The sequence below is a fragment of the Pseudochrobactrum sp. XF203 genome (assembly GCF_020341615.1).
In the GTDB taxonomy this organism is placed as follows: Bacteria; Pseudomonadota; Alphaproteobacteria; order Rhizobiales; family Rhizobiaceae; genus Pseudochrobactrum; species Pseudochrobactrum saccharolyticum.
On record NZ_CP084392.1, the window covers coordinates 2,475,001 to 2,532,671 of the forward strand.

Annotated in this window: 47 protein-coding genes, 1 tRNA gene and 1 pseudogene (1 of these 49 running past the window's edge); 31 read left to right on the top strand and 18 right to left on the bottom strand. The window is 51.5% G+C overall.

What is annotated here, in order from left to right; translation table 11 throughout:
- The first annotated feature begins 19 nt into the window (after window positions 1-19).
- From LDL70_RS11290 to LDL70_RS11300, 3 genes are read left to right on the top strand one after another with little or no spacing between them, the layout of a single operon-like run.
- On the top strand, window positions 20-913 hold the full coding sequence (locus LDL70_RS11290; protein WP_225685081.1) for a metal ABC transporter ATP-binding protein: 894 nt from the start codon (window positions 20-22) through the stop codon (window positions 911-913).
- Window positions 852-1,733, top strand: a complete 882-nt coding sequence (locus LDL70_RS11295) for a metal ABC transporter permease (protein ID WP_370637830.1) — start codon at window positions 852-854, stop codon at window positions 1,731-1,733. Before LDL70_RS11290 ends, LDL70_RS11295 begins: the two co-directional genes overlap by 62 nt.
- Complete coding sequence (locus LDL70_RS11300) at window positions 1,733-2,179, top strand: Fur family transcriptional regulator (protein ID WP_075656960.1); 447 nt, start codon at window positions 1,733-1,735, stop codon at window positions 2,177-2,179. Before LDL70_RS11295 ends, LDL70_RS11300 begins: the two co-directional genes overlap by 1 nt.
- A gap of 50 nt (window positions 2,180-2,229) precedes the next feature.
- Here LDL70_RS11300 and LDL70_RS11305 read toward each other — a convergent pair whose 3' ends face one another.
- Entirely contained in the window at window positions 2,230-3,039 is an 810-nt protein-coding gene (locus LDL70_RS11305; protein WP_225685082.1) for a LuxR family transcriptional regulator, read from the bottom strand.
- Between the two features lie 704 nt (window positions 3,040-3,743).
- Between LDL70_RS11305 and LDL70_RS11310 the strand changes: the two genes are divergently transcribed.
- The 4 genes from LDL70_RS11310 to LDL70_RS11325 all read left to right on the top strand — a co-directional run bounded on the left by LDL70_RS11310 (window position 3,744) and on the right by LDL70_RS11325 (window position 7,817).
- Window positions 3,744-4,847 carry an ABC transporter substrate-binding protein gene (locus tag LDL70_RS11310; protein WP_022709617.1) on the top strand — a complete coding sequence of 368 codons (1,104 nt, stop codon included), beginning with the start codon at window positions 3,744-3,746 and terminating at the stop codon, window positions 4,845-4,847.
- Between the two features lie 202 nt (window positions 4,848-5,049).
- Window positions 5,050-5,952, top strand: coding sequence for an ABC transporter permease subunit (locus LDL70_RS11315; RefSeq protein ID WP_022709618.1), 903 nt, complete (start codon window positions 5,050-5,052; stop codon window positions 5,950-5,952).
- Window positions 5,949-6,752, top strand: coding sequence for an iron ABC transporter permease (locus LDL70_RS11320; RefSeq protein WP_022709619.1), 804 nt, complete (start codon window positions 5,949-5,951; stop codon window positions 6,750-6,752). Before LDL70_RS11315 ends, LDL70_RS11320 begins: the two co-directional genes overlap by 4 nt.
- Window positions 6,753-6,755: 3 nt before the next feature.
- Complete coding sequence (locus tag LDL70_RS11325; RefSeq protein WP_225685083.1) at window positions 6,756-7,817, top strand: ABC transporter ATP-binding protein; 1,062 nt, start codon at window positions 6,756-6,758, stop codon at window positions 7,815-7,817.
- Window positions 7,818-7,875: 58 nt separating this feature from the next.
- Here LDL70_RS11325 and gndA read toward each other — a convergent pair.
- The 3 genes and pseudogenes from gndA to LDL70_RS11340 form a co-directional block, all read right to left on the bottom strand.
- Window positions 7,876-9,300, bottom strand: a pseudogene (gene gndA, locus LDL70_RS11330) (NADP-dependent phosphogluconate dehydrogenase); the annotation flags it as partial.
- 140 nt (window positions 9,301-9,440) lie between these two features.
- Window positions 9,441-10,058 carry a GNAT family N-acetyltransferase gene (locus LDL70_RS11335; RefSeq protein WP_151160036.1) on the bottom strand — a complete coding sequence of 206 codons (618 nt, stop codon included), beginning with the start codon at window positions 10,056-10,058 and terminating at the stop codon, window positions 9,441-9,443.
- A 195-nt stretch (window positions 10,059-10,253) separates the two neighbouring features.
- Window positions 10,254-11,384: a type III PLP-dependent enzyme gene (locus tag LDL70_RS11340; RefSeq protein WP_022709727.1), complete on the bottom strand. Its 1,131-nt coding sequence runs from the start codon at window positions 11,382-11,384 to the stop codon at window positions 10,254-10,256.
- A gap of 772 nt (window positions 11,385-12,156) precedes the next feature.
- On the opposite strand from LDL70_RS11340, the gene LDL70_RS11345 reads away from it, so the two are divergent.
- The 3 genes from LDL70_RS11345 to LDL70_RS11355 all read left to right on the top strand — a co-directional run bounded on the left by LDL70_RS11345 (window position 12,157) and on the right by LDL70_RS11355 (window position 15,040).
- Complete coding sequence (locus LDL70_RS11345; protein WP_225685085.1) at window positions 12,157-13,077, top strand: LysR family transcriptional regulator; 921 nt, start codon at window positions 12,157-12,159, stop codon at window positions 13,075-13,077.
- Between the two features lie 89 nt (window positions 13,078-13,166).
- Entirely contained in the window at window positions 13,167-13,844 is a 678-nt protein-coding gene (locus tag LDL70_RS11350) for a DUF1007 family protein (RefSeq protein ID WP_370637662.1), read from the top strand.
- A gap of 74 nt (window positions 13,845-13,918) precedes the next feature.
- Window positions 13,919-15,040 carry a nickel/cobalt transporter gene (locus tag LDL70_RS11355; protein WP_225685086.1) on the top strand — a complete coding sequence of 374 codons (1,122 nt, stop codon included), beginning with the start codon at window positions 13,919-13,921 and terminating at the stop codon, window positions 15,038-15,040.
- Here LDL70_RS11355 and LDL70_RS11360 read toward each other — a convergent pair.
- The 6 genes from LDL70_RS11360 to LDL70_RS11385 form a co-directional block, all read right to left on the bottom strand.
- The gene (locus LDL70_RS11360) at window positions 15,037-15,267 is read right to left on the bottom strand and encodes a hypothetical protein (protein ID WP_022709722.1); all 231 of its coding nucleotides are present in this window, start codon (window positions 15,265-15,267) and stop codon (window positions 15,037-15,039) included. The genes LDL70_RS11355 and LDL70_RS11360 overlap by 4 nt on opposite strands.
- 4 nt (window positions 15,268-15,271) lie before the next feature.
- Window positions 15,272-15,958, bottom strand: coding sequence for a GNAT family N-acetyltransferase (locus LDL70_RS11365; RefSeq protein ID WP_225685087.1), 687 nt, complete (start codon window positions 15,956-15,958; stop codon window positions 15,272-15,274).
- A 38-nt stretch (window positions 15,959-15,996) separates the two neighbouring features.
- Complete coding sequence (gene modC, locus LDL70_RS11370) at window positions 15,997-17,121, bottom strand: molybdenum ABC transporter ATP-binding protein (protein ID WP_116088796.1); 1,125 nt, start codon at window positions 17,119-17,121, stop codon at window positions 15,997-15,999.
- On the bottom strand, window positions 17,118-17,798 hold the full coding sequence (modB, locus tag LDL70_RS11375) for a molybdate ABC transporter permease subunit (RefSeq protein WP_225685088.1): 681 nt from the start codon (window positions 17,796-17,798) through the stop codon (window positions 17,118-17,120). The genes modC and modB overlap by 4 nt, the downstream gene beginning before the upstream one ends.
- Before the next feature lie 16 nt (window positions 17,799-17,814).
- Window positions 17,815-18,570, bottom strand: coding sequence for a molybdate ABC transporter substrate-binding protein (gene modA, locus LDL70_RS11380; protein WP_370637663.1), 756 nt, complete (start codon window positions 18,568-18,570; stop codon window positions 17,815-17,817).
- 116 nt (window positions 18,571-18,686) lie between these two features.
- On the bottom strand, window positions 18,687-19,610 hold the full coding sequence (locus tag LDL70_RS11385; protein ID WP_022709717.1) for a rhodanese-related sulfurtransferase: 924 nt from the start codon (window positions 19,608-19,610) through the stop codon (window positions 18,687-18,689).
- A gap of 237 nt (window positions 19,611-19,847) precedes the next feature.
- On the opposite strand from LDL70_RS11385, the gene LDL70_RS11390 reads away from it, so the two are divergent.
- Both LDL70_RS11390 and LDL70_RS11395 read left to right on the top strand, forming a co-directional pair.
- Window positions 19,848-20,471 carry an N-acetylmuramidase family protein gene (locus LDL70_RS11390; RefSeq protein ID WP_225685089.1) on the top strand — a complete coding sequence of 208 codons (624 nt, stop codon included), beginning with the start codon at window positions 19,848-19,850 and terminating at the stop codon, window positions 20,469-20,471.
- 53 nt (window positions 20,472-20,524) lie between these two features.
- A complete protein-coding gene (locus LDL70_RS11395; protein WP_225685090.1) occupies window positions 20,525-21,163 on the top strand; it encodes a 2-dehydro-3-deoxy-phosphogluconate aldolase in 639 nt (212 codons plus the stop codon).
- A 65-nt stretch (window positions 21,164-21,228) separates the two neighbouring features.
- Here the strand turns inward: LDL70_RS11395 and LDL70_RS11400 are convergent, their stop codons facing one another.
- Entirely contained in the window at window positions 21,229-23,082 is a 1,854-nt protein-coding gene (locus tag LDL70_RS11400; RefSeq protein ID WP_370637664.1) for a DUF882 domain-containing protein, read from the bottom strand.
- A 695-nt stretch (window positions 23,083-23,777) separates the two neighbouring features.
- Between LDL70_RS11400 and LDL70_RS11405 the strand changes: the two genes are divergently transcribed.
- The 8 genes from LDL70_RS11405 to LDL70_RS11440 all read left to right on the top strand — a co-directional run bounded on the left by LDL70_RS11405 (window position 23,778) and on the right by LDL70_RS11440 (window position 32,863).
- Window positions 23,778-25,601, top strand: coding sequence for a M3 family oligoendopeptidase (locus LDL70_RS11405; RefSeq protein WP_225688521.1), 1,824 nt, complete (start codon window positions 23,778-23,780; stop codon window positions 25,599-25,601).
- Between the two features lie 7 nt (window positions 25,602-25,608).
- On the top strand, window positions 25,609-26,799 hold the full coding sequence (locus LDL70_RS11410) for an aminodeoxychorismate synthase component I (RefSeq protein WP_370637665.1): 1,191 nt from the start codon (window positions 25,609-25,611) through the stop codon (window positions 26,797-26,799).
- Between the two features lie 3 nt (window positions 26,800-26,802).
- On the top strand, window positions 26,803-27,444 hold the full coding sequence (locus LDL70_RS11415; RefSeq protein WP_225685091.1) for an aminotransferase class IV family protein: 642 nt from the start codon (window positions 26,803-26,805) through the stop codon (window positions 27,442-27,444).
- Window positions 27,445-27,656: 212 nt separating this feature from the next.
- Entirely contained in the window at window positions 27,657-28,037 is a 381-nt protein-coding gene (gene omp10, locus LDL70_RS11420; protein ID WP_225685092.1) for an outer membrane lipoprotein Omp10, read from the top strand.
- Window positions 28,038-28,287: 250 nt separating this feature from the next.
- Window positions 28,288-30,051, top strand: a complete 1,764-nt coding sequence (locus tag LDL70_RS11425; RefSeq protein ID WP_225685093.1) for a 5'-nucleotidase C-terminal domain-containing protein — start codon at window positions 28,288-28,290, stop codon at window positions 30,049-30,051.
- A gap of 170 nt (window positions 30,052-30,221) precedes the next feature.
- Window positions 30,222-31,268: a ferrochelatase gene (gene hemH / locus LDL70_RS11430; RefSeq protein ID WP_139316437.1), complete on the top strand. Its 1,047-nt coding sequence runs from the start codon at window positions 30,222-30,224 to the stop codon at window positions 31,266-31,268.
- A 54-nt stretch (window positions 31,269-31,322) separates the two neighbouring features.
- Window positions 31,323-32,408 carry an SPFH domain-containing protein gene (locus LDL70_RS11435; RefSeq protein WP_225685094.1) on the top strand — a complete coding sequence of 362 codons (1,086 nt, stop codon included), beginning with the start codon at window positions 31,323-31,325 and terminating at the stop codon, window positions 32,406-32,408.
- Window positions 32,405-32,863 (top strand): NfeD family protein, encoded by a 459-nt coding sequence (locus tag LDL70_RS11440; RefSeq protein ID WP_151160051.1) that lies wholly within the window; start codon window positions 32,405-32,407, stop codon window positions 32,861-32,863. Before LDL70_RS11435 ends, LDL70_RS11440 begins: the two co-directional genes overlap by 4 nt.
- A gap of 48 nt (window positions 32,864-32,911) precedes the next feature.
- On the opposite strand, the gene LDL70_RS11445 is transcribed toward LDL70_RS11440, so the two are convergent.
- The gene (locus LDL70_RS11445) at window positions 32,912-33,886 is read right to left on the bottom strand and encodes an SIS domain-containing protein (protein ID WP_225685095.1); all 975 of its coding nucleotides are present in this window, start codon (window positions 33,884-33,886) and stop codon (window positions 32,912-32,914) included.
- 297 nt (window positions 33,887-34,183) lie between these two features.
- Here LDL70_RS11445 and LDL70_RS11450 point away from each other — a divergent pair, with 297 nt between their 5' ends.
- On the top strand, window positions 34,184-35,710 hold the full coding sequence (locus LDL70_RS11450) for an outer membrane beta-barrel protein (RefSeq protein ID WP_225685096.1): 1,527 nt from the start codon (window positions 34,184-34,186) through the stop codon (window positions 35,708-35,710).
- A 53-nt stretch (window positions 35,711-35,763) separates the two neighbouring features.
- Here LDL70_RS11450 and galU read toward each other — a convergent pair whose 3' ends face one another.
- A complete protein-coding gene (galU, locus tag LDL70_RS11455; RefSeq protein ID WP_225685097.1) occupies window positions 35,764-36,657 on the bottom strand; it encodes a UTP--glucose-1-phosphate uridylyltransferase GalU in 894 nt (297 codons plus the stop codon).
- A gap of 559 nt (window positions 36,658-37,216) precedes the next feature.
- Between galU and LDL70_RS11460 the strand changes: the two genes are divergently transcribed.
- Together LDL70_RS11460 and LDL70_RS11465 are read left to right on the top strand one after the other, a co-directional pair.
- Complete coding sequence (locus LDL70_RS11460; RefSeq protein ID WP_370627087.1) at window positions 37,217-38,482, top strand: lytic murein transglycosylase; 1,266 nt, start codon at window positions 37,217-37,219, stop codon at window positions 38,480-38,482.
- A 107-nt stretch (window positions 38,483-38,589) separates the two neighbouring features.
- On the top strand, window positions 38,590-39,837 hold the full coding sequence (locus LDL70_RS11465) for a DUF459 domain-containing protein (RefSeq protein WP_225685098.1): 1,248 nt from the start codon (window positions 38,590-38,592) through the stop codon (window positions 39,835-39,837).
- 130 nt (window positions 39,838-39,967) lie between these two features.
- On the opposite strand, the gene LDL70_RS11470 is transcribed toward LDL70_RS11465, so the two are convergent.
- Together LDL70_RS11470 and gltB are read right to left on the bottom strand one after the other, a co-directional pair.
- Entirely contained in the window at window positions 39,968-41,437 is a 1,470-nt protein-coding gene (locus LDL70_RS11470) for a glutamate synthase subunit beta (protein WP_225685099.1), read from the bottom strand.
- 31 nt (window positions 41,438-41,468) lie between these two features.
- Window positions 41,469-46,220 carry a glutamate synthase large subunit gene (gene gltB, locus LDL70_RS11475; RefSeq protein ID WP_225685100.1) on the bottom strand — a complete coding sequence of 1,584 codons (4,752 nt, stop codon included), beginning with the start codon at window positions 46,218-46,220 and terminating at the stop codon, window positions 41,469-41,471.
- A gap of 659 nt (window positions 46,221-46,879) precedes the next feature.
- Between gltB and LDL70_RS11480 the strand changes: the two genes are divergently transcribed.
- Window positions 46,880-47,932, top strand: coding sequence for a low specificity L-threonine aldolase (locus tag LDL70_RS11480; protein WP_151160057.1), 1,053 nt, complete (start codon window positions 46,880-46,882; stop codon window positions 47,930-47,932).
- A 55-nt stretch (window positions 47,933-47,987) separates the two neighbouring features.
- Here the strand turns inward: LDL70_RS11480 and LDL70_RS11485 are convergent, their stop codons facing one another.
- Window positions 47,988-48,479 (bottom strand): Hsp20 family protein, encoded by a 492-nt coding sequence (locus LDL70_RS11485; RefSeq protein WP_151160058.1) that lies wholly within the window; start codon window positions 48,477-48,479, stop codon window positions 47,988-47,990.
- Window positions 48,480-48,730: 251 nt separating this feature from the next.
- Here LDL70_RS11485 and LDL70_RS11490 point away from each other — a divergent pair, with 251 nt between their 5' ends.
- Entirely contained in the window at window positions 48,731-49,720 is a 990-nt protein-coding gene (locus LDL70_RS11490) for an alpha/beta fold hydrolase (RefSeq protein ID WP_225685101.1), read from the top strand.
- A gap of 10 nt (window positions 49,721-49,730) precedes the next feature.
- Here LDL70_RS11490 and hisN read toward each other — a convergent pair whose 3' ends face one another.
- Together hisN and LDL70_RS11500 are read right to left on the bottom strand one after the other, a co-directional pair.
- Window positions 49,731-50,522, bottom strand: a complete 792-nt coding sequence (gene hisN, locus LDL70_RS11495; protein ID WP_370637831.1) for a histidinol-phosphatase — start codon at window positions 50,520-50,522, stop codon at window positions 49,731-49,733.
- A 306-nt stretch (window positions 50,523-50,828) separates the two neighbouring features.
- Window positions 50,829-51,737, bottom strand: coding sequence for an N-formylglutamate amidohydrolase (locus LDL70_RS11500; protein WP_225685102.1), 909 nt, complete (start codon window positions 51,735-51,737; stop codon window positions 50,829-50,831).
- Between the two features lie 428 nt (window positions 51,738-52,165).
- Between LDL70_RS11500 and cpdR the strand changes: the two genes are divergently transcribed.
- The 6 genes from cpdR to nosZ all read left to right on the top strand — a co-directional run.
- Window positions 52,166-52,528 (top strand): cell cycle two-component system response regulator CpdR, encoded by a 363-nt coding sequence (gene cpdR, locus LDL70_RS11505; protein WP_022709690.1) that lies wholly within the window; start codon window positions 52,166-52,168, stop codon window positions 52,526-52,528.
- A gap of 118 nt (window positions 52,529-52,646) precedes the next feature.
- A tRNA-Val gene (locus tag LDL70_RS11510) sits at window positions 52,647-52,721 on the top strand.
- Between the two features lie 370 nt (window positions 52,722-53,091).
- On the top strand, window positions 53,092-54,150 hold the full coding sequence (locus LDL70_RS11515) for a glycosyltransferase family 2 protein (RefSeq protein ID WP_225685103.1): 1,059 nt from the start codon (window positions 53,092-53,094) through the stop codon (window positions 54,148-54,150).
- A gap of 36 nt (window positions 54,151-54,186) precedes the next feature.
- On the top strand, window positions 54,187-54,885 hold the full coding sequence (locus LDL70_RS11520; protein WP_225685104.1) for a polysaccharide deacetylase family protein: 699 nt from the start codon (window positions 54,187-54,189) through the stop codon (window positions 54,883-54,885).
- A gap of 154 nt (window positions 54,886-55,039) precedes the next feature.
- A complete protein-coding gene (locus LDL70_RS11525; RefSeq protein WP_370637667.1) occupies window positions 55,040-57,370 on the top strand; it encodes a 4Fe-4S binding protein in 2,331 nt (776 codons plus the stop codon).
- Window positions 57,371-57,393: 23 nt separating this feature from the next.
- Window positions 57,394-57,671 carry the 5' portion of a TAT-dependent nitrous-oxide reductase gene (nosZ, locus tag LDL70_RS11530; protein WP_151160064.1) on the top strand. It continues 1,639 nt past the right edge of the window, so 278 of the gene's 1,917 nt are visible here — the first part of the coding sequence; its start codon is at window positions 57,394-57,396; the stop codon falls past the right edge of the window.

A 57,671-nucleotide genomic window follows, 5' to 3' on the forward strand; every position in this document is an offset into this window, starting at 1 on the left:
ATCATTCCGAAAGCGTACAATGCATCATCCATTATCAGCTGCCGCCAGCGGACAGACATCTGACATTCTTCTGCGCCTTGAAAATGCAGGGATTGAGCGGAACGGTCGCTGGCTTGTCCGCAACATTGATCTCACTCTGCATAAAGGCGAAATTGTTACACTCATCGGCCCTAACGGCTCAGGGAAAAGCACGACCGCCAAAATGGCATTGGGTATTCATAAGCCTGATGAAGGCGCGGTGAAACGCGAGAAATCCCTGACCATCGGCTATGTCCCGCAAAAAATCTCGATTGATCCAAGTTTGCCGTTAACAGTTGAGCGCATGATCCGCATGACTGCTCCTATAAAAAAAGAAGCAATCGAAGCAGCTCTGGAACTTGCAGGCATCCCGCAACTCATCAAAGCACAAGTTGTCCATCTTTCCGGCGGCGAGTTTCAGCGTGTGCTGCTTGCCCGTGCATTTGCCTGCAAACCGGATTTGCTGGTGCTGGATGAACCATTGCAAGGTGTTGATTTTGCCGGTGAAGCCGAACTTTACGAGAAAATTGCAAAATTCCGCGATCAGACCGGTTGCGGTGTCCTGATGATCTCCCATGATCTGCATATTGTTATGGCCGCAACAGACCGCGTTGTCTGCCTGAACGGGCATATATGTTGCAGCGGCACGCCGGTTGATGTGGCGGCCAGCCCTGAATATGCCAAACTTTTCGGATTGCGCACTCCGCGCGGCATGGAAATTCCGCCCTCGCTTGCAGTCTACACACATCATCATGACCATACCCATCTGGCTGACGGACGGGTACAACATGCAGACGGTACGATAACCGATCATTGTCACCATGATGACGGCCATCATCATGAACACTGTGAAGACCACAACCATTCCCAAACCGGCGGGCACAATCATGCTTGATGACTTCTTTATCCGCGCCATGCTTGCCGGTATCGGCCTCGCTTTAATTACCGGCCCTATCGGTTGTTTTATTGTATGGCGACGCATGGCCTATTTCGGCGACACGATGGCTCACTCGGCGCTGCTTGGTGTTGGCCTTGCTATGCTGTTTGACCTGAATATTATGGTTTCCGTCTTTCTGATCGCCTTTAGCATCGCCATGCTGCTGGTGGTTTTACAGAAACGGCACACTCTCTCAGCAGATTCTCTGCTGGGCATACTCTCCCACGCCACATTGGCATTCGGACTAGTGCTTGTCGCCTTTATGACATGGATCCGCTTTGATCTGATGTCACTGCTGTTCGGCGATATTCTCGCGGTATCCGTCTCCGATCTTATCGCCATTTATGCCGGTGGCGCATTGATCCTTGCGGGTCTGATTAAACTCTGGCGACCACTACTGGCAGCGACCATCAGCGAAGATATTGCACAGGCTGAAGGTCTGCAACCGGAACTGCACCGCACTTTGTTTATGATTTTGCTGGCGCTGCTGATTGCCATTGCCATGAAAATCGTCGGTATTCTGCTGATTACCGCTCTGCTGATTATTCCGGCAGCCACGGCACGCCGTTTTGCATTATCGCCGGAGCAAATGGCCATCTATGCGGCTTTTATCGGTGCCTGCTCGGTTATTGCCGGTCTATTCGGCTCATTAAATTATGACACACCGTCAGGACCATCCATAGTCGTGGCTTCTGTGGTGTTTTTTGTTATAAGCTTGCTCCCATGGCAAAAACTCAAAGCATCTTTGCCGGTTGCGCGCGATAAGGAGACTTCATAATGACCGCTCATACGCATACAGGAACTGCATCTGCGGCAGCGCGCGCTCCGAAACTCACACGTAATCAGAATCTCGTATTGGAAGCACTTGCAAAGGCTGAGTTCCCGCTCAGCGCCTATACAATTCTCGACCAGTTGCGCGAAGAAGGTTTTCGCGCACCGCTGCAAGTCTATCGCGCACTGGACAAGTTACTGGAATACGGCCTGATCCATCGCCTTGAAAGCCTGAATGCTTTTATTGCCTGCGCCCATCCGCACCACCATGAGCACGGCCATCTGCATGGTATCGCAGCTTTTGCCATTTGCGATAAATGCGGTTTAGCTTCGGAATTTTCTGAGCCGGAAATCGAAGATTGCGTGCAGCACTGGACGCAGAAGAACCATTTTCATCCGACAAAAACCACTCTGGAAATTCGCGGTCTGTGCGCAAGTTGCGCGCATAACTGATCAGGAATAACAGAACACCCCGCACAAAAAATGCGGGGTGTTTTTGCCAATCAGCCCTGTAAATGCGATGTATCCGGCAAAGGCATAATGCCAAGCGACATCGCCACCGCCACTGCAGATGTGCGGTTGGCACAACCCAGTTTGATCTTGGCATTTTGCAGATAGGTCACCACTGTCCAGCGGGCGATGCTGAGAATTTCAGCAATTTCACCGTCAGTTTTTCCGCGTGCGGCCCATTTGAGGCAATCAACCTCGCGTGGCGTCAGAGAAACCAGCGACTGAACTTCGTTCTTTTGTGATGAATAGTCGCTCACCGCGGATAATACAGATTCATGTAATTGCGCAGTCGCCTGTAAAAAATCCTTTTCCAGCAGACGGATCAGGTCTTCGGCATTGAGGTCGTTTTTGCCCTTTTTCGTATCAAACGCATAAATAGTATGGGCATCCCCGCTGCCATTCAACCGCTGTGTCACCATAATAAATGTATCGCCAAAATTATGCGCTCTCAAATCATCGACATAATTCTGCAATGCCGGTGTATTTTGTTTGTGACTGTAAATCTCTGTAATGCTGACACTATGAGGCAGCTCGGGATCAGACCATTTCTGATGAAAAAGCGGATCAATATCAAAATAACTTTTTGCAGCGTAATTCACGATCCAGTCTGCCGGAAATGTCGACACCACAGTCTTGATATTATCAGCCATGCCCGCATCCGCATGCTTAGGCGTAATATGCGTAATATGCTTGCAGGAAAGTTTTTTACGAACGGCGATATATGTTTCCAGAATAGATGAACAATATTCTTTGCCAAAGAAACTGTTTTGAAATTCCGGGAAATGGATAAATTCAAATTCCATGAAAAAATTCCGTTTTAAACACCTGTAATAATCAGCGAAATGAAAACATAAAAATCAAAGCGCATAAAAACGCGCGAATATGAAAATGATTCGAAAATAAACGCACATGATTTGCGCGCCTCTTCTCAACTAAGACATGAATGCAGCAAAAATACTATTTCAACGCGATGACGCAAATAAGATAAAACAACAGTGATCCGCTGCGACGAATCTCCGGTCATCCCCTCCCTCTGGAAACCGGCCCAAAACACTCTTCTGCAGAACTTAATAATTAAAAATCAGTGCCTTAAAATTAAGATTATTTCACCGCCAAACAGAATCTCATTATCCGGCACAGTTATTTTATTAAAATGTTTTTGTCACAATGCACAATTACCAACTAATTGCCCGCTCATACTATCCGGTTAACGACATTTGCGGCTAAGCCTATGAATCCTTTCTGATATTCAGAACCTCGCCGCGCAGCCGGATTATCATCCGATAAAAATCAATATATTCAAGAGATTAAGTATATTGTTGTTTTTTATTCATTTCCTTCTCTCTAAACTGCAACATTCAATTGATTGCGATAAAAAAACATGGTTCACTTCTGCCCGGATAAAGAAAAACGATAGCTGTCATGGTACTTTCATATGACGCGCCTATCGAAAAAATGCGAGGATGCCTGAAAGCAGGCCTCCCGTAGCTTTAAGGGGAGTATGTCAATGCTTAACAGAACAACACGGCTGTTGTCCCTGACAACAGCGATCGCTTTTGCCGGCACCACATTATCCGTGGCAGCTCCGTCAGAAGAACTGATCGCCGCCGCGAAAGCAGAGGGTCAGCTGACCACAATCGCCCTTCCGCATGACTGGTGCGGCTATGGTGAAATCATCAAGAGCTTCAAAGACAAATACGGCATTCAGGTCAATGAACTGAATCCGGATGCAGGCTCCGGCGATGAAATCGAAGCGATCAAAGCGAACAAAGACAATAAAGGCCCTCAGGCGCCTGACGTGATCGATGTCGGCTTTACCTTCGGCACCACTGCGAAAAAAGACGGCCTGCTCCAGCCTTATAAAGTATCGACATGGGATTCGATCCCTGATGATGCCAAGGATGCTGAAGGTTACTGGTACGGCGACTATTACGGCGTATTGGCTTTCGAAGTAAACAAAGACATCATCAAAGATGCACCGCAGGACTGGGCTGATCTGCTCAAGCCTGAATTTGCCAATGCCGTTGCGCATTCCGGCGATCCGCGTGCATCCACACAGGCAATCCTGAGCGTGTATGCTGCCGGTCTTTCCCTTGGTGGCAAGCCGGGTGAAGAAGCCGCTCAGAAGGGTCTGGAATTCTTCCGCGACGTGAACAAGGCCGGTAATTTTGTACCTGTCATCGGCAAGGCCGCTTCACTGGCACAGGGCTCGACCCCTATCGTTATCCGCTGGGACTATAATGCTCTGGCAGACCGCGATACGCTGAACGGCAATCCGGAAGTTGAAGTTATCATTCCGAAAACCGGTGTTGTAGCCGGTGTGTATGTACAGGGCATCAGCGCCTATGCACCACATCCAAATGCAGCCAAACTCTGGATGGAACATCTCTATTCCGATGAAGGCCAGATCGGTTATCTGAAAGGCTATTGCCACCCGATCCGCTTCAACGCCATGGCAAAAGAAGGCAAGATCCCTCAGGAACTGCTCGACAAGCTGCCACCGGCAGAAGCTTACCAGAAAGCTGTCTTCCCGACTTTGGAAGAACTCGACAAGTCTCAGGCTGTCATCACCAAGAACTGGGATAGCGTTGTCGGCGCGAATGTTCAGTAAGCTGAACAGCTGAATGCTGCTGTTACGGGCGGCAACACCCGCCCGTAACAGGTTTTGCAATTTGCATTTTTATACGACACATATCATCATAAAAAATAACTCAGCCGGCACCGCAATCTGAACATTGCTGTATGCTTGCAGATTTCAGCACCTCAATCTGCGGAAGCCATCACCGACGCAGACGATAAAAAGCAAAAATCATATGAGCCTGTCCAGCAATGGCATAACATCTGACACGCCCCCTGTGCGACGCGCCAAGCGCCGTCTGCCTTTAGAGTGGCTCGGTGTTGCCCCGTTTTTCGCCTTCGCAATTCTGTTTCTGCTCTGGCCGACCATGTATCTGGTTGTCGGTGCATTTCAGGATAGTCAGGGTAATTTCACCCTGCAAAATATTATAGATTTGTTTGAACCCGGCATTATGAGTGCTTATTGGGTCTCGATCAAAATCAGCTTTGCCTCCGCTTTGGGTGGCGCTGTGATCGGCTCGTTCATGGCATGGGCGATTGTACTGGGTAAACTGCCCCGTTTTCTGCGCCCGACTGTGCTCACATTCTCCGGCGTTGCGTCCAACTTTGCCGGTGTACCGCTGGCTTTCGCCTTTCTTGCCACGCTCGGCCGCACCGGTTTTGTTACGATTTTGCTGCGCGAGTGGTTCGGCTTCAATCTCTATGCCACCGGTTTTAACCTTCTGAGCTTTTTCGGCCTGACACTGACCTATCTGTTTTTCCAGATTCCGCTGATGGTGCTGATCCTCACCCCTGCTCTGGACGGTCTGAAAAAAGAATGGCGCGAGGCTTCATCCATTCTCGGTGCAACAACATTCCAATATTGGCGCATGGTGGCCTTTCCGATTCTCTGGCCCAGCCTGCTCGGCACCAGCCTGTTGCTGTTTGCCAATGCCTTTGGTGCCATTGCAACGGCCTATGCGCTGACCGGTTCTTCGCTGAATATTGTACCTATCCTGCTTTACGCGCAGATTCGCGGCGATGTTCTGCACAATCAGAATCTCGGCTATGCACTGGCACTCGGCATGATCCTGATTACCGGCATTTCCAATCTGCTCTATATCTGGCTGCGTATGCGTGCAGAACGGTGGCAGAAATGAAGCTGAAATATTTCATTCCAAAAACCCTCGGCGCATGGATCGCCTTTCTGATCGGCGCTATCTATTTTGTGGTGCCGCTGATCGGTACATTTGAATTTTCCCTGCGCATGCGTCGCGGTGAATATTCTTTTGACGCTTACCGCGTTGTGCTGACTGACCCGAATTTTCAGGCGACATTCGGCTATTCCATCATGCTGGCCATCATGACGATTATTTTCGGCGTGTTGCTGGTGGTACCGACTGCCTATTGGGTGCGGTTGCGCATGCCATATTTGCGCCCCGTCATTGAATTTATCACGCTGATGCCACTGGTTATTCCGGCGATTGTTATCGTATTCGGCTATTTGCGGATTTATAACTCGTCCTCATGGCTGCCATTTACAGGATCAACGCGCGCAACCGATATTCTGCTGATGTTCGGCTATGTGACTCTGGCGCTGCCTTATATGTATCGCTCGATTGATACGGCCATGCGCACGATTGATGTTCGCACGCTGACAGAAGCCGCGGAAAGTCTGGGCGCAGGCTGGCCGACCATTCTGTTCAAGGTGATTTTCCCGAATGTGCTTTCCGGCGTTATGAGCGGTGCGTTCATTACCTTTGCGATCGTCATCGGTGAATTTACGCTGGCTTCGTTGCTTAATCGTCCGGCTTTCGGCCCTTATTTGCAGCTTGTCGGTGCAAACCGCGCTTATGAACCGTCAGCACTGGCAATCATTGCCTTCGGCATTACATGGCTGAGCATGATTATGCTCCAGCTTGTCACCCGCTTCTCCAAATTTAAGACAGCAGGCAATTAAGTCATGGCTTTTCTCAATATTAATAATCTCAAAAAAAGCTTCGGCGCTAATACTGTTGTCCATGATTTCAGTCTGGCAGTTGAAAAAGGCGAGTTCATCTCGTTCCTCGGTCCATCAGGCTGCGGAAAAACCACCGTTCTGCGTATGATTGCCGGTTTTGAATCACCCGATCAGGGCGTGATCGAGATCAACGGTCAGGATGTGGTTGATCTCAAGCCGAACAAACGTAATATCGGCATGGTTTTTCAGGCCTATGCGCTGTTCCCTAATATGACCGTAGCGCAGAATGTTGCCTTTGGTCTGCGGGTGTCCGGCAAACCTAAAGCCGAGATTGATGCAACAGTTAAGGAAATGCTGGAACTGATCCGCCTTGAGCATCTGGCAGACCGCTTCCCTTATCAGATGTCCGGCGGCCAGCAGCAGCGTGTTGCCCTTGCCCGTGCCTTGGCGACAAAACCGCAGGTGCTGCTGCTTGATGAACCGCTCTCAGCACTGGATGCGAAAATCCGTATTTCGCTGCGCGAAGAAATCCGCGCCATTCAGCGTCAGCTTGGCATCACAACCGTATTTGTTACCCACGATCAGGAAGAGGCACTGTCTATTTCCGACCGGATCGTAGTGATGCATGAAGGCAAAGCGGATCAGATCGGCACGCCGTTTGATATTTACAACCGTCCGGCAACGCGCTTCGTGGCATCATTCGTTGGTACGCTGAACATGCTGGAAGCCCGTGTGGCAGACCCGCAGCAGAATAAAGCGGATCTCGGAGGAACGATTATCACCGTGCCGCAATCATTGGCATCTTACAACAAAGGTGATGCGGTCACTCTGGCTCTGCGGCCGGAAACCATCAGCCTTGATGCCTCCCCTGCCCGCGACAGCAGCGTTGAAGTCATTGTGCAGGATGTACATTTCTTAGGCTCAGTCATTCGTACTCGTGTAACACTGGGTGCCAACCAGCTGTCTTTCGACAGTTTCAACAATCCGGCGGTGCGCCCGCCACAGCATGGTGACAAAATCACTGTCCATTTTGCTACGCAGGATTTGCTGGTACTTGGTAAATAAAAACAAAGGCCGGACTTTTATCAAGTCCGGCCTTTTTCTTGTACTATGAAAGGTACAATTACAGTCCATCGCCCCAAGGGCCGTGGAAATCGCCGTCTTTATCGATTCTTTTGAAACCATGCGCCCCGAAGAAATCACGCTGCGCCTGTATCAAATTGGCTGAACCGCGTCTTTGGCGGAAACCATCAAAATAGCTGATTGCCGAGCTCAGTGCCGGTACCGGCACACCGGCAGTCACAGCCGCAGCCACAACCTGACGCAGACTTTGCGCAGCCACACTCATTTGCTCAACAAATGCAGGTGCCAGAAGCAGATTATCCACCTCACCCGCAGCAAAAGCCTCACCGATTTCATCGAGAAACTGTGAACGGATGATACAACCGGCGCGCCAGATACGTGCAATCGTTGCCAGTGGCAAATTCCACTGATGCTCCTGTGAGGCCGCGGCCATCACCGCAAAGCCCTGCGCATAGGCCGCAATCTTTGCGGCCAGCAATGCCTGCTCCAGTGCATCAATAAAAGCCTGATCCGCCTTGATTGATCCTGTCTGTACCGGCTCGCCATAGACATCTGCCAGTTTTTGTCGTTGTACAATCAGGGAGGATATCGAGCGTGCAGCAACAGCGGCTTCAATGCCCGTCGCCGGAACACCGAGAATCTGGCTTTCAATAGCTGCCCAGCGTCCGGTACCCTTTTGTCCTGCAGCATCGAGAATAATATCAGGCACCGGCTTTCCGGTTTCAGGATCAAGCGCTTTCAACACTTCTGCCGTAATTTCAATGAGATAAGAATTCAGAGCGCCTGTATTCCATTTTGCAAAAATCGGCGCGATTTCTTCCGCCTTCAAACCGCAGACATCACGCAAAATGCCATAGATTTCCGCAATCATCTGCATATCGGCATATTCAATACCGTTATGAATGGTTTTGACAAAATGCCCCGCACCATCCGGCCCCATACGGGCACTGCATGGTTCGCCTTTATAACGAGCAGCTACCGCATCCAGTATCGGCTCAATCCGCGCATAGGCTTCAGGCGTACCGCCAACCATCATGGACGGGCCGTTACGCGCACCTTCCGCACCACCGGAAATGCCCATACCGACAAAAGTCGGATCATTTTCGCCGAGAGAATTCAGGCGGCGCACCGTATCGCGGTAATCGGAATTGCCGGAATCAATAATAATGTCGCCTTTTTCCAGAAAGGTCTTGAGCTTGGCCATTTCCGTATCAACGGGACTGCCTGCTTTAATCAGCATGATAATCGGGCGTGGCTTGGCAATATTCTGGCTGAGCTGCTCCATGGTTGCACAGGGAATAATGCGCTCCTGCAACTCACCGCTGGAAGCATAAAACTTTTCTAATACCGGCGCTTCACGGTCATAAACTGCAACCCGATATCCTTTTTCAGCAATATTGAGCGCCAGATTAGAACCCATGACGCCAAGCCCGATCAGTCCGATATCTGCCAGTTGCATTCTGTTTTCCCTATATGTGAACTATCCGGCAAAATAGCCGGAGCATAATTCTTCGTTCTATATAGGTATGCTATTCAAAACCGGTTTCAACTGAAAGCAGAGACTGACAACTGAAACCGGTTATTTTTCTTTAAATTCCGCTCTATTTAAACAGCAATGGCCTGACGGTCAGCAATCAGCTTGCCGGTAGCAGTCAGCACACCGGATGCACCGTCCAGATAATTTTCTTCCAGCTCCAGCGCCAGAAAACGGTGACGCTCCACAGGACCCGGCATAGCCAGATCAGCCATTTTATTGCCGGTAAAGCCGAAACGGCCATAATATTCAGGATCACCAACCAGCAAAATCGCCTTATGACCAAGCGCCTGCGCATTGTGAATAGCCTGACGCATCAAGGCAGCGCCGACACCCCGCCCCGCATAAATTGTCTCAACCGCCAAAGGCCCCAAAAGCAAAGCAGGTACAGCTTCTCCGCCGGCTTTTTTACCGGCAGAAATATGCCAGAGCCGGACACTGCCGATCATCACGCCATGCGCATCACGGGCAATCAATGCCAGCCCATAGGCAGGTACGCGTTTACGGCGCAGCTTTTCCGATGATTTGCGCTTGCGTCCCTCGCCCATCACACGGTCGAGCAAAGCCTCACGCGCGCTGCTGTCCGCAGGCGTTTCATGCGCAATACTAAACGAGACCGGTGCCGGAGCAGTGATTTGCGCGGCTGACAATTCAGCCGTGGTTCCGGCCGCAACAGAAGAAGCAGACATCAGCGTGAACCTTAAAGCATTTGCGTGAGGCAAATGCGCTAAAACAAAGCGGTAAGGAGCATTGTTTCCTCACACATATGTATGAGGATAAACACAAAGCAAAAATCTTATGTGACAAGACCGGTGGAATTCTTCCACCGGTATCATTCGCAATGTGAGGCTGAATATGCGCCCCTGACGAGACGCATATCAGTATCAGATCACATAGGAGCGCAGCGGTTCAAAACCGTTAAACGCAACAGCCGAATAGGTTGTTGTGTAAGCGCCGGTGCCTTCGATCAGCACTTCATCACCAATGGTCAGCGAGACCGGCAGCGGATAAGGTGCCTTTTCATACATCACATCGGCGCTGTCACAGGTCGGGCCTGCCAGAACGCAAGGTTCCAGAGTATCGCCGTCACGCGGAGTCACGATCTGATAACGGATCGCTTCATCCATGGTTTCAGCCAGACCGCCGAATTTACCGATATCGAGATAAACCCAGCGATTGTCATTGTCAGCTTTGCGGGAAACCAAAACCACTTCGGTTTTGATGACACCGGCATTGCCAACCATGCCGCGGCCTGGCTCGATGATGGTTTCCGGCAGACGATTGCCGAAATGACGGCTCAGCGCATCGAAAATAGCTTCGCCATAGGCCTGTGCAGTCGGGATATCTTTGAGATAACGGGTCGGGAAACCACCGCCCATATTGACCATGCGCAGGTTGATGCCCTCTTTAGCCAAAAGATCAAACACGCCTTTGGTATCGGCCAGAGCACGATCCCAAGCAGTCAGATCAGTCTGCTGTGAACCGACATGGAACGATACGCCATAGGCATCAAGACCCAGCTGATGGGCTGCACGCAGCACATCAACAGCCATTTCCGGAACGCAGCCGAATTTGCGCGACAGCGGCCATTCAGCACCTTCACCGTCAGCGAGAATGCGGCAGAACACGCGGGAACCCGGAGCCGCACGGGCAACTTTTTCCACTTCTGCAACGCAATCAACAGCATAGAGGCGAATGCCATATTCATAGGCGCGTGCAATATCGCGTTCTTTCTTGATGGTGTTGCCATAAGAAATGCGGTCAGGTGTTGCACCGGCATTGAGTGCCATTTCAATTTCCGCAACCGAAGCTGTGTCGAAGTTCGAGCCCATGGAGGCGAGCAGCGACAGAATCTGCGGTGCAGGGTTTGCCTTTACCGCATAGAAAATGCGCGAGGCCGGCAGAGCCTTTTCAAAATGTTCATAATTTTCACGCACAACGTCGAGGTCAACGACAAGGCAAGGGCCTTCCGGACGTCGGGTGGCGAGAAAGTCGATAATGCGCTGTGTAGCCATCCTGATCTCCTGAACTGCAATAAGCAGTAAAAAGCCGCATCTTCATATCATTTGCGATGCGAAAGCCTGCCCCTGTGCAATGACGCACAAGGTTGAGCATGGTTTCAAAGGACTGATGAACAAATACCTGCGCATACACGCATCAAAAGCCATCAGAGGGACAAACTGCCTTACGGCAAATATGAATCAGCTCTTCGCGCAACCGGCCTTTGGAGATGCAGGAAACACGGAACAAATACATATGCAGATGGATCAACGCCCTGAATTTAGCGTTTTTCCGCTTTGTCTGCCTTGGCTTGGAATGGGAAAAACCCGGTTCCGCACTTAGGGCAATGAGGGTGTGCCTCTTTGAGTTCCCGACCTGTGGAGAGCCGGAAGACACCAGAAAGGCCCGCACCGTCGTTGCTTCAAGGTGTCCTTGATCCATGGTTGGCCATCAGATCAACTGGAGCGGTTAGGTCCAGGTTACCGTACCGGTCTATTCTCCATTCAGAATACCGGCGGACACCCACAGGCACGTGCGACTTTGGGCAAGCGCGATATAAGATGATTTATGTGTCCACACAATGACAAATTTGCGCCGGTTTGATTTTTTTTGGTTAATAAATCACTTCTTTATTCAAAATACGGCGCAGTGCTTTATGTAGATGATAAAAACAGGTGTCTTATTGATTGCAATGCAGCGAATCACTTTGATATTTCTGAGACATTTTGAATATTCAGGATCGCGATATATGGTGCGGTTTAGTCGCTGATCTGGAGGACAGAGCTTATGGACACACTCACACGGATGCGTGCTTTTATTGATGTTGTGGAGGCCGAAGGTTTCTCAGCAGCTGCGCGCAAAATTGGTCGTTCCAAAGCCCTTCTGTCAAAATATGTCCGCGAGCTGGAAGATGATCTGGGCGTGCGGCTACTGAACCGTACAACTCGGCAATTTTCGCTTACCGAAAGCGGCCACACTTATTATCATCGCGCAACGGAGATTCTGCGTGAGCTGGATGATCTGCAAGACTCCATCTCCGAGAGCAGCGGCGATGTGCGCGGCAAGATCAAACTGACAGCACCGCGCAGCTTTGCTGATGCCTCACTGGGCATGTCACTGATTGATTTTTGTGCTGACCATCCGGAGATTGCGCTCGATATCCACCTTGACGACCGTTTTGTGGATCTGGTTGAAGAGGGTTTCGATCTTGCTATCCGCATCACCCGCTTGCAGGATTCATCGCTGATCGCCAAAAGGCTGAGCGCATTTCACACTGTTGTCTGCGCCTCACCTGAGCTGATCGCACGGCTGGGCATGCCGGAAACACCTGAGCAATTGCGGGAAATGCCCTGCATCATTGATACCAACAGCCGCTCCCGCAATAACTGGCAGTTCCGCAATCAGGACGGCTCGATGATGACAGTCGCCATCCGCGGCCCGCTGGAGGTCAACAGCCCGCTCACCACCATGGCAGCGACTGTCAAAGGTCTGGGCTTCAGCGTTCTGCCGCGTTTTGTCGCCGATGGCGAATTGAATAAAGGCACACTTGTGCCGGTGCTCCTAGATTATATGCTTAATGACGGCGGTATTTATGCCGTTTACCCGCACCGTACCTATCTGCCTGCCAAAGTGCGTCTGCTGGTGGATTATCTCGCCAAATGGTTCAAAGATAATCCGTGCAAAGAGCTGACCAATGACGAGGCGTAAAACCCGTAGACTGTCGTCGTAGTTTTGCCTCACTCATTCTCCAAATTCCGAACCAGCATTGACCGCTCAAAAGAGTGATTTTCGTTTCCATGACCAGCAGCAAAAACAAGTCTTTACTGAATGTCCTCGGCCTGACCTGTCTCATGACAGGGCTGGGTGTTGTCGCGGCATCAGCGCATCCGCATGTTTTTGCCGAAGCAAGGCTGGAAATCACAATCACACCGGATCGTTCCGTTGAGAAGCTGGCGCATGTCTGGCGTTTTGATGATCTGTTCTCGTCAACCGTCCTGATGGAATTTGACAAGAAAGGCACGCTGAAACTCGATAGCGCCGAGTTGAATGAACTCAGCACCACAATCGACACATCTATTGCAGAGTATAAATATTTTCAGACAGTTACGCAGGATGGCAAAGATATTGTCATGAACAAGCCTGAGCATCTGATTGCCGATCTGCCGGATAATCAGTTGATCGTCCTGTTTGAAAGCAAGCCGGAAAAACCGCTGAAACTGGAGCCCGGGCATAAAGTCAGTTTCGGCGTCTATGACCCGACTTTTTATACGGCGATTGATTATCTGAAAGACGAAGATTTGGTGGTGAAGGGCATGCCATCCGGCTGCAGTTCTGCTGTTGTGCGCCCTGATCCCGATGAGGCGCTTGCGCAAAACCAGCAAAGTCTGACACAGGCATTCTTCGACGAAGCCGCGGCGATGACCAATGACGTGTCAAAATTCTTCGCAACCCGAATAGAGATCACCTGTAAATAACAAGTCACCGGCCAGCGCATAAGGATTGGCCAAAGCTCAAATTTGTTACGTTATATCATCAGAGGCATACCGGCATGAATCACGCAAAGCAACACACTCTTACCCTGCCCCCGTTAAGAGCCTGTGCTTTGCTGCTGACCATATGCACCTGCCTGTTATTTGTGCTTCACAGTCAGGCATGGGCGCAATCTTCATTAGGCATCGGCGCCAGTGAAGTCACATTGCAGCCGACCGGTCCTTTTGCAAAGCTGATATTGTGGATTAATGCCGAGCAAAAACGCTTCTATCTGATGATGACCACCGCGCTGAAAGCCATGAAGGATGATCCGTGGGCTGCGTGGACATTAGTCAGCCTGTCTTTTCTCTATGGTATTTTACATGCCGCCGGCCCCGGCCACGGCAAAGCAGTGATCTCATCCTATATGATTGCCAATGAAACAGCTTTGCGACGCGGAATTTTTCTTTCCTTCATCTCATCCGTTTTGCAGGCACTGTCCGCCATTTTTCTGGTCGGGATGGCATGGTTTGTGCTGCGTGGTATCGGCATTTCAATGGGAAAAGCAGGACGCGGCATGGAAATAGCCAGCTATGTGCTGGTCATTCTCTGCGGGATTTATATCATCTTCCGCAAGCTTCGCTCAAAGCAGCAGCCTGTCCCTGCGATAGCGGTTGAAACAATGGCACCGGCTCCCGTCTGGCAAGGTTCGCTCTCAGCCTCGGCAACACAAAAACCATCGGCATTGAACACGTCCATGCGGCTTAAATATCAGCCAGCCAACGCAAAACCGGCCGTGTTTGACCATGAGTTTTCAGGAGATGGTGCCAATTGCACAGCCTGCGGCCACAGCCACCTTGCTGATCCGTCCACTCTGAGCGGTGATTTCAACTGGAAAACCGCATGGGCAGCGATTATTGCCGTCGGCATACGCCCCTGCTCCGGCGCGATTATCGTGCTGACATTCTCAATGCTCAACGGTCTGATGCTGGGTGGTATTCTTTCTGCCTTTGCCATGGCATTCGGTACTTTCATCACCGTCGCCTTGCTGGCAACACTGGCTGTCACCGCTAAAAATACGGCACTGCGCCTGGTCAAAAATCCGCTGTTGTCAGCACGGCTGCAAACGGCGATTGAAATCGCCGCTGCATTATTCATCATTCTGACCGGCGTGCTTCTGCTGATTGCTGCCCTGAGTTAATTCTCTTTGTGGTGTTTTCGCTGTGATTTCGCCCGCAGCCAGAACACTACAAAAAAGGCCATCACAAAGACAACTGCAATCAGTGCTGCCAGCACATGGCTGTATGGCCCGACCGCCAGCATGATGATCGGCATGGAATAAAACAGCGCGCCAAAAACCACCATAATCAGTGCGGCGGCTATAGCGGAATTGCGCGTATCCTTCTTATTCTGCTGCGGGGATGCCATGCATTTATCTCCGGCCTGTATCGGCGTAGAAGCTTTCCAGCTTTTTGATCTGCTGTCCGTTCGCGTCAAAATTGTCAGGAGCGAGCCAGTTTTGGTAAGCCTGTTTCAATGCAGGCCATTCGCTGTCGATCACCGAATACCATGCCGTGTCACGGTTCTTGCCTTTAACAATCAGATGCTGCCGGAAAATACCTTCAAACTGAAAACCGAAACGCTCCGCCGCACGCTTTGACGGCAGATTGTCATTATTGCATTTCCACTCATAACGGCGGTAACCGAGCTCATCAAAAATATATTGCATGAACAGATACTGGGCTTCGGTCGCAGCCGGTTTACGGGAGATCAATGGCCCCCAATAGATATTGCCGATTTCAATACTGCCATTCTCGGCATCAATGCGCATCAGCGCCTGACGACCGGCAATTTTACCTGTCGCCTTGTCAATCGTGACGAAAAACATAGTCGTCTGGCTTGCGGCGGATTTCTCCAGCCATGGCAGCATCTCTTCGAGCGTTGAAGGCACTGTATCAAACAGCCATGTGAAACGGCTGTCCGCATCGGCAACGCTTGACGCCTCAAACAGCCCCTGCCCGTGTTTTTCAACACTCAGCGGCTCCAGCCGCACAAACTGCCCTTCAAGAACTTTGCGCTCAGGAACAGGCCGCGCTGTCCACTCTGACAAGTCCTGCATAATCATTCTCCTCTTCCTCAAAAGGAAATGACCATATTTTATGCAGATTGCAAACTGATTTCACTTTGCTGCAGTCTTGCGGCACTGCGATCTATCGACACTGCTTTGATAAGTGCAAAAACCTGCTCGCCGGTTTTCAGATTGAGATCCTGCACAGATTTGCGCGAAATACGGGACAATAATTGCACATCGCCCAATTGCAGGCGCAATTCCGCAAACGGTCCGTCATCGGTTGAGATTGCAACAATCGTTACCGGAAAAATATTGCGGATACTGATATCCACCGGCGCAAAGCGCGACAGAGACACATCGCGCGAGCGGATACGCAAACGCACTTTCATCCCCGATTGCAATGCATGGTCTGTCAGCTGAAAATTATGTCCGCCAATGGCAATGTCAGCCATGGCATAGGCATCATCACTGCGGGTGACTTCCCCTTGCAAAAGCACACTGGTCGTATCGCCCGTACCATCAATCTGGCTGAAAATATCAAACACTGAACCGCTTTCCCGTACCCGTCCCTGCTCCAGCAGCACAAGCGTATCCGCCAGCCGCGCGACTTCATCCACCTCGTGGCTGACAAAGACAATCGGCAGCCCGCTCTCGTCACGCAGACGCTCCAGATAAGGTAAAATTTCCTGACGCCGCGCATGATCCAGCGATGACAGAGGCTCATCGAGCAGCAGCAGGCGCGGTGCCGACAGCAATGCCCGCCCGATCGCCACACGCTGTTTCTCACCGCCGGACAATTGATGCGGCTTGCGCTGTAATAAAGCGCCGATACCGAGCAGCTCGGTTATTTCCTCAACCTTACGCTCCGGCTCACGTTTACCTGCCCATTGCGCATAGGTCAGATTGCGCAAAACACTGAGATGCGGGAACAGACGGGCATCCTGATAGACATAGCCGATATGGCGTTCTTCAGGCCGGAGATTGATGTTTCTGGCGCTGTCGAACAGCACCAGATTGCCAACGGCAATGCGCCCTTCCTCAGGGCGCAGCGTTCCGGCAATCATGCGCAGCAAAGTGGTTTTACCGGCACCGGATGCACCGAATAATGCTGTAACGCCGGTCTCAGCACGAAAGGCCGCCTCAACGCGAAACCCGCCATTGCCGCCTTTTACATTGAAATCAAGGGTATTGAAGCTGATTTGATGTGTCATTTACCAGCTCCGCTCAACCGGCGCTGCAACCATTCGGACAGCACCACCGCCAACACAGACAGCACAACGGAAACCAGAATAAGCTTCAGCGCAGCGGCATCACCGCTCGGCGTTTGCATCAGCGCATAAATCGCCAGCGACAGGGTTTGCGTTTCGCCCGGAATATTCGAGACAAAGGTAATTGTAGCGCCAAATTCGCCGAGCGCTTTGGCAAAACCCAGCACACTACCGGCAATAATGCCCGGTATCAGCAAAGGCAGCGTCACAGTCATAAAGGCTTTGATGCGCCCTGCTCCCAGCGTACGGGCAGCTTCTTCCAGACCCCGGTCGATATTTTCAATCGCCAGCCGCATCGGACGGATCAGCAATGGCAGTGCCATCACACCGGCAGCCAAGGCTGCTCCCGTCCAGCGGAAAGCGAAGGTAAAATCAAACCATTGCAGCAGCAGACTGCCGATAGCGCCGCGCGTACCAAACAGCACCAGCAGAAAATAACCGGTTACTACCGGCGGCAGCACCAGCGGCATTGTCAGCACCGCCTGTAACAGGCTTTTGCCGGGGAAATTATAGCGTGCCAGTATCCACGCAAAACCAAATGCAACCGGCAAGGCTCCGAGGATAGCAAGCCCTGCTATCCTCAAAGACAAAGCGATAATTTCCATTTCCGACATTGCCATCAGTCAGATCAAAGCCTTATTTTGCTTCTGCCGCAGGCACAAAGCCCTTATCGGCAATGATTGCCTGTCCGGCATCGCTGCGCAAAAATGCAAGAAATGCCTTGGAGTTTTCATCAGACTTGCCGACCAGTGCCGCAGGATAAAGAATTGGCGCGTGGCTTGATGCAGGGAAGCGGTAAACTTCTGTCAGTTCAGGCACCTGTGCACGATCCGATGCATAGACAATACCGGCTTTCACTTCACCGCGGGAAACATATTGCAGCGCTACACGCACATTTTCCGCAAAGACTGCATTGGCAGAAACATCACCCCAGATGCCGAGTTTTTCAAGGGCTGCCTTGGCATATTTACCGGCAGGCACATTTGACGGATCCCCCATAGAGAAGCGTCCGGCTTTGAGGATTTCCGCAGCTTCTGCCGGTTTTGTATCTTTGGCACCGGCGATCACCAGCGCATTACCGGCAATCACAGCGCGGCTGTCATTGTCTATCAGCTTGCGCTCCTGCACATAATCCATCCAGTCGAGATCGGCTGAGATAAAAATGCTGGCTGGCGCACCGGCTTCGATCTGTTTCGCCAGCACAGAGGAAGACGCATAAGACGCAGTTACTTCCGCACCGTTTTCGGCCTTAAATTTCTCTGCTGCCGTATCAATCACATCTTTCATGCTGGCCGCAGCAAATACGACAATCTTTTCTGCCGCTAAGGTTGGCAGGGCAGTACCGGCCAGCAGGCCAAGCGCAACAACAAATCTGATCATGACATCCCTCAATATTTTTCAATCATTATATTTCTTTATGCATAACGCGTCCTATCCCATGCATCAAGCAATAAAAAAGGCTCTCCGAAGGGAGAGCCTTTAATAAAAAAATCTGAGCTGATGTGAAATCAGTCGCCGATATGCTGTTTGGCACCGCGCTCTTTCGCCAGCAGAACCTGACGCTGACGTTCGGCATAACGGGCACGGTCAGCATCGCTGCGCTCGTGATAGCAAGTGTCGCAGGAAATACCTTCCTGATAGAATTTCGACAATTTGCCCTCAGGTGTTACCGGATTGCGGCAAGCGCGGCACAGTTCCACATCGCCTTCCACCAGACCATGACCAACAGAAACACGCTCGTCAAAAACGAAGCATTCACCTTCCCAGCGTGTATCTTCCGCAGGCATATCTTCGAGATATTTCAGAATGCCGCCCTTGAGATGGAAAACATCATCAAAGCCCAGACCTTTTACAAAAGCCGTTGCCTTCTCACAGCGGATACCACCGGTACAGAACATGGCAATTTTCTTGCCTTCCAGCTCATCGCGGTGGTCTTCAACCCATTGCGGAAACTCGCGGAAAGTCTTGGTCTTCGGATCAATCGCGCCTTTAAAAGTGCCGATCGCATATTCATAATCATTACGTGTATCGATGAGGATCGTGTTCTCATCGTCGATCAGCGCATTCCACTCCTGCGGCTGCACATAGGTGCCGACGCTCTGCAACGGATCAATCCCGTCCACACCCATGGTCACGATCTCTTTCTTGAGACGGACTTTCATGCGGTTAAACGGCATCTGGCTAGCTGTTGAATATTTCAGTTCAATATTCTGCTCACGCAAGGCAGGAATAGCTTCAATAAAAGCAATCAACGCGGCAATGCCGGACTGTGTTCCGGCAACAGTGCCGTTCAGTCCTTCAGCGGCCAGCAACAAAGTGCCTTTGATACCCTGCTCATCACAAAGCTCAGTCAGCGGTGCCTGATAGGCTTCAAAATCTGGAAAACGCGCAAAACAATAGAGCGCAGCAACAGTGAAATGTGCTTCACACATAAATAAACCTCAATAGCTGGTCGCCTCGCAAAGGCGCTGCCGTGATATTCCGCCTGACCACCCTGAGGGTCAGTCAGACAGCCGAAAACAGATTAATCTGCTTGCCTGTGCTCTAACGCCGCTGCGGAGCAATTTCAAGATCAGCATCAAATTTTGCTGCCACGAAGCGAGAATCTATCCCCGTTCTCGCTACGCATGACACAGTGCAACGGGTTATATCAGTCAGGAGAGAGTGCCATGTTTCGCGCAGAAATCAGAATGCTGTTTTCAGAAGCAGGACAAGCGCATCATCTCGATCCCGCAGCCCTTGCCGCTGTCGCACAGACAGAAAGCAGTGGCATTGTCACCACACGCATCCATGGACGTGATGAACCACTGATCCGTTTTGAGGGGCATTATTTTGATAAACGCCTCAGCCCTGCCGATCAGGCAAAAGCCAGAGCGCTGAAGCTCTCCTCTCCCCGTGCCGGAGCCACTCCCAATCCGGCGGATCAGGCGGCACGCTGGCAAATGCTGGACAAAGCCTGCCGCATCAACCGCGATGCCGCTTATGAATCCACACCATGGGGTGTCGGACAGGTTATGGGTGCCCATTGGCACTGGCTGGGTTATGTGTCCGTTGCTGAAATGGTTGAAACTGTGCGCAGCGCCGTGCCGGAGCAGATTGAACTGATGAGCCGCTTTATCGTCTACAGCAATCTGCGGGATGTGTTGAACAAGCACGACTGGCAAAAATTCGCATATAGCTATAACGGCCCGCTCTATGCCAAAAACCGCTATGACCGGAAACTGGCTCAAAACTATGCGCTGTATCAGCCCTTGTTTCCCGCCTTCACTCCCCCTGATCAACGAACAGCATAGACAAAATATCTTCGGAACGTTAAATCGATTATAACAATAATTCCGAGGGTGAGATGTCGCAGAAAACCGAAAGCCTAATTCCCGTCATGACGGGACAAACCGTCATTCCTGTTCTGCTGATTGATAAAGCAGCAGATGCCGTTCCGCTTGCACGCGCTCTGGCAAAAGGCGGTCTGCCTGCCATCGAAATTACCCTGCGCACCAGTGCGGCACTGGATGCTATCCGTGCCGTGGCAGAAGATGTGCCGGAAGCCATTGTCGGCGCCGGAACCATCCTCAATGCCACCCATTATGAGCAGGCTGTCACTTCCGGTTCAAAATTCATCGTCAGCCCCGGCGTAACAGATGCCATTCTGAAAGCCGCAGATAACAGCCCCGTCCCTCTGCTGCCGGGTTGCGCAACAGCAAGCGAAGTGATGAGCCTGCGTGAGCGCGGCTATACTCATGTGAAATTTTTCCCTGCGGAACAAGCAGGCGGCGCGGCCTATCTTAAAGCCCTGTCCTCCCCGCTTGCCGGTACCTTCTTCTGCCCGACAGGCGGCATCAGCCTCAGCAATGCCATGAATTATCTCACCCTGCCGAATGTGCTGTGCATCGGCGGCTCATGGATTGCTCCGAAAGAGCTGGTCAATGATGGAAAATGGGATGAAATTACAGCGCTGGCAGCCGCAGCCGCCGCGCTCAAATCCTGATCAACATTAAAATTCAGGCAATAAAAAAGGGAGCTCAAAGCTCCCTTTTTTCATTCTTGCACCGATCAGTTGATCTTAGAGAATTTAGCAATCGGAATGAAAGTCACTGCATTGCCTGTAAAGCGGTTTGCATTACCGGCAGGCAGGTCTTTCTGGAAGCCGGCTGTGTAAACAACGGTTGGTGCCTGACGCATGGCATCATTTCGCAGAACCGGATTGGACACCGGTACAACTTTGGCTACAGGCTCATTCGAAATCGCAACTTCTGTCGCGGCATCGGCAGGCTGCAGCACTGCATTGGCAGCCGCTTTTGTAACTGGGCGATCTGAGCGACCGGCTTTAGCGGTTGTCCGTACAGCGTCAGCACCAGTTGCTGCGGCAGTATTCTCGCTGTTTACGACCGGACGGGAGGACGGACGGCTGTTGCGTGTATCCTGTGGCATAACCATAGCCACCTGCTGTTCCTGAGCCTGCGGACGCGGAGCCGGAATGGATGCAGTGTGGTCACTATTGCTCAGCAGATCAGCAATCGCATCCTGACCGGCTTCAGCACGGGCAACGGAGACTTCCTGAGCCTGTGCCTGGGTTGGGCGCGTTGCCGGAACAGCAGCGGCCAGAACGGTATTGATCGCCTGTCCTGCGCCCTGCGGACGCTGTACCGGAACCGGCACATATCCGCTCAGCATAGCACCGGTATTTGCAGTTGTGTCAGCTGCAACCAGCGCGGCAATCTGGTCATTGGCAGGCTGGGCCGGTGCGGAAGGCGCACCTGTGGCACCCGCAAAAGCCTGCGCTTCAAGTGTATTCGGCGGTGGCGGTGTCATAGCCAGCAGCACTTCGGCTTCCGACTGCGGACGCTTCACCGGAACCGGCACAGCAAAAGCCATTGCCGCCTGTGCATCCGGTGTCATTTCCACACCGGCCGAAGGGCGCGGTGCATTCAACGGTACCGGTGCATCGCGGGCAGGCAAAGCAGCAATCAACGCTTCCTGCGGCGCCTGAGGCTCAGGCTGTGCAGGTACAGCACGGTTCGGCACTGCCGGTACCGGAGCCTGACGGGCAGGAACTGCGGCAGCAGGTGCTGTACGTGCCGGACGGGCAGTTGCTACAGCACGGCTGGAGCTTTCACCATTATCTTCTTCTTCATCCGCACCGCCGCCAAACAACATACCGAACAGAGATTTGCTCTTCGGCTTGGCAGAAGCCATCTGGATTGTACCGCCATTGGCCTTACGGGCTTCATAGGCAGCAAGCGCCTGTTCATAACCCGGCAATGGCTTGCCATCGGTCGGAACGTGAATTGTTTTACCGTCAGGGAACACAGCCAGCAATTCGCGGCGGCTCAGGCGCGGCCAGTGACGCACACTGCCGACATCAAGATGCACAAAAGGCGAACCGGAAGTCGGATAATAACCAACGCCGCCGATCTGATAGCGCAACGCGGTGTCACGCAGCTTTTTCAGCGGAACACCCGGAATGAAAAAATCCATCGCCTTGCCGAGCGTATGCTGGCTGCTTTTGGCAACGCCGCGGGTACGCGAACGCAGCATGGAGTTCGTCGCCGGTGAACGATAGGCGGAAACAACAGTAATATAATCGCGGCCGCCAGCAGTCTGATAGACCTGCCAGACCAGATCGAACAAACGCGGATCCATCTTGGTCGGCTCGTTGCGGCGCCAGTCGCGCAGGAAGACATTCAGCTTCTTCAAACCATCCGGCAGATAGCGGCCGTTTTTCTTGAACGTGATTTCTGCACGTTCACCGGTATGCACAAAATGCAGCTTCAATGTACGGGTTTCGGCTGCAGCCTGAGACGGCGCGAAAGCTGTAACAGCCGTGAAAACAAGTGCCAGCTGCGCGCTGAGTTTAAAAACTCTGCCTGCCCAGCCCGCCAGTTTAGATGTTTTGCTGTTTTCCAATTTCGAATGCCTTACCGTTTACAGTCACGCTATTCAGATGAATATCGGATTTAATGGTTAATAGACACTTATTGAACAGACAATGAGTTTTCAGCATGACAAAAAAAACGCATTCGGGAAGGACTTTCCATCATGGTAAAGAGTTTATGAACAGATTTTACAACCTGAGGAAGCATGATTTTATCTATACACGCGCCCAGCGTCACGAATAGCACTCTGTGGCATATATGCACCATCCGATTGAAAATATTTAATTTTCAGGGCAAATAGTGCGATATTTCGCGGTTTCCGGCACCTGAAAAACAAAGAACACCAATCAGAAAATTCATATAATATTTCAGCAGTATAATAGGCCTTAAGCACATAAAATTTACCGGATTTTACTCACATTGTTTCGTCAATGTAACGCAATGTGATGGGATAAAGAGCCTCATTTCGGGAACCAAATCGGTTTTGGCTCTGCTTTTGAGTCGAAAAAACACAAAATTGCACCAGCGCCACCTGATCCGGCATGCTGATTTCACCCTTTTATATCTTAACAGCGCCTGCCTGCACCCGACTTTGATCCCGCAATTTCAATACTGCTGAAACGCATGAAATCTGCGCAGGAACATCCTATATAGACTGCAGCATTAAAAAGAATCGTATGAGGTTGAACCGCAATGAATTTACGCAACCATGCAGAATTTCTCCGTATGCCTGCCGATGCCCCGCAGGCACAGGTTTCCGCAGCTTCCGAGCTGAGCAATCTGCCATGCTGGAACCTCACCGATCTTTACCCTGCACCGGACAGTGCGGAACTGACCCGCGACCTGCAGCTTTCAGCAGAGCGATCAATTGCTTTTGAGAATAAATGGAAAGGCAAGCTCGAAGCTGAAGCCTCCAAGCCTCAGGGCGGTAATTTTGCCGATGCGATTAAAGAATTCGAACAGCTTCAGGAACTGATGGGACGCATCTATTCCTATGCCGGTCTGCTCTATGCGGATGACACCTCCAGTGCCGCCAATGCCAAACTCTATGGCGATGTGCAGCAGAAACTCACCGATGCAGGCAGCCACCTGATCTTCTTCTCGCTGGAACTCAACCGTATTGATGACGCCCTGCTCGACAAGGCGATCGCTGAGAACCCTGCTATCGGCCATTATAAGCCATGGCTGATCGACTTGCGTAAAGACAAGCCTTACCAGCTGGATGACCAGATTGAGACATTGTTCCATGATATCTCTGTCACCGGTTTTGTTGCCTGGAACCGTCTGTTTGACGAAACCATGAGCGGTTTGCGCTTTACCATCGACGGCGCAGAGCTACCGATTGAACCGGTGCTCACCATGTTGCAGGATGCGGATGGTGCAACCCGTAAAAAAGCCTCGGACGCATTGTCCAAAACCTTTGGTGAAAATCTGCGCCTTTTCACGCTCATCACCAATACGCTCGCCAAGGATAAAGAAATCTCCGACCGCTGGCGCGGTTTTGAGGATATTGCCGACAGCCGCCACCTTGCCAACCGCGTTGAGCGTGAAGTTGTCGATGCACTGGCCAGCGCCGTGAATGATGCCTATCCGCGTATTTCCCATCGCTACTATGCACTGAAGGCAAAATGGCTCGGCCTTGAACAGCTCGACAACTGGGATCGCAATGCGCCGCTGCCGGAAACCCCGCAGGTCACTATCGGCTGGGATGAAGCAAAAGCAACTGTGCTGGATGCCTATGCAGGCTTCGCACCGGAAATGGCCGATATTGCCCGCGACTTCTTTGACAAGAACTGGATTGATGCCCCGACCCGCGCAGGCAAGGCACCGGGTGCTTTTGCCCATCCGACTGTGCCTTCCGCACATCCTTATGTATTGCTCAACTATCTGGGCAAGCCGCGCGATGTTATGACCCTTGCCCATGAGCTTGGCCATGGCGTGCATCAGGTTCTCGCCGCGAAACAGGGCGCGCTGATGGCTTCAACCCCGCTGACACTGGCAGAAACCGCCTCCGTATTCGGTGAAATGCTGACCTTCCAGTCTCTGCTTGCAAAAGCAAAGGACAAGCGCGAGCGCAAAGCAATGCTGGCGCAGAAGACCGAGGACATGATCAATACGGTTGTCCGCCAGATCGCCTTCTACCAGTTTGAACGCAAAGTTCACACTGAGCGCAAAAACGGTGAACTGACAGCCGAACAGATCGGCGAAATCTGGATGGAAGTGCAGCGTTCAAGCTTAGGCCCTGCAATCCGCCTCAATCCGGGCTATGAAAGCTTCTGGACTTATATTCCGCATTTCATCCACTCGCCGTTCTATGTCTATGCCTATGCTTTCGGCGATTGCCTCGTAAATTCGCTCTATGCGGTTTACCAGAACAATCCTGAAGGTTTTCAGGACAAATATTTCGATATGCTGAAGGCTGGCGGTACCCGCCATCATAAAGAACTGCTGGCACCATTCGGTCTGGATGCTTCTGATCCGGCCTTCTGGCAGCAGGGCCTGTCAGTGATTGAAGGCATGATCGACGAACTGGAAGCGATGGAAGACTGATCGCATTATGGTTGAGCGAGCAATGCCTGCATCTTCTGAGCCTTTCATTCTGTTTCGTGACGATGTTGAACAGCAATCCATGCTGTTCAACAGGCCGGAACAACTGATTATTATTGAACAGGCTTCCGATTTTGAGGCAGGCTTTGCCGCGCTTGAAGCAGCGCATCGTCAGGGCAAATGGCTTGCAGGTTATTTCAGCTATGAGGCGGGTTTTCTGTTGGAGCCGAAGCTTGCTCCCCTGCTGCCGGAGGAACGCCGTGTTCCGCTGATTTGCTTTGGTGTCTTTAGTGAATCTCCGGCGGATATCCCTGCCGGTAACCGGAACATTGGCACCAATGCGCATCTTTCTGATTTTCATGCCCATTGGTCGGAAACAGACTATCAGCAGCGTTTCCAACGCCTGCATCGTCATTTGCGTGAAGGCGATTGCTATCAGGGCAATCTGACATTTCCGATTTCAGCACGCTATCACGGTGAGCCTGAGGCGCTGTTTGCCGATCTCAGCAACCGCCAGCCTGTGCGTTACAGCGCATATGTTAATCTGACTGCGCAAGACAAGGCACCGCTTATTCTGTCGCGCTCACCGGAGCTGTTTTTTCAAATCAATAAAGACGGCTGGATAGAAACCCATCCGATGAAGGGCACCACACCGCGCGGGGCAACACCACAAGAAGATGATGCCTTGCGTGATTTTCTGATCCATGACGAAAAAAGTCAGGCCGAAAACCGCATGATCGTGGATTTACTGCGCAATGACATTTCGCTGATCAGCGAAGTCGGCAGCCTTTCTGTGCCGAAAATCTTCCATGTCGAACGCTATCCGACGGTACACCAGATGGTCAGCCATGTGCGGGCAAAGCTGTTGCCCGATCTCACTTTGCGGCAGATCTTTGCAGCTTTGTTTCCGTGCGGCTCGGTGACCGGCGCACCGAAAATCAGCGCCATGACGATTTTGCACCAGCTTGAACAACAGGCGCGCGATATTTATTGCGGCTCCATCGGCTGGATCGCACCATCCGGCGAAATGCGCTTCAATGTCGCCATTCGCACCCTGTCGCTCTATCCTGACGGAGAAGTAGTCCTCAATGTCGGCGGCGGTGTGGTCTATGATTCAACGGCAGAAGCAGAATATGCCGAATGTTTGCTGAAAGCCCGCTATGCGACCGGTGAGAACACAGTCTCCGGCATCCGAGAGTGAAACATGCAAGACCTGAATTTTGGCCTGATCGAAACATTGCGCTTTGAGCCTGCCAATGGTTTTCTGCGTCTTGAACAGCATTTACAGCGTCTGCAGCAATCTGCGACGCAACTCGGTTTTGTTTTTGATGAAGGTGCTATCCGTTCACAATTGCAGGCACATGCAAACAGCCCTCATGCCTTACGTGTCCGCCTTTGCCTGAGGTCAGACGGTACAGCAGATATCATCACCGCAGTCTTTCAGCCTTTGCCGCCGCAAATGATCTGGACATTGGCAATTGCCGAAACCCGCCTGAACAGCGCCGATGAGCTGCTGCGCCACAAAACAACACGCCGCACGGCCTATGAAGCCGCGCGGGCGGAATTTACACCTGCACAGGCTGATGAAGTTCTGCTGCTCAATGAAAAAGACGAGATTTGCGAAGGCACGATCACTTCGCTCTTTGCGGATATGGGGGATGGTATATTGCTGACCCCGCCGCTGGAATGCGGGTTGCTGAATGGCGTCTTGCGGCAGGAACTACTGCAACAGGGTAAAGCCAGAACTGCCGTTCTCACGCTTCAGCACTTGCAAAAAGCGCACCGGATTCTTGTCGGCAATTCTCTGCGCGGCATGATACGAGCGCAATTAGCCGATGCATTCTGATATCCGCCGCCCTTTAAATTACGCCATTATAAAATATAATGTTTTTGCTGTCTGAGACCAACAAAACCGCTTCACACACAAAGATGTGAGGTAAAAAAGCAACAGATACAAGGCTCTTCATGGTTAAGGAACCTATAAAGCTCTTGTATTTACCCGCATTTACATACATCAAATTATTATAAAATTTTGCAGAATCCCGGGAGAGCTCGCTTATGAAAACATTCCGCACGGCCGCATCCCTTTGTCTGGCTGCCACAGTCGCTGCCTGTACCACATACGGACCAGTCAATGGCGGTGGCGGCAACACCATGCCGACCCGTCCGGCTAATGCCGGTATTGATGGTGGCTGGGTTGATGCCAATGGCATTACATCGAATTTCAACGGCGGCGTTTTTGAAACCCGCACAACTGACACCAATGAAAAGCTGGCAGAAGGTAATTACCGTTACCTGTCACCGCGTTTGGTGGAAATTGATATGCGTTCGATCGTACGCGGCACTACATCCAAAGTGAATTGCGCACAGGTTACTCCGTCACAGCTCAATTGCACCACATCAACCGGTTCGCAATTCTCGCTGACACGTAAAGCCTGAGTCACTCAGTACTAAAAAATATGAACGCCCGTGGCTCAGCTGCGGGCGTTTTGCTATTCCTAGAGTATGTCGCAGCTAAATGGTCTCATTTAGCGTCCGCGAACATACGACAATTAAGTGAATCTAGAGCGAACGCTATGAATTCAATTAAACGCGACACGCTCTAGCTCTCTCAGAACTTGGGAGATGCAAACAGCATTCGTCATATTACTATGCTATTCTGCCCCGACAAATGTCTACGGAGAAAGCCATGTCCGGACTGTTCAAGATTCTGTTTTGCAGCGCCAGCCTTCTAAGCCTGTCACTGCCTGCCTATGCCGATTACACGCTAACCATTCTGCACACAAATGACACACATTCCCGCATTGAAGAGGTCAATAAATATGACGCGACCTGTTCGGCTAAGGAAAGCGCAGAGCAGCAGTGTTTCGGCGGTATGGCGCGGCTGAAAGCGGCTATAGATGCAGAGCGCGCCAAGGGCGGCAATATGCTGGTGCTGGATGCCGGAGATCAGTTTCAGGGTTCATTGTTTTTCACCACCTATAAAGGCACGGACAATGCCGAATTCATGAATGCCATCGGCTATGATGCGATGGCACTCGGCAATCATGAATTTGATCTTGGGCAGGAAGGGCTGGCGCCCTTTCTGAATAAAATCAAACTGCCGGTTCTGTCTGCCAATATTGAAACCGCTGCCGGCTCACCGATCCACGGCAAATTCGCACGCTATCTTGTCAAAACAATTGGCAATGAAAAGATCGGCATTGTCGGCCTGACCACACCGGACACGGTGGAAATTGCACGTCCGGGCAAGGACATCCGTTTTCTTGATGCCAAGGAAACATTGCAGCGCATGATTACAGACCTGAAAGCAGAAGGCGTGAACAAGATCATCGCCCTCACCCATCTGGGTTATGATGCGGATCAGCAATTGGCAGCAGAACTGGATGATGTGGATGCAATCGTCGGCGGACACAGTCATACATTGCTCGGCGACAATGCCTTACGCGCTTCCGGCCCCTATCCTACTCTCGTCAAAAATCCATCCGGCAAGATGGTTCCGGTCGTCACGGCCTATGCCTATACGCAATATCTGGGCAGGCTGGTGCTGAATTTTGACGATGCGGGCAATCTCACATCAGCCTCCGGTGCACCTCTGCGGCTGGATGCCTCCATCAAACCGGACGCAGAACTGGCCAGCCGCATTACGGAAATGGCCAAGCCGATTGAGGAACTGAAAAACCGCCGTGTCGCCGAGACAACCAAGCTGATTGATGGCTCTGCTGTCAGCTGCCGCACGCAGCAATGTCCTATGGGCGATCTGGTCACCACTGCCATGATCGATCGTGTGCACGATCAGGGTATCACTGCCGCGCTGATAAATGGCGGTGCATTGCGCGCTTCAATCAAGGCCGGTGACATCACTATGGGTGATGTACTGGTGGTGCTGCCGTTTCAGAACACCGTTGCAACATTTCAGATGAAAGGCAGCGATCTGCGGTCAGCATTGGAGAATGGTGTCAGCCAGATTGAAAAAGGCAGCGGTCGCTATCCGCAGGTTGCAGGCATAAAATTCACACTGGATATGGCTAAACCTGCCGGACAGCGCATTACCGCTGTCGAAATGCAGGATGCGGAAAGCAACTGGCAGCCGCTTGTTGATAATAAGCTCTATGGCATTACCGCAACCGATTATCTGCGCACAGGCGGTGACGGCTATGACATGATCGCCCAAAAAGCTGAAAAAGCCTATGATTACGGTCCTTCACTCGATCAGGTTGTTGCTGAATATTTGCAGGAACATTCGCCCTATTCAGATGCTGCACAGCCCGCAGCAAAAATGCCGGTCTCTGAGGCTTATGAAATCAAACAGGGCGACAGTTACTGGTCGATTGCAGAGAAGCTCTATGGCAATGGCACAGAATGGAAACGCCTGTTCCGTCAGAACCCGACTTACAAGCCACGGAAACTGCCGGTTGGCGCTGTTTTGAAAACCGGAGCACCTTCCCAATAAAAAACCACTTTAAATTTGAGTTTTCTCATCATGTTATGGTTATGTTCTGGTCATGCCGGACATAATACTGTTATGATAGGCAAATTTTGTTCGGCAGCTTTCGCGCACGCAGATACAGATTGTATTTGTTCGAGTGAAAGCACCGCCCCCCTCAGGATAGAGACACAGACATGCATGATAATGTGATGAGCCAATCCGCGACTTCCCAGCCGGTTTCAGCAAAACCTGTTCTTGAAAAAACAGGCGTAATGCTGATCAATCTGGGAACACCTGATGGTACTGATTACACATCCATGCGCCGCTATCTGCGCGAGTTTTTAATGGATTCGCGTGTTATCGAATGGCCGAAGGCAATCTGGTATCCGATCCTGTTCGGTATTGTGCTCAATACACGTCCTAAGAAATCCGGTGCTGCCTATGACCGCATCTGGAACCGTGAGCGCAATGAATCACCTTTGCGTACCTTCACGCGTTCCCAGAGCGATCAGCTCAGCGCCCGCCTCTCCGATCTCGGCAATGTGGTTGTGGACTGGGCAATGCGTTATGGCCAGCCATCGATTGAAGATGTGCTGACACGCCTGCGCGAACAGGGTTGCACCCGTATTGTCGCCTTCCCGCTCTATCCGCAATATTCTTCTTCCACCACCGGCAGTGTGATTGAAAAACTCAATGACGCACTGAACAAGCTGCGTTTCATGCCTGCCGTGCGTACAGTGCCGTCTTACCAGCATGAGCCGGTCTATATTGATGCGCTGGCACGCTCGATTGAAGACCATATTGCCAAGCTGGATTTTGATCCGCAGGTCGTGGTTGCCTCCTATCATGGCATTCCGCAGAGCTATGCACGCCGCGGCGATCCTTATCCGCAGCAATGCCTTGAAACCACACGCCTGCTGCGTGAGCGCCTTGGCTGGGATGAAACCAAGCTGATCAGCACGTTCCAGTCGCGCTTTGGCCCTGAGGAATGGCTCCAGCCTTATACGGATAAAACCATCGAGGAAATGCCAAAACAAGGCATCAAATCCGTTGCCGTATTCAATCCGGGTTTCGTCGCTGACTGCCTTGAAACTGTTGATGAAATCGGCAATGAAGCGGCAGAATCCTTCCATGAGAATGGCGGCGAAAATTTCAGCCATATTCCGTGCCTCAATGACACAGAACTCGGTATGCGCGTGATTGAAGACCTCGTACGCCGTGAATTGCAGGGCTGGGTCTGAGACTTTTATAAAACAAGACCATCATCATTTCCGGCATTTTAAAAAGGAAACAGAATGGAATTCGGTGCCAATATTGCCCTGCTGATTTTAGCTGCAGTGGTTATTTTCACGCTTTATGCCGGTATTAAAATTGTGCCTCAGGGTTCCAATTTTACTGTCGAGCGTTTCGGCCGTTACACCCGTACTTTGTCACCGGGTCTGAATATGATCGTCCCGTTTTTTGATCGTATCGGCGCGCGCCTCAATATGATGGAACAGGTACTGGACGTACCGACACAGGAGGTCATTACCCGTGATAATGCGACCACATCCGTTGATGCTGTCGCCTTCTTTCAGGTACTGAATGCGGCACAGGCTGCCTATCAGGTCTCCGATCTGCAATATGCAATCCTCAACCTGACCATGACCAATATCCGTACCGTCATGGGCTCGATGGATCTGGACGAATTGCTCTCCAACCGCGACACCATCAATGATCGTCTGCTGCGCGTGCTGGATCAGGCCGCGCATCCATGGGGCATCAAGATCACCCGCGTTGAGATCAAAGATATCAATCCGCCGAAAGATCTGATTGATTCCATGGCGCGCCAGATGAAAGCCGAGCGTGACAAGCGTGCACAGGTTCTGGAAGCAGAAGGTGACCGTAATGCGCAGATTCTGCGTGCTGAAGGTCTGAAACAGTCGCAAATTCTTGAAGCGGAAGGTAAGCGCGAAGCCGCCTATCGCGAAGCGGAAGCCCGTGAGCGTCTGGCAGAAGCGGAAGCCAAAGCGACAACCATGGTGTCCGAAGCGATTGCGCAGGGTGATGTGCAGGCGCTGAATTACTTCGTTGCACAGAAATATACCGATGCGCTTTCCGAAATGGCCTCTGCCAAAAATCACAAGGTCATTATGATGCCGCTGGAAGCCTCGTCGCTGATCGGCACATTGGGCGGTATTGGTGCGATTGCCAAAGAAGTCTTCGGCAATAATTCGGACTCCGGTGCGAATACCACCACTCAGGGCGCACAGGCTGCACGCAAGGCGCCAGCCAAACCGGCTGCCCGCAGCGAAGGTACAACCCGCAGCGGCTCTGCTGATTATGTCTCGGTTCCGAACCACATTATCGGCAATCGTGTACCGCCGACAGGATCACGCTGATGCCGGATATGCTCGCAGCATTGGGGATATGGAACTGGGTCGTCCTTGGCCTTGTTCTGCTGTTTCTGGAACTGGTGACACCGGGTGTCTTCCTGATCTGGATTGGTTTTGCTGCTCTGGTTACCAGCCTGATTGCGTTTACCGGCCTCGGCTTCATCGACAGCTGGCAAGCGCAACTGCTGCTCTTCATGGTTCTGTCCGTGATCTTTGTACTGATCGGGCGCAAATATTTTAATCCGCGGGTGCAGAACAGCGATGAACCGCTGCTCAACCGCAGAGCCGATCAGCTGATCGGCATGCGCACCACACTGGAAGAGCCGATTATCAACGGCCATGGCCGTGCACGTTTTGATGATACACTCTGGCGTGTGACCGGTCCTGATCTCCCCGCTGGTACAACAATTATCGTGCGGGAATATCACGACGGATTATTGCAAGTTGAAGAAGTGAAATAACAAAAAGGCGGCTAATAGGCCGCCTTTTTATTATCCTGCAGAGAGCGTTTAAGCCACACCGGCACGCAGCAGATCGTGGAAATGCACCAGCCCGACAGGACGGTTATTCTCAGCCACAATCACCGCGCCGATACGCGCTTCATTCAAAAGTGCCAGTGTTGAACCGAGCAGCTGGTCAGGGCTGACAGTCTTCGGCGTGCGGGTCATAATATCATCGACTTTCAGCGTCGCCATCGGCCGGTCGACATTGCGTGTCAGGTCGCCATCCGTGATGATACCGGCCAGTGTGCCGTCTTCATTCTCAACAATCACACAGCCGAAATGCTTATGCGAGTGAATGCGCATCGCTTCCGGCATTGGTGTGCCGATCTTGACCAACGGCAATTCCTCACCGCGATGCATAATATCTTTCACATGAGAAAGGCTGGCGCCCAGTGAGCCACCCGGATGAAACACGCGGAAATCGCTGGCGGTAAAGCCGCGTCTTTCCAGCAGAGCAAGTGCCAGTGCATCACCGACTGCCAGCTGCATCAAAGTCGAGGTGGTCGGTGCAACACCATGCGGACAAGCTTCAACTGCTTTCGGCAATAGCAACAGCACATCAGATTCACGGCCGAGCGTGGAATGCTCACCGGAAGTCAGTGCGATCAGCGGCACTTTAAAACGGCGGGAATAGCTGACAATACCTTTCAGCTCCGCAGTCTCACCCGACCAGGACAGGGCAAGAATAACGTCATTGCTGTTAATCATGCCGAGATCGCCATGATTGGCTTCCGCTGCATGAACAAAAAAAGCAGGCGTTCCGGTAGACGCAAAAGTTGCTGCCAGCTTGGAGCCGATATGACCGCTTTTTCCGATACCGGTCACAACAACCCGTCCCTTCATAGCGGAGATCGCCTGAACCGCCTGCTCAAACGGCTCTGCAAGCCCATTTTGCAGCGCATCTTCAAGAGCGCTCATACCGGCTTTTTCAACTGCGATTGTATTCAGGGCGGAGCGGATAGCTGGGCTGTGGCTGCTCAATGGACTTCTCTCACTTCTTTCATCCGGTCAATAGTGCTTCTTCTATATAGAAACCGGAGCTGCATTCTGCAAAACGAATTATGAGGTAAAACTTTACATATTCCCTGTCCAGCCTCCCCGCTTGCAGAAATACAGCACATATTTCCCTGTAATTAATAAAGCACAAGCTGAAAAGCTGAATAAAGCCAGCCCATTACAGCAAAAGAAACTTTGTATTAACCATGATCATTTACCGTCCTGTAACAAGCCTGCTCCGTGCAGGCATTCTCAGTTGCGTGCACAACTCTTGGCAGGACAATGGAAAAAACAGCCAAACCGGCTCATTACGCCCCGCTTTCTCTGTACGGGCTGCATCAGGCAGCTCTGCTGACGGGCGTTGTGCTGTTTTCATCCGTGACCATATCCCAAGCACAAACCGTGCCCTCCGGTGCTCAAAATGACGCAATTGCCGATGTTATTGCGCAGAGCGAAGGCACTGAAAATATAACTTATGATGCCAATGGCCGTATCGTTGCACAGCCTGTAATCAATCCTGCAGTTCCGGCTGCACGCCCTGTTGCCGACAGCGCTGTTCCTTTGAGCGAAGATATCAGCGGTTTACGCACCGGCCCAGCAGATGCAGGCAGAGCCGTTCGCGAAGGACGGGAGAATATGCCGGAAGGCGCCCTTGAGGGCCGTCCGCGTGCACCTTTTGAAGCTGATCCGTTTGAACCGCAGGGCATTCGCGCCGGAAGTTTCATCTTACGTCCGTCGCTGGATCAGGGTATCCGCGCCACCAATAATGCCGATAACAGCGCAACCGGAACCAGCGGTGTCTTGTCCGAAACCGCATTGCGGCTGAATGCCCGTTCAGACTGGGCAAGCCATCTGGCAACACTGGATGCATCCGGTATCTTCGAGAGAAATCTCTCCGGCCAGTATGTTTCCAATCCGCGCGGGCAGATTGATGCTGCATTACGGCTGGATATGAGTGATGAAACCCGTCTGAATTTCGGGCTTGGTTATTCTGTTAATCGTGAAGATTCATCTGATCCGAATGGTATCAGCGCCGCACGCACCCGCCCTCTGGTACAGAGCCTGAATGCGCAGGCCGGTATTGAGCGCGATATCGGCAAGATTTTTGCCAGTGCGATAGCACGGGTGAACAATACCCGTTACGGCAAAGCCAAATTATATAATGGCGACCAGCTGGATCAGAGCGACCGCAATAATACCTATGTCAGCATGACATTGCGCGGCGGTTTTGAGCTGAGCGCCGCCATCCGCCCGTTTGCGGAAGTTGAAGTGGGTCGCCGGCTTTACCAGAATGATAATGGTCTGGATCGCAATGCAACCCAGCTCGGGCTTCGTACCGGTTTGCAGATCAATACCGGTGAAAAACTGAACGGTGAATTCTCTGTCGGTTATATAGGCGCACGCAGTGCAGATGACCGTCTGCAAGATACCGGCGGCCTGTCGGTGGATGCAGCGATGAACTGGTCACCGCAGCGCGGCACCGATGTCCGCTTTGGTCTGCGCACTTATCTCGACAGCAGCCCGGATATTGGCGGCAATTCATCCATTTTGTATCTCGCCAATATTGATGTCACCCGCATGATCCGCGCCGATCTCAGCGTGAATGCCCGCTTTGATGCTTCTATCCGTGATAATCGTGACGGCAGTGGTACCGATTATGGTATGGGCGCGGAAATCGGGGCGACTTATTGGTTCAACCGCTTCTTCGGTGTGGATGGCAAATTGCGCCATGAATTCATCAACAGCGATGTGGCCAGCCGTAAATATAGCAGCAACAGCGTCTATCTCGGCGTAAAATTGCGCCGCTGACATATTAATCCGTAACAAAAAAAGCCGGTCACTGACCGGCCTTTTTATTTAGCTCAAGACAACTTAATCGTCTTTAGCAATTCATCAATGCTGACTTCGACCAGCGGGCGGATATCATGGCGCCACAGGGCAAAAGCCACATTGGCCTGAATGAAGCCCTCTTTAGAACCGCAGTCAAAGGTACGACCCTGATAATTAAAGCCGTAGAAATCCTGATCTTTCGCCAGTTTCAGCATCGCATCAGTCAGCTGAATTTCGTTACCGGCACCCTTTTCCTGCTTGCTCAGCAGGTCGAAGATTTCCGGCTGCAGAATATAACGGCCGTTAATATAGAGATTTGACGGCGCGGTGCCTTTGGCTGGCTTTTCAACCATCTGGTTGATTTCAAAACCATTGCCGATTGCATTGCCTTTGCCGACAATACCATATTTGTGCGCTTCTTCCGGATCGCACTCCTGCACAGCAATCACATTACCGCCGGTCTGTTCGTAAAGCTCAACCATTTCCTTGAGGCAGCCTTTTTTCGACTGCATCACCATATCCGGCAGCAACAGTGCAAAAGGCTCGTCACCAACGATTGCGCGGGCACACCATACTGCATGGCCAAGGCCAAGCGGCACCTGCTGACGCGTGAAACTGGTCGTACCAGGCTGCGGCTGCAAGCTCTGCATATGGTTCAGCTCATTGAGCTTACCGCGTTCCTGCAGCGTTGTGTAAAGTTCAACCTGAGCATCAAAATAATCTTCGATCACCGCTTTATTACGGCCGGTCACAAAAATCAGATGCTCAATACCCGCTTCGCGCGCTTCATCAACCACGTATTGAATGACCGGCTTATCAACAACGGTCAGCATTTCTTTCGGGATTGATTTTGTGGCTGGTAAGAAACGTGTCCCCAGTCCGGCGACAGGAAAAACTGCTTTGCGGATTTTTTTAACTGAACTCATGTCACTTCCCGTTTTATCCGGTTTCAACCTACATCAAACAAACCTAAGCCGCCGGTTATAATTTTTCTATTATCAACCTGTACTCTAGTCTCTTGCTAAACCTGATCTATAAAAGCCATTACAGCCAAACTATGAAAAAAGCCTGCATTTTCTAAAAGTTACGGTCACATTTCATGTGCGATTATTAACGCAGTTGAGCGTCTCTCATGCCCGAACAGGAGTTTCTTCACGTCCGGTTCATCAATGATGCAGTAATTCAGACAAGTCGAAATTACGCATATGCAGATCATTCATTGTCTGATTATTATCTGCACTGTCTTAACAGTTTTTTGCCGGTTCTTAATTCCGGCACTGCATGGTAAACTAAATGCTAACTTCCGTGTGGCATAAACAATGAACCTAGACCATTTCCCGCAAAATTGTGAAGCGATTTTGCATCCGGATAATGCAGCTAAAACCATTACCCGAGCGTAGTGAGCACCGGCAAACTGAACGACGCTCTTGATTGATTGCATTTTCGTACCCGCAACAATGCCCATGTGCATTGTTAGAATGCGAAATGCTAAAGTTTATATTCAGGGAGAAAAGCATGCTTCGAACCCATATTTTCAAAAGCCGCTTCTGGAAGACCGCAGCAACAACAGCCTCTGCGGCTGCGCTGTCGCTTATTCTGACAACCGGCTATGCATCTGCCGATGCACAATTTCGCAAATGGGTTTCCGGTTTTCGCCCTGTAGCCCTTCAAAACGGGATTGCTCCGGCCACTTTTGACCGTGCTTTTGCCGGTGTGAATGCTATTGATCCGGAAGTGCTGCAAAAAGCGCGTTATCAGCCTGAATTTACGTCCCCTGTCTGGGAATATATCGACAACCGTGTCAACGAGCATTCTATTGGCACCGGTCAGGCCATGGCGCGCAAATGGGGCAAAGCCCTCAATGCGATTGAAAAGCAATATGGCGTAGACAAAAATGTGCTTCTGGCTATCTGGTCAATGGAAACCGGCTATGGCGAGATGATGCAGCGTCCGGATGTGATGCGCGATGCGATCCGCTCACTGGCTACACTGGCCTATGCCGACCAGCGCCGTGCCAAATATGCCCGTACGCAGCTGATTTCAGCGATGAAGATTCTCCAGACCGGTGATATTGACCGCGGACATCTGAGCGGTTCATGGGCCGGTGCAATGGGGCACACCCAGTTTATCCCGACCAGCTATCAGGCCTATGCGGTAGATTTTGACGGTAACGGCAAACGCGATATCTGGAATTCCGTGCCGGATGCGCTGGCAACCGCTGCCAATCTTCTGCGTAAAAACGGCTGGGAGCCAGGCCGCACATGGGGTTACGAAGTGGTTCTGCCTGCTTCGGGTAAGTTCCCGTCCGGCAGCCTGAGCATTGCTGAATGGCGCCGTCTGGGACTGGTGCGTGCCAATGGCCGTCCGTTCCCGAGTGATGCTGAAAAAGCCACGCTGAAAGTCATGGATGGCCGCAGTGGCCCTGCCTTCCTGATGACCAAGAATTTCTTCGTTATCAAGCGTTATAATAATGCGGATAAATACGCACTCGGTGTGGGTCTTCTGGCCGACCGCGTTGCCGGTTATCAGGGTTTGGTGCAGGACTGGAACCGTCCTTTCACACCAATCTCCATGAAAGAACGTGAAGAACTGCAAACGCATCTGCGTGCACTCGGCTATTATGACGGCAATATTGACGGCAAAATCGGCTCAAGTTCACGTAAGGCAATTGAGGCCTTCCAGCAGCGCAACGGACTGTCACCCGACGGCCATCCGAGCAAAGAAGTGCTCAGCGTTCTGCGTCGCCGCTAAATACGACTTATTGTCAGGCCGGTTGATCCGGCCTGATCCTTTATACTGCCGCATATATGCGTTCTAAACGGCAAATGCAGCAGAAGGCTTAAGGGTTGAAACCCGTTATGACAGATCAAACAGTCACACAGAACAAGATCAGAGCGGGCTTGCTCAGCCTGCAATCCTTAACTGTGGCTTTCGGCCTGACCGTATTGCTGGCAACTCCCGCCACTGCACAGACACAAATGGCAGAGCCGGACAGTGCCCCCACTCTCATTGCCCAGCAATATCCGCAGCAACAAAAACGCCGTACATTGCTGGATATATTATTCGGAAATCCCGCACAGCCCAGACAGCAGGAAGTCACCCGCCCTCCGGTTCAGCAGCCGCAGCGGCGCTCGGCACCGGTGAAGAAAAAGCCCGTTGTTACCAAGCCTAAACCAGCCATTATTACACCGCCGCAACCGGAAGCCGTCGCAAAGAATCCCGATGCGCGGAAAATTATGGTTATTGGTGATTTTATCGCCGGTGGTCTTGCAGAAGGGCTGACAGAGACATTTTCCCAAACTGCGGATTTGCAGGTTATCAACCGGACCAATGGCTCATCAGGCTTTGTTCGTCAGGATTATTATAACTGGAGCAAAGAACTTCCGGCCATTTTGACTGAGCAGAAACCTGCCGTCGTCGTTATGATGATCGGGGCGAATGACCGCCAGCCGCTAACACAGAAAAGCGTCAGTGTTGCCGCCGATACGGATGAGTGGAAGAAACTGTATCAGTCGCGGGTTGATGAATTTCTGCAGGTCACTGCGAAATCCGGCGTGCCTGTTGTCTGGATCGGCCAGCCGCCCTATCAATCTTCTTCACTGTCTCAAACCATGTTGTCGCTGAACAAGATTTATAAGACTGCGGCAGAACAAGCCGTCACAACGGAAGATATAACACCTCAGGTTGTTTTCGCCGATGTATGGGACGGTTTTGTCGATGATAAAGGCAGCTTTACTCAGACCGGTGTTGATGTGAACGGTCAGACGGTACGCCTGCGCGGCAATGACGGAATTAATATGACCGCAGCAGGCAAGCGAAAGCTGGCTTTCTATGCGGAAAAACCATTGCGCCAATTGCTGAAACTCTCATCACCGGATGCTCCTGTTTCATCTGACAGTAAAAGCAATGAGCCTATGGCTTTACCGGTGCAGAAAGAAATCACCCGTATCGGGCCAATGAAACTCAATGATCTGGATCAGTCCGGTGATGATACACTGCTGGGTGATACAACCGTGATCAGCAAAACCACTGCTGCAGCAAACAAGCCTGCAATGAAGACGGCTCCGCATGGCCGCGCAGATGATTTCAGCTGGCCACGCCCTTAAAAAAAGCCTCAAGAGCGGCTCCGGTTAAGATTAAATAGCTGGAGCCGCTCTATCTTTTAGTTTACGCATTATCCTACGCAAAACCGCTTCACACTTTTGCTGGAAATGCTTTAGCGAGGCCTTTCTTCATTCACGCAGGCAACAGACTGGCGCCCATCAATTGCAGATCAATAGCTCTTGCAGCCTGCCGCCCTTCACGGATTGCCCAGACGACCAGTGACTGGCCGCGACGCACATCACCCGCTGCAAAGAGTTTTGGTATAGATGTGTGATAATCCGTCTCATTGGCCATCACACTCTCACCGCCACGGGCATCTTTTTTCAGCTTCAGCCTGTCACCGAGTTCCGGCAACACACCTTGCTTGGCAGGGCCGCTGAAACCAAGGGCAATGAATGCAAGATCAGCCTGCAGAATGAATTCAGAACCGGCAATTGGTTTACGCCGTTCATCCACTGCACTGCAAAGCACATGGGTCAGTTGACCGTCTTCGCCGCCAAAGCCTAGTGTCGCCACCTGAAATTCACGCATAGCGCCTTCCGCCTGACTGGACGAAATACGGATCTTTGTCGCCCAATAAGGCCACACGCCGAGCTTATCTTCCCGTGCCGGTGGTTCAGGACGAATATCCAGCTGCGTTACCTGTACTGCCCCCTGCCGGAAGGCCGTGCCCACACAGTCAGAGGCGGTATCACCGCCGCCGACAACCACAACCCGTTTGCCTGCAGCCGAAATACTGTCTTCCAATGCCCAAGCACGCGACTGCTCGTCTTCACCCGCCACACGGCGGTTCTGCTGCACCAGATAAGGCATGGCATCATAAACACCGTTTAAATCAGATCCCGGCAAAGCCGGATCACGCGGTGTTTCCGCACCGCCGCAATAGAGCACGGCATCATAGTCTTTGAGTAATTGTTTGACCGCAATATCCTTGCCGATTTCCACACTGCAATGGAACGTCACGCCCTCGCCTTCCATCTGGGCGATACGACGGTCAATCAGGTGCTTTTCCATTTTAAAATCAGGAATACCATAGCGCAGCAAACCACCGGCACGGCTTTCCCGTTCATAGACATCAACACCGTGACCAGCCCGTGCAAGCTGTTGTGCAGCGGCCAGACCTGCAGGGCCCGAGCCGATAATCGCAACACGTTTTCCGGTCTTAACAGCCGCGATTTGCGGTTGTATCAGCCCCAGTTCGAAAGCCTTATCGGCCAGTGCCTGCTCAACTGTTTTGATGGCCACCGGCATATCTTCCAGATTGAGCGTGCATGATTCCTCACACGGTGCAGGGCAAATCCGCCCCGTAAATTCCGGAAAATTATTGGTGGAATGGAGATTGGCAATCGCCTCTTCCCACTGTCCCGCATAGACCAGATCATTCCAGTCCGGAATCTGGTTATTCACCGGACAACCGCTGTCACCGCTTTTATCGCCATGACAGAACGGTACACCGCAATCCATGCAACGCGCAGCCTGCTTCTGCACTTCCGGTTCACTCATCGGCAGAGTGAATTCACGAAAATGCCTGATGCGATCCGATGCCGGTTGATATTGCGCAACCTGCCGGTCGATCTCCAGAAAACCTGTAACTTTACCCATTTTAAAAACCTGTTCTTTTCTGAAGTTCGGATTATTCTGCGGCAACCGGATTGCGCAGAAGTTCCATCTCTTCCAAGGCACGGCGATATTCGACCGGCATGACTTTGACGAATTTCGGACGATACTGTTCCCAGTTATCAAGGATCATCCGTGCCTGTTGCGACCCCGTATAATGATGATGATTGGCCAGCAGCTGTGCCAGACGCTCCTCATCGTGACGGGTCATATTGCCGGAAACATCCACGCGGCCTTTATGCATCAGGTCACCGCCGTGATGATGCAGCTTTTCGAGAATGTCGTCCTCTTCAGGCACCGGCTCCAGTTCGACCATCGCCATATTGCAACGCTGGGCAAAATCACCGGCTTCATCCAGCACATAGGCCACACCACCAGACATACCGGCCGCGAAATTGCGACCTGTTTCGCCGATCACAACCACCACACCGCCGGTCATATATTCGCAGCCGTGGTCGCCCACGCCTTCAACAACCGCAACGGCACCGGAATTACGCACAGCGAAACGCTCGCCCGCCTGTCCGCGAATATAACATTCGCCTTCAATCGCGCCGTAGAGCACAGTATTGCCCGCAATAATCGCCTCATCGGCCTTGAGCCGGCTGTCTTCACTCGGACGGATAATAATCCGTCCGCCGCTTAGGCCCTTGCCGATATAGTCATTGCCTTCGCCATGCAGTTCGAAACTGATGCCATGTGCCAGAAAGGCTGCGAAAGACTGCCCCGCAGTACCATTGAAACGCACCTGAATCGTATCTTCCGGCAGACCTTTATGGCGGTAACAGCTGACCAGCGCACCGGACAACATCGCCCCTGCCGAGCGATCGGTATTTTTAATGCTGCGGATAAGTGTAACCTTCTCACGATTTTCCAGTGCCGGTGCGGCAGCTGCAATCAGATCACGATCCAGCACATCATCAATCGGATGCTGCTGCAATTGCGTATGACGCAATTGTTTTTCATCGCCTGAGATTGCCGCATAAGGGCGGTAGAAGATACGGCTGAAATCCAGCCCCTGTGCCTTCCAGTGATTAATCGCTGCTTGCTTTTCCAACAGGTCGGAGCGACCGATAATCTGCTCCAATCTGGTAAAGCCAAGCTCGGCCAGCAGCACGCGCACTTCTTCCGCCAGATAGAAGAAGAAGTTAATCACATGCTCCGGTGTGCCTTTGAAACGCTGACGCAGCACAGGATCTTGGGTCGCCACACCAACCGGACAAGTATTGAGATGGCATTTGCGCATCATGATACAACCGGCAGCAATCAGCGGCGCGGTGGAGAAACCGAATTCATCCGCACCCAGCAAAGCACCGATAATCACATCACGACCGGTACGCAAACCACCATCGACCTGCAATGCAATGCGCGAGCGCAAACCATTGAGAACCAATGTCTGATGCGTTTCCGCCAGTCCTGTTTCCCAAGGGGAACCGGCATGTTTCAGCGAAGTCAGCGGCGATGCACCGGTACCGCCGTCATAACCGGAAACGGTGATATGATCGGCACGTGCCTTGGCAACACCGGCAGCAACCGTACCGACGCCGACTTCCGACACCAGCTTGACCGAAATATCGGCTTGCGGATTGACATTTTTCAGGTCGAAAATCAGCTGTGCCAGATCTTCAATGGAATAGATATCATGATGCGGCGGCGGTGAGATCAAGCCGACACGCGGGGTGGAATGACGTGTCTTGGCAATTGTCGCATCCACTTTATGCCCCGGCAACTGACCGCCTTCACCGGGCTTGGCACCCTGCGCCACCTTGATCTGAATCATGTCGGCATTGACCAGATATTCCGTGGTCACGCCAAAACGTCCTGATGCCACCTGCTTGATCGCCGAGCGTTGCGGATTTGGTGAACCGTCACGCAGCGGATAGAGACGATCCGGCTCTTCACCACCCTCACCGGTATTGGACTTGGCACCCATCCGGTTCATGGCAACGGCCAGTGTTGTATGTGCTTCACGCGAGATCGAACCGAAGGACATCGCACCGGTTGAAAAGCGCTTGACGATTTCAGCCGCAGGCTCAACTTCTGCCAGATCAACCGGCCTCTTTCCGCGTTCACCAGCGCGCTTGAGATGGAAAAGGCTGCGGATGGTTTTGGCTGCCGCAGAACGGCTGTTAAGCATTTCGGAATATTCCGCAAAGCTCTTCGGATTGTCATTGCGCACGGCATGTTGCAGCTTGGCCACCGCATCCGGCGACCACATATGCGCCTCACCGCGAATACGATACGCATATTCACCGCCCGCAGGCAGCGCACCGGTACCGCCAATTTCTTTCACAAAGGCCGTGTTATGCCGCAACACAGTTTCCTGTGCCACTTCATTTAAGCCCACACCTTCAATCATCGAAGCGGTTCCGAAGAAATACCGGTCAACAAAATCCTGTTTTAAGCCGATGGCATCGAAAATCTGCGCACCACAATAGGACTGATAGGTAGAGATGCCCATTTTCGACATCACCTTCAGCATGCCTTTGCCGATGGATTTGATATAACGGCTGACAATCTCACTGCTATCAACTTCTGGCGGGAAATCGCCGCGCTGATGCATATCGGTCAGCGTATCAAAAGCGAGATAAGGATTGATCGCCTCGGCACCATAACCGGCAAGGCAGCAGAAATGATGCACTTCGCGCGGTTCACCACTCTCGACCACCAATCCCACAGATGTACGCAGACCTTTGCGGATCAGATGATGATGCACAGCAGCTGTTGCCAGCAAAGCCGGAATGGCGATACGGTCAGGCCCGACCTGCCGGTCAGACAGAATAATGATATTATAGCCGCCATGCACCGCCGCTTCCGCACGGTCGCACAGACGTGCCAATGTGCCATCCATACCCGCCGCGCCTTCATTCACCGGATAGGTAATATCCAGTGTTTTGGTGTCAAACCGGTCTTCCGAATGGCCGATCGAGCGGATTTTTTCCAGATCAGCATTGGTCAGGATCGGTTGGCGCACTTCCATACGCTTGCGCCGTGAAGTGCCGACCAGATCAAACAGGTTTGGCCGCGGCCCGATAAAAGATACAAGGCTCATCACCAGCTCTTCCCGGATCGGATCAATCGGTGGATTGGTCACCTGCGCAAAATTCTGCTTGAAATAGGTATAAAGCAGCTTGGCCTTGTCCGAGAGCGCGGAAATCGGTGTATCCGTACCCATCGAACCAACCGCTTCCTGCCCCGTTGTCGCCATCGGTGCCATCAGCAGTTTGGTGTCTTCCTGTGTATAACCAAAACTGCGCTGACGCTCGATCAGACTGACATCACGGCGTAGTGCGCGTGGTTCCACCGGTGCCAGATCTTCCAGCACCAGCTGTGTGTTTTTCAGCCATTGGCGATATGGATGCGCGCTGGCGATCTGGGATTTCAGCTCGTCATCACTGACAATGCGCCCCTTTTCCAGATCAATCAGCAGCATACGCCCCGGCTGCAACCGCCATTTTTTGACAATGCGGCTCTCGTCCACCGGCAGTACACCCGCCTCCGATGCCAGAATGATCCGGTCATCATCGGTCACCAGATAACGTGCCGGACGCAGACCGTTACGATCCAGCGTCGCGCCAATCTGACGGCCGTCTGTGAAAGCAACGGCGGCAGGACCGTCCCAAGGCTCCATCAAAGCGGCATGATATTCGTAAAATGCCTTACGCTCATCAGCCATCAGCTTGTTATTGCCCCAGGCTTCAGGGATCAGCATCATCATCGCATGACTCAGGCGATAACCGCCCTGCACCAGAAATTCGAGTGCATTGTCAAAACAAGCCGTGTCCGACTGGCCTTCATAGGAGATCGGCCAGAGCTTGGAAATATCATTGCCGAACAGCTCGCTATCCACCGAAGCCTGACGCGCAGCCATCCAGTTTACATTGCCGCGCAGCGTGTTGATCTCGCCATTATGGGCAACCATACGATACGGATGCGCCAGCTTCCACGATGGGAAAGTATTGGTTGAAAAGCGCTGATGCACCAGTGCAATGGCACTCTCAAAACGCGGATCGGCCAAGTCTTTGTAATAAGCACCGACCTGATAGGCCAGAAACATGCCTTTATAAACAACGGTGCGGGCAGACATGGAAACAATATAGAAACCGTTGTCACGGCCTTCAGTTTCCTGAAAAATCCGGTTGGAAATCACCTTACGCAGCACGAACAAACGGCGCTCGAAATCATCATCACTGGCAATATTCGGATTGCGGCCGATAAAGACCTGACGATGCACCGGTTCGGTTGCGGCAATATCTGCGGCTTTGGACAGTGAACTATTATCCACCGGCACGGTGCGGAAACCGAGCAATGTCTGACCTTCTGCGGCGATCACTTCCGTAATCACCCGCTCCAGATGGGCACGCAGCTTCACATCCTGCGGCATGAAAATCTGACCAACAGCATAATGTCCGGCATCCGGCAGATGAATACCGGCTTTTGCCATTTCTTGTGCAAAAAACTGGTGCGGAATCTGCACCAGAATACCGGCACCATCGCCCATCAGCGGGTCGGCACCCACGGCACCGCGATGCGTGAGATTTTCAAGCATCTGCAAGCCGTCCAGCACAATCTGGTGCGACGGCACATTTTTCATCTGCGCAATAAAGCCGACACCACAGGCATCATGCTCATGTCGCGGATCATAGAGCCCTTGTTTCTTGGGCATAGTTCGGGATGTTTTGGTGGTTTTAGTCGATGTTGTGGTTTTGCCGCCTTTTTCTGTATGCGTATGAGCCTGAAATGCCCCAACAGAATGCGACTTGATCAACATCGAAACCTCCTTAGACCCGGTACAGGGCCATGTGCCGGCTCAGGCGTGCGGCACCAACCCGTCCTCCGGACGGGATAAAGACCGGAGCTGAAACAGCAGAATTGTTAAATGAGCTTGTGAAAATGCCTGTCCGTGCAGCGCACCAAAGGAAGCAGACAGCATAATACATCAGATTAATCATTGACCGGCCTCCCTTGTTGCTAAGCACGCAATGGCGTGCGCATGAACGGAATGCTCTCACCGGTTATCGCAACGGCTGTTTTGATTGCCATTGCGGAAAACAGATAAAATCATAGCATGAATTGCAGCAAAATTCGCCGGATTTTCCTTAGACCGAACCCTGCTCAATAGGTCAGCATTGCTGCCCTATCATTTTATTGCAGAATATTTTCTGCTCTACAAGCACGAAATATTCAATTTTAAATCGATTTTTTGTAATTTTATTGCGCAATCAATTTCATCATATGAAAAAACAAGGATTTAGCTGGCAGCACCAGACGCAAATCAGGAAAACTGCGTCAATGTGACCACACCGAAACTTGATATCAGGTTTCATTCGTGTGTCAGAAAAAACCAGCTATAAACACGCATCACATTAAACTGCACCCTCTAAACGATTTGCAGTTTAGTTCTTAGTCCTGACGCATACGGAGCTCTTGATGTTCTTCGCTTCCGATAACTGGGCCGGTGCCCATCCTGATATTAATGCCAATATTACTGCTCATGCCGGTGGTTTTGCTGCTTCCTATGGTGCCAGCGAAATCGACAAAAAGGTCGAGCAGCGCTTCAACGAATTATTCGAGCGTGAAGTTGCTGTTTATTTTGTCGGCACAGGTACCGCCGCCAATTCTCTGGCGCTGGCCAGCGTTAACCGTCCGGGCGGTGTATCGCTTTGCCATCGTGAAGCCCATGTGATCGAAGATGAATGCGGCGCACCGGAATATTTCACCGGCGGCGCCCGTCTGCATCCGGTAGACGGCGCTCTGGGCAAAATGGATCCGGCAAATCTGCGCAAGGAGCTGAAACGCTTCAACCCTGCCTTCATCCATGCCGGTCAGCCAATGGCTGTGACCATTACGCAGGCTACCGAAATCGGCACACTATATTCGCTTGATGAAATCGCAACGATTTCAGCGATCTGCCGTGAACATGATCTGCCGCTGCATCTTGATGGCGCACGCTTTGCCAATGCTCTGGTGACGCTGGGTGTTACACCGGCAGAAATGACATGGAAACAGGGCGTTGATATCGTCTCTTTCGGCGGCACCAAAAACGGTTGCTGGTGTGCGGAAGCTCTGGTTTTCATGAACCCGCAACAGGCGAAAGACCTGCCGTTCATCCGCAAACGTGCGGCGCAGTTATTCTCCAAAACCCGTTTCATTGCCGCGCAGTTTGATGCTTACTTACAAGATGATCTGTGGCTCAATCTTGCCCGTCATTCCAATGCCATGACCACCAGAATGGCAGATGCCATCAAAACTTCCGGCAAAGTGAAGCTGGCATGGCAGCCGCAGGCCAATGAGATTTTCGCCATTTTGAAAAAGTCAGACAGTGAAAAACTACTGGCACAGGGCGCAGTATTCCATGACTGGAACCCGCCGCACAGCGCTGATCCTATTGCTGAGGACGAAACTTTCATTCGTCTTGTTACCAGCTTCGCCACAACGCAAGACGAGACAGATAAATTCGTCAGCCTGATCAAAGCTCTTTAAACAAAAAAGGGCAGGAAATTTCCTGCCCTTTTTCATGATTCACAATATGTGCAGATCAGTTTTTACTGATTGCTTTTGCATCAACGGTTTTGGCATCGATGCTTTGCGAAGTATCGCCCGAAACACTCGTCACATTAATCTTGCGTGGCTTCAGTTCTTCAGGAATCTCACGCTTGAGATCAATATGCAGAAGGCCGTTTTTCAGGCTCGCACCGGCGACCTCAACATGGTCAGCCAGATGGAAGCGGCGTTCAAACGCACGCGATGCAATCCCGCGATAGAGAAATTCTTTTTCACTGTCCGCTTCATCGGCAATCTTGGTGCCTTTGATGGTCAGCTGATTGCGGTGCGCTTCAATTTCAATCTCATTCTGATCGAAACCGGCCACAGCCATGGTAATACGGTAAGAGCTTTCACCGGTGCGCTCGATATTATAAGGCGGATAAGCCTGCGCACTTTCCGGCTGGCCGAGACTGTCCAGCATTGTGAACAAACGGTCGAAACCAACGGTTGAACGGTAAAGCGGAGAAAAATCAAAATGACGCATAAAATGCCCTCCTTCAGAGCGACGTTGCGTTAAAAGACTGTCTGAAAAACTCCCGTTATCGGCGAGCCTTTCTCGTTCGCGCAGCCCCTTATCAGGCGGCTACACCAATGATCTGGTATTACAGAAAACATATTTCAAGGGGGCAATTCCGGCATTTACAATTTGTCTTCCGCCCGCCATGATCCCGCTATATGCAGACCATATAAGAAGCACTAAAGCTTCACCGGCACGCAATGACAAGAGTAGCAGCAATGACAAATCCGTTTTTTGAGACAGAAAATAACAAGGCACCCGCAGGATTGCAGGCAGGCTATTTTCAGTCTGCCGACGGGTTTGAGCTGCGCTATGCTATTTGTCCCTATGCGGAAGATACACCGCGCAACGGCACTGTCATTTTGCTCCACGGGCGCAATGAAGCCTTTGAAAAATATTATGAAACGATCCGTGATCTGAACCGGCGCGGTTTTTGTGTTGCGACAATGGACTGGCGTGGTCAGGGCGGATCATTCCGCATTCTCAAAGATGCCGCGCGTGGCTATGTCCGAAAATTTTCCGATTACCGCAGTGATTTCGAGATTTTTCTCAAGACGATCATCATGCCGGACTGCCCGCCGCCTTATTATATTCTGGCACATTCAACCGGCGCATTAATCGCCTTGCAATCGCATGAAATGCTGCAATCGCGTATCCGCCGCATGGTGCTGGTTTCCCCTTTTCTCGGGCTGGCGCGCAGCATCTTTTCAGACCGTCAGCTTAGGCCGCTTGCCACATTGCTGGCATCATCCGGTTTTGGCAGCCGCTATGCTGGTAAAGTCCCTTTGCAACTGCCGCCGGAGAGTTTTGACGGCAACCCGCTTACACACGATCAGACCCGCTATCTGCGCAATGCCGCAATCACCCGCGACCACCCGCAACTGGGTATTGCTGGGCCGACAATCCGCTGGCTGGCGCAAACACTCAATGCCATTCACAGCATCAACAATCAGCAATTTTACGAGAATTTTGCGATTCCGACGCTGTTTATCGTTCCCGGTGCCGACCGTGTTGTCGATGGTAAAGCAGCAATGCGCCTTGCTGAAAAACTACGCAGCGCCTCTCTGATTACCATTGACGGTGCACGACACGAATTATTGCAGGAAAGCGATTTTTATCGGGAGCAGGTCTGGGCAGCGTTTGATGCATTCATACCAGGATCAAACGCGCCGGAACAAAATACTGAACCGGCGCTGATTGAAGCATAGGTCGCTATAGTCAGGCGTTCAGTAGTTTCAGAGCCTGTTCATGCAGAGCTGCCGAAGAAGCAGCAACAATATAGCCCCCCTTCTCCGCAGGGCCGCCATCGGCCTGCGTGATGACACCGCCTGCCTGTTCAATCACCGGAATTAAGCCCATCACATCATAGGGCTGCAAACCGCTTTCAATCACCAGATCGGCAAAACCGGAAGCCAGCATTGCATAGGCATAGCAATCCACACCATAACGGGACAAACGCACCTGTGCTTCCAAACGATCAAACGCTTCACGCTGTCCGTCTTTGAACAAAGCGGGTGACGTTGTGAAAACCGTTGCTTCCGACAAATCTGTGGTCTGGCGGGTTTTCAACTGCACATGCCCGCCATTGCCTGCATATTCCGGCCCGCTCCAGAACGCACCATCGCCCAGCGCATAAAACATCTCATTGGTGAAAGGCTGAGACATCATGCCGATACGGGCATCGCCATCGACCATCAGGCCGACCAACGTACCCCAAACCGGCAGTCCGGAAATAAAAGCACGGGTGCCGTCAATCGGATCAATCACCCAGATATGGCTACTGTCGAGATTTTCGCCGCCAAATTCTTCGCCCAGAATTCCGTGATCGGGAAAATGCTGATTGATCACTTTGCGAATGGCTTTTTCAGCCTCGCGATCCGCTTCGGTTACCGGATCAAAACCGACAGTATATTTATTATCGATTGCGATTTTTTGCCGGAATCGCGGCAGGGTTTGTTCAGACGCTGCCTGTGCAACCTCTTTCAAAAACGACGAATTCACCACGAAAATTCACTCCATTTCACAGCAGGATTTTAGCATTTCGACGAAATTTCGGCGATATCTCTCATCAAAATACTTGAGCTACAGCTTTTAGCCAAAGTATTTTGATGAAATATATCAATAAGTTAATTTGATTGTAACTTCAGAAAATTCAGAATTTTCATAAAAATGTCTGATTTTTCCGAATTCCGAATTGACCGTAACTCACCGGCAAAATAAAATAGTTAACGGACAATATGTCTGTTTTCGCCCGCAAGGGCGTTTCCTCCCTAGATTTTGGACCGCACTTTTGTGCGGTCTTTTTTTATGTATTTTTCATTCTGCGGCCTGCGGTTTCTGCAAAAACACATAATCCGGCAAGGCCGTCAGATCTGCCATGAATTGCGTCAGATCACGGCAAAGCCCCGCAAATGACGGCAAGTGCTCAAGGCTGTTTTCGTCGACATAGAGTGCGCGGTTCACTTCAATCTGCAAAGCATGGAAATCACGATGCGGGCGTCCGTAATGCTCGGTAATATAACCGCCGGCATAAGGCTTATTATGCGCAACATTATAGCCCATATTTTGCAGCAGCTCGATTGCCGCCCATGACAAGGCATCCGAACAGGACCGTCCGAAACGGTCACCGATAATGAAATCCGGCCGCCCTGCAATCCCGTTCTGACCGGCATTATCAGCCAGATCCATTCCGCTTGGCATCGAGTGGCAATCCACCAGAACAGCATAGCCAAATTGTGCCCGCGTATCGCTCAGCAACTGTCCGAGCACATGATGATATGGCTTATAGATGGTTTCGATCCGGTCGAGCGCCTCACATAATGGCAGTCTGGATTTATAAATATCCTGACCTTCACCAACGATTTTAGCAATTGTGCCTAAGCCGCCTGCAACCCGTGTCGACCTGATATTCGCATAAGACGGCACAGGCTCGTTAAACATTTTCGGGTCGAGCTCAAAGGGCTCACGATTCACATCCAGATAGGCGCGCGGGAAATGTGCACGCAACAAAGGCGCGCCCAGCGGCACAGCCATGGCGAATAATTCATCCACATAGCAGTCTTCCGACTGACGGATATCATGGGCGCTGAGACGGGATTGCTGCAGAAATGCCGGCGGATAATAATTGCCGCTATGCGGCGAATTAAAAACGAACGGGATGCGCTGTTGCGCCGGAGCACAGACTTCAAAAGGAGTGATTGTCTGAAAATCCCGTTGCAGGCTCATTCTTCACTTTCATATACTGCAAGGGCATATGCCCGGATTATTTGGCCGGATAGCCGGTTCATTTCTCAAGCCTAACTGATAATCCGGAAAAGCAAAGCCGGAATTGTCATATTTTGCCAGAAAATACCGACAGCAGGCATTCAGTTTATTATTTAAGAACAATTTCATACCATGACACATGACATTTTCTTGAACTGCCCTATATGGTATTTTTAACGTCGTTCTTGCCTGCCAAAATGCATAGACAATAAAACACTTTTGCCCTGCCGGTCGCAGAGACGGGGCAGATTAGTGGGAATGATTCATCCGATATTTACCAAAGCAGCGTCTTATAGGATCAGATTGAATCGCTTTTCTTGCCATTTTGTCACCGCAATATCATGCTGGGGACACGCAGATAAAAAGCGTACAGACATTCGGACGGACCAATGAAAAGAATTCTGCTTGCTGAAGATGATAATGATATGCGCCGTTTTCTGGTGAAAGCACTGGAAAAAGCCGGTTATCATGTCACCCATTTTGACAATGGAGCCAGCGCCTATGAGCGTCTGCGCGAAGAGCCCTTCTCTTTGCTGCTGACGGATATTGTTATGCCTGAAATGGACGGAATTGAACTGGCACGTCGTGCAACCGAAATTGATCCTGACCTCAAAGTCATGTTCATCACCGGTTTTGCTGCTGTTGCCCTCAACCCTGATTCAAACGCACCGCGTGAAGCCAAGGTATTGTCCAAGCCGTTTCACCTGCGTGATCTCGTGAATGAGATCGAGAAAATGTTGCTGGCAGCCTGATTTCAGGTATCGGGATAAGCCTGTTGAAAAACAACAGGTAAAACAAAGTTTTTTCTCTTTATTCTTCAAAAGGGCATTGACGCGCGCGAGCCAATATGGTGTATGCGCGTCATCGGATGGGCGTATAGCTCAGCGGGAGAGCACTACATTGACATTGTAGGGGTCACAGGTTCAATCCCTGTTACGCCCACCATCCAAATCCCATAAAATAGTATATTACAACCAGCACAGACGGCATCATGCCGTTACCGGCGCTGCACATCTCACGACCTCTCAAAAACTTTAACGAGGTCTCTCAATCGGGCACAGCTATACTCCGCGCGCTCTCCCCAAATCACCTTTAAATACAGTACCATATCAGCACCAGTATATTATGTAGCGCCTAATAAAGATTCATTTTCACCTTCAATTTATCTAGGTAAAAAAACAGAATAGATCATATTTTTTCAATAAACTTAAAATAATACGCATTTTTATGAGTAAAACAGATTTTTAAAGTGACAATAAATTGTTACCTTATGATATTATAAGCATTCTTATCGCGACTATCTGCACGGGAGATTGTGGGGAAATTATCTCACGTTCAGATAGGTGGGGCAGATAGATGGGAATCAAAGTCGGGGTCACAGGGGGAATTGTTTTTGGTTTCAAAAACGCACCGGAAAATTTGCATCGGTACGATCACAAAAGATCGCCCCGTTATGCTGCAGAAATTGCTGATGTCTTATGCCCGGCTGATTATTCCTGAGGGGACACAGGTCTGTTTTTTAATTGCAGAAAACAATCACGAGAAAACAGTCTGCTCGATTATCAATGACTTTAAGGCAAGAGTTTCGCCTGCTGAAGTCGTCTATACTGTTGAGCCGGTTTTAGGCATCGCATCCGCCCGAAATCACGTGCTCAATTATGCTGTTGATCATGGTTATGATCTGCTGACATTTGCTGACGATGACGAGCAGGTAGAGCCGCAATGGCTCATGGAATTGCTGAAAGAACGCGATCACCACAATCTTGATATTGTCGGCGCACCGGTACGTTTTGCACCACCGGAAGGCAAATTGTCATTCTGGCAAAAAATTGTCTGGCAGGGTGTCGATAAAGTAAACCGCAATGCTGAAAACCGCTCCATTAAAAAGCGCGATGAAGGCAAAGCCGGACAGCTGAAACTTGCGACCGGCAGCTGGATGGGCAATCTCGACTTTTTCCGCTCGACAGGATTGCGCTTTGACGCAGCTTTGGGTCAGGCCGGCGGCGAAGACTGGCAGCTATGGGCCGAGGCGAAAGCTCTTGGCGCAAAAACAGGCTGGACACCGCACGCCATTGCCTATGAAACCGTTCCCGCTTCACGTCTGAAACTGAGCTATTATTATCGCCGTAACCGCGATCATGCCAGAACAGTGCATCTGGAACGCATGAAAAACCAAAAGAGCGGCAGCTTATGGCGCACCTTCAAATCCGTTCTTTCGCGTGTTTATAAAGTGCTTGTCGGCAGCTTATTACTGCCCATCTATCGCGAAAGAGGCCTGCTAACGATTGCTGCGAATTTAGGCAGTCTGGTCGGCTTTATCGATGGAGCCCGTGGCAAAAAATCCATGCATTATGTTGATATTGACGGCTACTGATAGCTTCCCCTGCCCGAAGAGTAAAAGCATCTGCCTATGACAGTACCAATCCTTGTCTATCATCATATTGCAGCTGTCGGCAGCAGTGTCCTTTTTCGCAGCCTTTTTGTGCATCCTAAACGCTTTGCAAGTCAGATGCGCTGGCTGAAAAAACTCGGCTATCAGGGGCTCTCTGTGCGGGATGCCATGCCTTATATTAAGGGAGAAAAAACCGGAAAGGTTGCTGTCCTGACTTTTGATGACGGCTTCCTGAATGTGCTGGAAAATGCCGCACCGGTTCTGGCAGAATGCGGCTTCACCGCCACGAATTATTTTGTGGCCAACCAGATTGGTGGCAGCAATATTTGGGACAAGGCAATCGGCATTCCGGAAATGGCATGTATGTCCGTTACGCAAATGCGTGAATGGGCAGCATTGGGGCATGAAGTCGGCGCCCATACGCTTGATCATGTCAATCTGAATGACACACCGGATGAGGAAGCCCGCCGCCAGATCAGTGAATCAAAATCACGTCTGGAGGACATGCTGGGCGCAGAGGTTCCTCATTTTTGCTATCCCTACGGTGCCAATAATCAGACACACCGCTTAATGGCACGTGAGGCAGGTTTTCAAACTGCGGTCACGACAATTGCCGCTCGCGCTAAACCAAATGATGACCCGTTTGGCATTCCGAGAATATATATCCGTCGCAATCATACATTGCCGGAATTTTTATACCGTGTGTATTTCCGCTAAGAACAGCAAACTGCACATATTCAGATAATTAACACCTGCAATTATCGTCAGTTTGTTCTGACGCAAAGACGCATTCCGCCACTTCATTAAAGTCCACTGCATAACCGCTGAGCAGCCTGCTGCTGCAGCACCTGACTTGCAGTGAGCACCTGATATGAATCGCTTTCATGATCGTCCGGCATTTTTCATCAGAAAACTGATCCTGCTGTTCTGTCTTCTGTTAAGCGGCTTCATCAGCCTGCAATCGACAGCCTTTGCCGCTCAACTGGATAAGTATCTGCCTGTGCTAAAAGTGCAGGAACTATTTCAGGATGCGGATCGTATCGGCACGCCGCAAGGCGAACCGCCGATTGCGCCGGTTTATAAAAATCAGAATCTGCTCGGCTATATTTATCTGAATTCGGATTTTACCAGTTCAGTCGGCTATTCCGGCAAGCCGATCCATATTCTCGTCGGCATTGATACCAAAGGTATCATTCGCGGCATCAAACTTGCCGACCATAAAGAGCCGATTGTGCTGATCGGCATTCCCGAAGCCAAAGTGGTTGCGGCGCTCAACTCCCTCATCAACAGCGATTTCAATGCCGTTGCATCCGGTACAGCCAAACCGCCTCAGGTCGAAATTGTCAGCGGTGCCACGGTTACTGTTCTGGTGATGGGTGACAGTGTAGTGCGCTCGGCTGTCGGGCTGATCCGTAGCGGTCGTCTGGGTAATCAGCTTGCTGCCGGACAAGTCGCGGCACCGCAGAAAACCCGCACTGTTGATCTGTCAAAACAGGATATCCGTGACTGGCAGGAACTGACCGGTGACGGTTCTGTCCGCAGCCTGAAGCTCAGCGTCGGCGAAGTAACGCAAGCTTTTCTTGACGCTAAACAGCCGCAAGCCGCAGGCAATCCTGAAACATCCGATCCTGAAGATCAATTCATCGAGCTTTATATCGCGCCGGTATCGGTACCCTCTATCGGCCTCAGCCTGCTTGGACAGGCCGGTTATGACCAGATGCAAAAACGGCTTAAACCCGGCCAGCAGGCCGTACTGGTTGCCGGTGATGGTGCCTATTCCTTCAAGGGATCAGGTTACGTACGCGGCGGTATTTTCGACCGTATCGAACTGTTGCAGGACGGTCAGGGCATCCGTTTTCGGGATAAAAACCATACGCGTATCGGCAATATTGCTGCTGAAGGCGCACCGGATTTGCGTGAAATCGCACTGTTCACGGTGCCGGAAGGTTTCGCTTTCGACGTAACAAAGCCATGGGAACTGCAATTACTGGTACAGCGTGGCTTTGGTGCCCGTGACAAAGCCAGCATCTTCTATGACCTCGGTTATACGCTTCCCGACCAATATGTGACCATCACCGCACCTGCCAAACCTGTACCCGCTCCCGTGCAGCCTGCACAAGATGCTGCCACTGCGAATAATCCACATGTCAGCGCACCGGCCGGTGAAGCATCCATGCCTGATTTCTTCGGAGAAGATAATCCGCTGTGGATCCAGATGTGGCAGATGAACAAAATCAATATTGTGATTACTGCTTTCGCCATTCTGGTACTGGTCGCAATCTTCTTCTTCCAGAACCATCTGGTCAGACGTCCGCGCTTCTTCGCATGGGTCAGACGCGGCTATCTTCTGTTCATCCTTATCTGGCTTGGCTTCTACACCAACACCCAATTATCGGTCGTCAATGTCCTGACTTTCACCAATTCGCTCATCACCGGTTTCAACTGGGAGTTCTTCCTGACCTCCCCGCTGACCTTCCTGTTATGGGGTTCGGTTGCTGCCGGTCTGCTGTTCTGGGGACGCGGCCCGTTCTGCGGCTGGCTCTGCCCCTTCGGTGCGCTGCAGGAACTGAGCAACAATCTGGCACAATGGCTGAAAGTACCGCAGGTCAAACTGCCTTGGGGTCTGCATGAACGTCTGTGGCCGATCAAATATATTATCTTCCTCGGCCTGTTTGGTCTGTCCCTCTATTCCGTGGCTCTGGCCGAAGTTTTCGCTGAAGTCGAACCGTTCAAAACCGCGATCATCCTGAAATTCGCCCGCGAATGGCCGTTCGTGATCTATGCCCTGACATTGCTGACTGCCGGTCTGTTCATCGAGCGCTTCTTCTGCCGCTATCTGTGCCCGCTCGGCGCGGCACTCGCCATACCCGGCCGTATCCGCATGTTTGAATGGCTGAAACGCTGGCCGGAATGCGGCTCGCCATGTCAGCGCTGCGCCGTTGAATGTCCGGTGCAGTCCATCCATCCGGAAGGCCAGATCAATGTCAATGAATGTATCTACTGCATGCATTGTCAGGAACTTTATCACGATGACCAGCGCTGCCCGCATATGATTCAGGTGCGTGTCAAACGTGAGAAATTCGCTGCCCGCAACGCACCTTATACGCCACCGGCAGAGCGTACCGGCAATCAGTCAAAAACCATCATCACCCATAACGGACAACCTGTTACCGGCGCATCCGCACCGGACGCAGCATCCTGAAATTTTCAACTGGAGACAAAGCAATGTCTGAGCAAGAAAATAAGACCCGCATGAACAGACGGCAATTACTCGGCACCTCGGCTTTTGTAGCCGCTGCCGGTGCCAGCGGCATGGGCGGTGCGCTTGTCATGGCTGGCGCACCGAAGCAGGCCATGGCGGCATCCGCATCCGGTTCAAGTGCGGAGGTAAAACCGGGGGAACTGGATGAATATTACACATTCTTTTCCAGCGGCCAGAGCGGTGAAGTGCGTATTGTCGGCCTGCCATCCATGCGTGAGCTGATGCGCATTCCGGTTTTCAA

Excerpts from the sequence above, each read along its gene's own strand:
- LDL70_RS11290 (WP_225685081.1), top strand. The coding sequence starts at position 20 with ATGCATCATCCATTATCAGCTGCCGCCAGCGGACAGACATCTGACATT.
- LDL70_RS11300 (WP_075656960.1), top strand. The coding sequence starts at position 1,733 with ATGACCGCTCATACGCATACAGGAACTGCATCTGCGGCAGCGCGCGCT.
- LDL70_RS11305 (WP_225685082.1), bottom strand. The coding sequence starts at position 3,039 with ATGGAATTTGAATTTATCCATTTCCCGGAATTTCAAAACAGTTTCTTT.
- LDL70_RS11310 (WP_022709617.1), top strand. The coding sequence starts at position 3,744 with ATGCTTAACAGAACAACACGGCTGTTGTCCCTGACAACAGCGATCGCT.
- LDL70_RS11315 (WP_022709618.1), top strand. The coding sequence starts at position 5,050 with ATGAGCCTGTCCAGCAATGGCATAACATCTGACACGCCCCCTGTGCGA.
- LDL70_RS11320 (WP_022709619.1), top strand. The coding sequence starts at position 5,949 with ATGAAGCTGAAATATTTCATTCCAAAAACCCTCGGCGCATGGATCGCC.
- LDL70_RS11325 (WP_225685083.1), top strand. The coding sequence starts at position 6,756 with ATGGCTTTTCTCAATATTAATAATCTCAAAAAAAGCTTCGGCGCTAAT.
- LDL70_RS11335 (WP_151160036.1), bottom strand. The coding sequence starts at position 10,058 with ATGTCTGCTTCTTCTGTTGCGGCCGGAACCACGGCTGAATTGTCAGCC.
- LDL70_RS11340 (WP_022709727.1), bottom strand. The coding sequence starts at position 11,384 with ATGGCTACACAGCGCATTATCGACTTTCTCGCCACCCGACGTCCGGAA.
- LDL70_RS11345 (WP_225685085.1), top strand. The coding sequence starts at position 12,157 with ATGGACACACTCACACGGATGCGTGCTTTTATTGATGTTGTGGAGGCC.
- LDL70_RS11350 (WP_370637662.1), top strand. The coding sequence starts at position 13,167 with ATGACCAGCAGCAAAAACAAGTCTTTACTGAATGTCCTCGGCCTGACC.
- LDL70_RS11355 (WP_225685086.1), top strand. The coding sequence starts at position 13,919 with ATGAATCACGCAAAGCAACACACTCTTACCCTGCCCCCGTTAAGAGCC.
- LDL70_RS11360 (WP_022709722.1), bottom strand. The coding sequence starts at position 15,267 with ATGGCATCCCCGCAGCAGAATAAGAAGGATACGCGCAATTCCGCTATA.
- LDL70_RS11365 (WP_225685087.1), bottom strand. The coding sequence starts at position 15,958 with ATGCAGGACTTGTCAGAGTGGACAGCGCGGCCTGTTCCTGAGCGCAAA.
- modC (WP_116088796.1), bottom strand. The coding sequence starts at position 17,121 with ATGACACATCAAATCAGCTTCAATACCCTTGATTTCAATGTAAAAGGC.
- modB (WP_225685088.1), bottom strand. The coding sequence starts at position 17,798 with ATGGCAATGTCGGAAATGGAAATTATCGCTTTGTCTTTGAGGATAGCA.
- LDL70_RS11385 (WP_022709717.1), bottom strand. The coding sequence starts at position 19,610 with ATGTGTGAAGCACATTTCACTGTTGCTGCGCTCTATTGTTTTGCGCGT.
- LDL70_RS11390 (WP_225685089.1), top strand. The coding sequence starts at position 19,848 with ATGTTTCGCGCAGAAATCAGAATGCTGTTTTCAGAAGCAGGACAAGCG.
- LDL70_RS11395 (WP_225685090.1), top strand. The coding sequence starts at position 20,525 with ATGTCGCAGAAAACCGAAAGCCTAATTCCCGTCATGACGGGACAAACC.
- LDL70_RS11405 (WP_225688521.1), top strand. The coding sequence starts at position 23,778 with ATGCCTGCCGATGCCCCGCAGGCACAGGTTTCCGCAGCTTCCGAGCTG.
- LDL70_RS11410 (WP_370637665.1), top strand. The coding sequence starts at position 25,609 with ATGGTTGAGCGAGCAATGCCTGCATCTTCTGAGCCTTTCATTCTGTTT.
- LDL70_RS11415 (WP_225685091.1), top strand. The coding sequence starts at position 26,803 with ATGCAAGACCTGAATTTTGGCCTGATCGAAACATTGCGCTTTGAGCCT.
- omp10 (WP_225685092.1), top strand. The coding sequence starts at position 27,657 with ATGAAAACATTCCGCACGGCCGCATCCCTTTGTCTGGCTGCCACAGTC.
- LDL70_RS11425 (WP_225685093.1), top strand. The coding sequence starts at position 28,288 with ATGTCCGGACTGTTCAAGATTCTGTTTTGCAGCGCCAGCCTTCTAAGC.
- hemH (WP_139316437.1), top strand. The coding sequence starts at position 30,222 with ATGCATGATAATGTGATGAGCCAATCCGCGACTTCCCAGCCGGTTTCA.
- LDL70_RS11435 (WP_225685094.1), top strand. The coding sequence starts at position 31,323 with ATGGAATTCGGTGCCAATATTGCCCTGCTGATTTTAGCTGCAGTGGTT.
- LDL70_RS11450 (WP_225685096.1), top strand. The coding sequence starts at position 34,184 with ATGGAAAAAACAGCCAAACCGGCTCATTACGCCCCGCTTTCTCTGTAC.
- galU (WP_225685097.1), bottom strand. The coding sequence starts at position 36,657 with ATGAGTTCAGTTAAAAAAATCCGCAAAGCAGTTTTTCCTGTCGCCGGA.
- LDL70_RS11460 (WP_370627087.1), top strand. The coding sequence starts at position 37,217 with ATGCTAAAGTTTATATTCAGGGAGAAAAGCATGCTTCGAACCCATATT.
- LDL70_RS11465 (WP_225685098.1), top strand. The coding sequence starts at position 38,590 with ATGACAGATCAAACAGTCACACAGAACAAGATCAGAGCGGGCTTGCTC.
- LDL70_RS11470 (WP_225685099.1), bottom strand. The coding sequence starts at position 41,437 with ATGGGTAAAGTTACAGGTTTTCTGGAGATCGACCGGCAGGTTGCGCAA.
- gltB (WP_225685100.1), bottom strand. The coding sequence starts at position 46,220 with ATGTTGATCAAGTCGCATTCTGTTGGGGCATTTCAGGCTCATACGCAT.
- LDL70_RS11480 (WP_151160057.1), top strand. The coding sequence starts at position 46,880 with ATGTTCTTCGCTTCCGATAACTGGGCCGGTGCCCATCCTGATATTAAT.
- LDL70_RS11485 (WP_151160058.1), bottom strand. The coding sequence starts at position 48,479 with ATGCGTCATTTTGATTTTTCTCCGCTTTACCGTTCAACCGTTGGTTTC.
- LDL70_RS11490 (WP_225685101.1), top strand. The coding sequence starts at position 48,731 with ATGACAAATCCGTTTTTTGAGACAGAAAATAACAAGGCACCCGCAGGA.
- LDL70_RS11500 (WP_225685102.1), bottom strand. The coding sequence starts at position 51,737 with ATGAGCCTGCAACGGGATTTTCAGACAATCACTCCTTTTGAAGTCTGT.
- cpdR (WP_022709690.1), top strand. The coding sequence starts at position 52,166 with ATGAAAAGAATTCTGCTTGCTGAAGATGATAATGATATGCGCCGTTTT.
- LDL70_RS11520 (WP_225685104.1), top strand. The coding sequence starts at position 54,187 with ATGACAGTACCAATCCTTGTCTATCATCATATTGCAGCTGTCGGCAGC.
- LDL70_RS11525 (WP_370637667.1), top strand. The coding sequence starts at position 55,040 with ATGAATCGCTTTCATGATCGTCCGGCATTTTTCATCAGAAAACTGATC.